General features: G+C 33.7%; 44 protein-coding genes and 1 pseudogene (1 of these 45 running past the window's edge). 18 read left to right on the top strand and 27 right to left on the bottom strand.

The window, feature by feature from the left end:
• Positions 1-803 (bottom strand): peptide chain release factor 2 gene (prfB, locus tag RB618_RS08750; RefSeq protein ID WP_111424189.1). Its coding sequence is split into 2 segments (ribosomal slippage): positions 1-739 and positions 741-803, totalling 1098 coding nucleotides; it reaches 296 nt to the left of the window's first position; the frame shifts between segments, so codons are not numbered across the junction.
• 152 nt (positions 804-955) lie between these two features.
• Between prfB and RB618_RS08745 the strand changes: the two genes are divergently transcribed.
• Positions 956-1975, top strand: a complete 1020-nt coding sequence (locus tag RB618_RS08745) for a GntG family PLP-dependent aldolase (RefSeq protein ID WP_308068402.1) — start codon at positions 956-958, stop codon at positions 1973-1975.
• A 130-nt stretch (positions 1976-2105) separates the two neighbouring features.
• Here RB618_RS08745 and RB618_RS08740 read toward each other — a convergent pair whose 3' ends face one another.
• On the bottom strand, positions 2106-2426 hold the full coding sequence (locus tag RB618_RS08740; RefSeq protein ID WP_276174292.1) for a YbaB/EbfC family nucleoid-associated protein: 321 nt from the start codon (positions 2424-2426) through the stop codon (positions 2106-2108).
• Between the two features lie 144 nt (positions 2427-2570).
• On the opposite strand from RB618_RS08740, the gene RB618_RS08735 reads away from it, so the two are divergent.
• From RB618_RS08735 to RB618_RS08725, 3 genes are all read left to right on the top strand, one after another.
• Entirely contained in the window at positions 2571-4631 is a 2061-nt protein-coding gene (locus RB618_RS08735) for a S9 family peptidase (RefSeq protein ID WP_308068401.1), read from the top strand.
• Between the two features lie 71 nt (positions 4632-4702).
• Complete coding sequence (locus RB618_RS08730) at positions 4703-5743, top strand: PLP-dependent cysteine synthase family protein (protein WP_111378514.1); 1041 nt, start codon at positions 4703-4705, stop codon at positions 5741-5743.
• Between the two features lie 353 nt (positions 5744-6096).
• On the top strand, positions 6097-6996 hold the full coding sequence (locus tag RB618_RS08725; RefSeq protein WP_308068400.1) for a LamG-like jellyroll fold domain-containing protein: 900 nt from the start codon (positions 6097-6099) through the stop codon (positions 6994-6996).
• A 106-nt stretch (positions 6997-7102) separates the two neighbouring features.
• Here the strand turns inward: RB618_RS08725 and RB618_RS08720 are convergent, their stop codons facing one another.
• Positions 7103-8122: a DUF481 domain-containing protein gene (locus tag RB618_RS08720; protein ID WP_308068399.1), complete on the bottom strand. Its 1020-nt coding sequence runs from the start codon at positions 8120-8122 to the stop codon at positions 7103-7105.
• Between the two features lie 358 nt (positions 8123-8480).
• Here RB618_RS08720 and RB618_RS08715 point away from each other — a divergent pair, with 358 nt between their 5' ends.
• A complete protein-coding gene (locus RB618_RS08715; protein ID WP_308068398.1) occupies positions 8481-9389 on the top strand; it encodes a LamG domain-containing protein in 909 nt (302 codons plus the stop codon).
• A gap of 407 nt (positions 9390-9796) precedes the next feature.
• Positions 9797-10087: a hypothetical protein gene (locus tag RB618_RS08705; protein WP_308068397.1), complete on the top strand. Its 291-nt coding sequence runs from the start codon at positions 9797-9799 to the stop codon at positions 10085-10087.
• A gap of 44 nt (positions 10088-10131) precedes the next feature.
• Here RB618_RS08705 and RB618_RS08700 read toward each other — a convergent pair whose 3' ends face one another.
• From RB618_RS08700 to gcvT, 7 genes are all read right to left on the bottom strand, one after another.
• The gene (locus tag RB618_RS08700; RefSeq protein WP_308068396.1) at positions 10132-10632 is read right to left on the bottom strand and encodes a hypothetical protein; all 501 of its coding nucleotides are present in this window, start codon (positions 10630-10632) and stop codon (positions 10132-10134) included.
• Entirely contained in the window at positions 10625-11320 is a 696-nt protein-coding gene (locus tag RB618_RS08695) for a hypothetical protein (protein ID WP_308068395.1), read from the bottom strand. Before RB618_RS08695 ends, RB618_RS08700 begins: the two co-directional genes overlap by 8 nt.
• Before the next feature lie 101 nt (positions 11321-11421).
• The gene (locus tag RB618_RS08690) at positions 11422-11799 is read right to left on the bottom strand and encodes a hypothetical protein (protein ID WP_308068394.1); all 378 of its coding nucleotides are present in this window, start codon (positions 11797-11799) and stop codon (positions 11422-11424) included.
• Positions 11796-12314 (bottom strand): hypothetical protein, encoded by a 519-nt coding sequence (locus RB618_RS08685; RefSeq protein ID WP_308068393.1) that lies wholly within the window; start codon positions 12312-12314, stop codon positions 11796-11798. Before RB618_RS08685 ends, RB618_RS08690 begins: the two co-directional genes overlap by 4 nt.
• Before the next feature lie 128 nt (positions 12315-12442).
• Entirely contained in the window at positions 12443-13156 is a 714-nt protein-coding gene (locus RB618_RS08680) for a YebC/PmpR family DNA-binding transcriptional regulator (RefSeq protein WP_012024626.1), read from the bottom strand.
• Positions 13157-13455: 299 nt separating this feature from the next.
• Positions 13456-15492, bottom strand: a complete 2037-nt coding sequence (locus RB618_RS08675) for a S41 family peptidase (RefSeq protein WP_308068391.1) — start codon at positions 15490-15492, stop codon at positions 13456-13458.
• 199 nt (positions 15493-15691) lie between these two features.
• Positions 15692-16774, bottom strand: coding sequence for a glycine cleavage system aminomethyltransferase GcvT (gene gcvT / locus RB618_RS08670; RefSeq protein ID WP_308068390.1), 1083 nt, complete (start codon positions 16772-16774; stop codon positions 15692-15694).
• A gap of 379 nt (positions 16775-17153) precedes the next feature.
• On the opposite strand from gcvT, the gene RB618_RS08665 reads away from it, so the two are divergent.
• The 3 genes from RB618_RS08665 to RB618_RS08655 all read left to right on the top strand — a co-directional run bounded on the left by RB618_RS08665 (position 17154) and on the right by RB618_RS08655 (position 19331).
• Positions 17154-18011: an NAD(P)H-hydrate dehydratase gene (locus RB618_RS08665; protein WP_308068389.1), complete on the top strand. Its 858-nt coding sequence runs from the start codon at positions 17154-17156 to the stop codon at positions 18009-18011.
• 167 nt (positions 18012-18178) lie between these two features.
• The gene (locus tag RB618_RS08660) at positions 18179-18958 is read left to right on the top strand and encodes a HipA family kinase (RefSeq protein ID WP_308068388.1); all 780 of its coding nucleotides are present in this window, start codon (positions 18179-18181) and stop codon (positions 18956-18958) included.
• A complete protein-coding gene (locus tag RB618_RS08655) occupies positions 18948-19331 on the top strand; it encodes a DUF3037 domain-containing protein (protein WP_274256172.1) in 384 nt (127 codons plus the stop codon). The genes RB618_RS08660 and RB618_RS08655 overlap by 11 nt, the downstream gene beginning before the upstream one ends.
• A 386-nt stretch (positions 19332-19717) precedes the next feature.
• Here RB618_RS08655 and RB618_RS08650 read toward each other — a convergent pair whose 3' ends face one another.
• Positions 19718-20836, bottom strand: coding sequence for a pectate lyase-like adhesive domain-containing protein (locus RB618_RS08650; RefSeq protein ID WP_308068387.1), 1119 nt, complete (start codon positions 20834-20836; stop codon positions 19718-19720).
• A gap of 244 nt (positions 20837-21080) precedes the next feature.
• Between RB618_RS08650 and RB618_RS08645 the strand changes: the two genes are divergently transcribed.
• The gene (locus RB618_RS08645; RefSeq protein ID WP_308068386.1) at positions 21081-21653 is read left to right on the top strand and encodes a Crp/Fnr family transcriptional regulator; all 573 of its coding nucleotides are present in this window, start codon (positions 21081-21083) and stop codon (positions 21651-21653) included.
• A 258-nt stretch (positions 21654-21911) separates the two neighbouring features.
• Here the strand turns inward: RB618_RS08645 and RB618_RS08640 are convergent, their stop codons facing one another.
• Positions 21912-22460, bottom strand: a complete 549-nt coding sequence (locus tag RB618_RS08640) for a HutD family protein (protein ID WP_308068385.1) — start codon at positions 22458-22460, stop codon at positions 21912-21914.
• A gap of 224 nt (positions 22461-22684) precedes the next feature.
• Complete coding sequence (locus tag RB618_RS08635; protein WP_308068384.1) at positions 22685-23191, bottom strand: GNAT family N-acetyltransferase; 507 nt, start codon at positions 23189-23191, stop codon at positions 22685-22687.
• A gap of 385 nt (positions 23192-23576) precedes the next feature.
• Here RB618_RS08635 and RB618_RS08630 point away from each other — a divergent pair.
• Positions 23577-23687, top strand: a pseudogene (locus tag RB618_RS08630) (transcriptional regulator); the annotation flags it as partial.
• Between the two features lie 196 nt (positions 23688-23883).
• On the opposite strand, the gene RB618_RS08625 reads toward RB618_RS08630, so the two are convergent.
• The 4 genes from RB618_RS08625 to thrA form a co-directional block, all read right to left on the bottom strand.
• Positions 23884-26610 (bottom strand): leucine-rich repeat domain-containing protein, encoded by a 2727-nt coding sequence (locus tag RB618_RS08625; RefSeq protein ID WP_308068383.1) that lies wholly within the window; start codon positions 26608-26610, stop codon positions 23884-23886.
• Positions 26611-26748: 138 nt separating this feature from the next.
• Positions 26749-28041, bottom strand: coding sequence for a threonine synthase (thrC, locus tag RB618_RS08620; RefSeq protein WP_308068382.1), 1293 nt, complete (start codon positions 28039-28041; stop codon positions 26749-26751).
• Positions 28042-28127: 86 nt separating this feature from the next.
• Positions 28128-29051, bottom strand: a complete 924-nt coding sequence (locus RB618_RS08615) for a homoserine kinase (protein WP_308068381.1) — start codon at positions 29049-29051, stop codon at positions 28128-28130.
• 127 nt (positions 29052-29178) lie between these two features.
• The gene (gene thrA, locus RB618_RS08610; protein ID WP_308068380.1) at positions 29179-31626 is read right to left on the bottom strand and encodes a bifunctional aspartate kinase/homoserine dehydrogenase I; all 2448 of its coding nucleotides are present in this window, start codon (positions 31624-31626) and stop codon (positions 29179-29181) included.
• Positions 31627-32268: 642 nt separating this feature from the next.
• Between thrA and hutH the strand changes: the two genes are divergently transcribed.
• The 4 genes from hutH (at position 32269) to RB618_RS08590 (ending at position 37031) form a co-directional block, all read left to right on the top strand.
• The gene (hutH, locus tag RB618_RS08605) at positions 32269-33783 is read left to right on the top strand and encodes a histidine ammonia-lyase (protein WP_308068379.1); all 1515 of its coding nucleotides are present in this window, start codon (positions 32269-32271) and stop codon (positions 33781-33783) included.
• 49 nt (positions 33784-33832) lie between these two features.
• The gene (locus RB618_RS08600) at positions 33833-34477 is read left to right on the top strand and encodes a DUF47 domain-containing protein (protein ID WP_008462731.1); all 645 of its coding nucleotides are present in this window, start codon (positions 33833-33835) and stop codon (positions 34475-34477) included.
• A 30-nt stretch (positions 34478-34507) separates the two neighbouring features.
• A complete protein-coding gene (locus tag RB618_RS08595; RefSeq protein WP_308068378.1) occupies positions 34508-35848 on the top strand; it encodes an inorganic phosphate transporter in 1341 nt (446 codons plus the stop codon).
• Positions 35849-36035: 187 nt separating this feature from the next.
• On the top strand, positions 36036-37031 hold the full coding sequence (locus RB618_RS08590) for a WG repeat-containing protein (RefSeq protein WP_308068377.1): 996 nt from the start codon (positions 36036-36038) through the stop codon (positions 37029-37031).
• A gap of 2 nt (positions 37032-37033) precedes the next feature.
• Here the strand turns inward: RB618_RS08590 and RB618_RS08585 are convergent, their stop codons facing one another.
• From RB618_RS08585 to RB618_RS08575, 3 genes are all read right to left on the bottom strand, one after another.
• A complete protein-coding gene (locus RB618_RS08585; protein WP_308068376.1) occupies positions 37034-37552 on the bottom strand; it encodes a YetF domain-containing protein in 519 nt (172 codons plus the stop codon).
• A 100-nt stretch (positions 37553-37652) separates the two neighbouring features.
• Positions 37653-39020 carry a 30S ribosomal protein S6--L-glutamate ligase gene (gene rimK / locus RB618_RS08580; RefSeq protein WP_008462738.1) on the bottom strand — a complete coding sequence of 456 codons (1368 nt, stop codon included), beginning with the start codon at positions 39018-39020 and terminating at the stop codon, positions 37653-37655.
• 140 nt (positions 39021-39160) lie between these two features.
• Entirely contained in the window at positions 39161-41707 is a 2547-nt protein-coding gene (locus RB618_RS08575) for an ATP-dependent Clp protease ATP-binding subunit (RefSeq protein WP_308068375.1), read from the bottom strand.
• Positions 41708-41964: 257 nt separating this feature from the next.
• Here RB618_RS08575 and gyrA point away from each other — a divergent pair, with 257 nt between their 5' ends.
• Positions 41965-44607 (top strand): DNA gyrase subunit A, encoded by a 2643-nt coding sequence (gene gyrA, locus RB618_RS08570; RefSeq protein ID WP_308068374.1) that lies wholly within the window; start codon positions 41965-41967, stop codon positions 44605-44607.
• A 36-nt stretch (positions 44608-44643) separates the two neighbouring features.
• The gene (locus RB618_RS08565) at positions 44644-45912 is read left to right on the top strand and encodes a tetratricopeptide repeat protein (RefSeq protein ID WP_308068373.1); all 1269 of its coding nucleotides are present in this window, start codon (positions 44644-44646) and stop codon (positions 45910-45912) included.
• 62 nt (positions 45913-45974) lie between these two features.
• Here RB618_RS08565 and RB618_RS08560 read toward each other — a convergent pair whose 3' ends face one another.
• The 7 genes from RB618_RS08560 to RB618_RS08530 form a co-directional block, all read right to left on the bottom strand.
• Complete coding sequence (locus tag RB618_RS08560; RefSeq protein ID WP_008462742.1) at positions 45975-46394, bottom strand: OsmC family protein; 420 nt, start codon at positions 46392-46394, stop codon at positions 45975-45977.
• Between the two features lie 433 nt (positions 46395-46827).
• Positions 46828-48810: a DUF349 domain-containing protein gene (locus RB618_RS08555; protein WP_308068372.1), complete on the bottom strand. Its 1983-nt coding sequence runs from the start codon at positions 48808-48810 to the stop codon at positions 46828-46830.
• A 252-nt stretch (positions 48811-49062) separates the two neighbouring features.
• Complete coding sequence (locus RB618_RS08550) at positions 49063-49815, bottom strand: lipid A phosphoethanolamine transferase (RefSeq protein WP_308068371.1); 753 nt, start codon at positions 49813-49815, stop codon at positions 49063-49065.
• A 56-nt stretch (positions 49816-49871) separates the two neighbouring features.
• Positions 49872-50624 (bottom strand): shikimate dehydrogenase, encoded by a 753-nt coding sequence (gene aroE / locus RB618_RS08545; RefSeq protein WP_308068370.1) that lies wholly within the window; start codon positions 50622-50624, stop codon positions 49872-49874.
• A 2-nt stretch (positions 50625-50626) separates the two neighbouring features.
• On the bottom strand, positions 50627-52021 hold the full coding sequence (locus RB618_RS08540) for a tetratricopeptide repeat protein (RefSeq protein ID WP_308068369.1): 1395 nt from the start codon (positions 52019-52021) through the stop codon (positions 50627-50629).
• 264 nt (positions 52022-52285) lie between these two features.
• Positions 52286-53479, bottom strand: a complete 1194-nt coding sequence (locus tag RB618_RS08535) for an aspartate aminotransferase family protein (protein WP_308068368.1) — start codon at positions 53477-53479, stop codon at positions 52286-52288.
• A gap of 302 nt (positions 53480-53781) precedes the next feature.
• Positions 53782-55428 (bottom strand): OstA-like protein, encoded by a 1647-nt coding sequence (locus RB618_RS08530; RefSeq protein ID WP_374121112.1) that lies wholly within the window; start codon positions 55426-55428, stop codon positions 53782-53784.
• Between the two features lie 319 nt (positions 55429-55747).
• Between RB618_RS08530 and RB618_RS08525 the strand changes: the two genes are divergently transcribed.
• On the top strand, positions 55748-57622 hold the full coding sequence (locus tag RB618_RS08525) for an alpha-amylase family protein (RefSeq protein ID WP_308068366.1): 1875 nt from the start codon (positions 55748-55750) through the stop codon (positions 57620-57622).
• Positions 57623-57671 lie beyond the last annotated feature (49 nt).

The raw sequence follows: 57671 nt of genomic DNA, 5'->3' as shown, positions 1-57671 counted from the left end.
ACTGAATCTGGATTCCGGTTGGTTTGTGAACTAACTGAACTTTAGTTTCAACCTTGTTTACGTTCTGTCCACCAGCACCACTCGAACGAGAAGTTGTGATTTCGATATCGGCAGGATTAATGTCGATTTCGATACTATCATCAACTAATGGATAAACGTAAACCGATACGAATGAAGTATGACGTTTTGCATTACTGTCAAAAGGCGAAATTCGAACTAAACGGTGAACTCCGTTTTCTCCTTTTAGATATCCAAAAGAATAATCACCTTCGAATTCTAAAGTTACGGTTTTAATTCCGGCAACGTCACCTTCTTGAAAGTTAAGTTCTTTAATTTTATATCCATAACTTTCTCCCCACATCATGTACATACGCATCAGCATTCCTGCCCAGTCACAACTTTCAGTTCCACCAGCCCCAGCAGTAATTTGAACCACTGCACTTAAACTGTCACCTTCATCAGAAAGCATGTTTTTGAATTCGATATTTTCGATATGTGCTTGTGCAGCTTCATATTGTTCATCCAATTCATCTACAGAAAGTTCTCCTTCTTTGTAAAAATCATAAGCCAGCTGTAATTCTTCTGTAAGAGAGACTGCTTTATCATAATCTTCAATCCATTTTTTCTTGTTTCGAAGATTTTTTACAATGTTTTCTGCTTCTTTTGGATTGTTCCAAAAGTCTGGAGCGAACGTTTTTTCTTCTTCGTTTGCGATTTCGATTAGCTTGGCATCAACGTCAAAGATACCTCCTCAACGCACCAAGGCGCTCCACAATACCTTTTACTTGTTCGGCTGTTGTCATAAATTAATTAATAGGTTTTTATATGTTTTTTAGAATTATTACGTTAATTTGGTCTAGAGAAACCAGCGAGTTAAATTTTACCAAAACTTGCTGAGAATAACTATAAGTAATACGTAATTTTGCATACAAAAATAAGATATAGTTTTTAGAATATGGAAATAAATTTAATCAGCGATACCATAACAAAGCCTACTTATGAAATGCTGCAGTATATGTTTAACGCCCATGTTGGTGATGATGTATACAAACAGGACCCAACGGTGATTGAATTGGAAAACAGGACAGCAGAGTTTTTTGGTATGGAAGCTGGTCTTTTCTTTCCGTCTGGAACTATGGCAAACCAGACTGCAATTAAACTGCATACGCAGCCTGGAGAACAGCTAATTGCTGATAAATATGCTCACGTTTATCATTATGAAGGAGGAGGAGTTTCTTTTAATAGCGGTGTTTCTTGCTGTTTAATAGACGGAAACCGCGGAATGATAACTGCTGCCCAAGTAAAAGCTGCAATAAATGATCCAGAGTTTTATCATAGTCCGCTAACAAGTTTGGTTTGTGTGGAAAACACAACCAATAAAGGAGGTGGAGCGTGTTACGAATTGGAAGATTTAAGAGAAATAAAAAAAGTATGTGACGCTCATAATTTGAAGTTTCACTTAGATGGCGCTCGAATTTGGAATGCGTTAGTAGCTAAAAGACAGAATCCCAGAGAATTCGGAGCTATTTTCGACACTATTTCAGTTTGTTTGTCTAAAGGATTAGGTGCTCCAATTGGTTCTGTATTGCTTGGAAGTAAAGCTGATATTCACAGAGCGTTGAGAATCAGGAAGATATTGGGTGGAGGAATGCGTCAAGTAGGGTATTTGGCCGCAGCAGGATTGTATGCTTTGGCTCATAATATCGAAAGATTGGCAGAAGATCACCGCAGAGCAAAAGAAATTGCAAAAATCCTAAGCACAAAACCTTGGATTTCATCTATCGAACCTGTAGAAACTAATATTTTGATTTTTTCGCTTGCAGAAGGCTATAGCGATCAATTATTAATTGAAAAATTAAAACAGAAAAATATACTAATAAGCTCTTTAGGGCATAATAAGCTCAGAATTGTAACACATCTAGATTATAAAGAAGTGATGCATACGTATGTTTTAGAAACACTTTCGAAATTTTAAAAGAGAGGTACAAAGAGGCAAAGGTTCATAGGGACAGAGGTTATAAAAAAAGAGGATGCAAAACATCCTCTTTTTTTATGGCAAAGAAAGAAAACCTTTGAACCTTTGCAACTCAGAACCTTTGTCCCTTTTATTTAAACAAATTATCCATTCCAGGAATAGAAGGCATATCCATTCTTGCAACGGCATCTAATTCTCTTTCATTTACATTTGTAGCCTTTTCAATTGCTTTGTTTAACGTTACAATTAAGTAATCTTCTAATTGTTCTTTATCTTCTAAAAGAGAATCATCAATAGAAAGCGACTTTATTTTTCTACTAGCAGTAATTGTAACTTTTAATAATCCATCAGCGCTTTGTTCATCAATCAAAACAGTATCTAAACGCTTTTTAGTATCTTCAATTTTTTGCTGGGTTTCTTTAAGTTTACCCATCATTCCCATTAAATCCATTTTTGTTGATTTTTTAAATTATTTCAGACAAAATTACTATATTGCTGTGTTAATTCAATAGAATAATTTAAGAAAAAATTAATTCTGTTCTATTGGGTTTGTGCTATTTTTGCGTCTTCATATTTAAAAATTAATGCTTACTAAATGCAAAATGATATATCGGCTCCAAAGGCTAAAGTAATACCAAAGACATTAAAAAAACATAAAGAATCTAGGATTGACAACTACTTTTGGTTGAATGATAGAGAAAATTCAGAAGTGATTGATTACCTAAATCAAGAGAATGTTTATTATGAGAATATGACTTCTCATACAAAAGCTTTACAAGATAGCCTGTTTGAAGAAATGAAAGGGAGAATTAAAGAAGATGATTCTTCTGTTCCTTATTTCTACAATGGATATTTTTATATCACACGTTTCGAAACAGGTCAGGATTATCCAATTTTTGCCAGAAAAAAAGGAAGCCTTTCTGCCGAAGAAGAAATTCTTTTTAACTGTAACGAAATGGCAGAAGGACATGCTTATTTTAAATTAGGAGGTTTAAGCATTAGTCCAGATAATAAATTTGCTAGTTTTGGAGTAGATATTGTTGGAAGAAGAATTTACACTATTCAAATAAAAAACTTAGAGACTGGTGAAATCTTAGCTGATAAAATAGAAAATGTTACAGGCGCTTCAGTTTGGGCAAATGACAACAATACTATTTTTTATGTAAGACAAGATCAGGTAACCTTAAGAGCTGATAAAGTTTTTAGACATAAATTAAATACTGATTCAGAAAATGATGTCTTGGTTTATGATGAAGTTGATGATACTTTTAATGTGTCTATAAGTAAAGAAAAATCAAGAAAATACATTGTCATTGGTTCAGGAAGTACATTGACAACTGAATATAGAATTTTGAATTCGAATAATCCGGATGGAGAATTTATCGTTTTCCAGCCACGTGTTCGCGGATTAGAATATAGCATTTCTCATTACGAAGATTCTTTTTATGTTTTGACTAATAAAGATAAGGCAACCAATTTTAAATTGATGAAAACGCCGGAAGATAAAACAGGAAAGAAAAATTGGGTAGATCTTATTCCGCATAGAGAAGATGTTTTATTAGAAGATATTGAAATCTTTAAAAACTATTTGGTCGTTGAAGAGCGCTCTAACGGATTAAATCATATTCGAATCATGCCTTGGAATGATGAGCCAGATTATTATCTTCCGTTTGGCAGCGAAACCTATAATGCTTACACGACAACAAATGTTGATTTTGATACCGATATTTTGCGTTACAGCTATCAGTCATTGGCAACACCGTCTTCTGTAATAGATTTTAATATGAAGACTAAAACCAAAGAAATCTTGAAAGAACAAGAGGTTTTGGGTGGAAAGTTTGATAAAGAGAATTATATAGAAGAGAGAGTTTGGGCAACTGCTAGAGATGGCGTAAAAGTGCCGATTTCTATGGTTTACAGAAAAGGATTGGAAAAAAATGGTAAAAATCCGTTGTTGCTTTATGCATACGGTTCGTACGGAATTACAATGGATACGTATTTTTCTTCGACAAGATTATCGCTCTTAGACCGTGGATTTGTTTATGCGATCGCCCATATTAGAGGAGGGGAGGATTTAGGAAGACAATGGTATGAGGACGGAAAACTGTTAAAAAAGAAAAATACCTTTACAGATTTCATTGATTGCTCTAAATTTGTAATAGACCAAAAGTACACTTCTCCTGAACATCTGTATGCCGAAGGAGGGTCTGCTGGAGGACTTTTAATGGGAGTGATTGTAAATGAAGCTCCTGAATTGTATAATGGCGTTATCGCTCAGGTGCCTTTTGTAGATGTGATTACCACAATGCTAGATGATAGCATTCCGCTTACAACTGGAGAGTATGACGAATGGGGTAACCCAAACAATAAGAAATATTACGATTATATGTTATCGTATTCGCCTTACGATAATGTAAAAGCGCAGGAATATCCTAACATGTACGTTTCTACCGGATTGCATGATTCGCAGGTACAGTATTGGGAGCCAGCTAAATGGGTTGCGAAATTGAGAGATTTAAAAACAAATGATAAACTTTTATTTTTAGATACCAATATGGATGCAGGTCATGGCGGGGCTTCAGGACGTTTTGAGGCTTTAAAAGACTTAGCAAAAGAATTTAGTTTTTTATTAGATTTAGAAAAAATTAAAAGCTAATTAGAAATTTTTTGTTAAATTTGCAACCTGTCAAGGTTAATTTAAAAAGGCCTTTGATTAACTATTTTTTTATGAAAGAAGAAATAACCGCTTATAATAATGTTTTAGAGTTAATAGGAAACACCCCTCTTATTAAACTAAATAAAATCACCGAAGAGTTAGAAGGAAATTTCTACGCAAAGGTAGAAGCTTTCAACCCAGGTCATTCCTCAAAAGATAGAATAGCATTATATATTATTGAAGAAGCCGAGAGAAAAGGAATTCTATCGCCGGGAGACACCATTATCGAAACCACCTCTGGTAACACAGGATTTAGTTTAGCAATGGTAAGCATTATTAAAGGTTACAATTGTATTTTGGCGGTAAGCTCAAAATCATCTAAAGACAAAATTGACATGTTGAGAAGTTTAGGCGCCAAAGTGTATGTCTGTCCGGCTCACGTTTCTGCAGATGATGAAAGATCTTATTATAATGTAGCAAAACGTTTGCACGAAGAGACAAAAGGTTCAGTTTACATTAATCAATATTTCAACCAATTAAATATTGATGCCCACTACAACACTACAGGTCCAGAGATTTGGGAACAAACAAAAGGACAAATTACGCACTTAGTTGCTTGCAGCGGAACAGGAGGAACTATCTCTGGAACTGCAAAATTCTTAAAAGAAAAAAATCCAAATATTAGAATCTTAGGAGTTGATGCTTTTGGATCTGTATTGAAAAAATACCACGAGACAAGAGAATTCGACAGTAAAGAAATTTATCCTTACCGTATAGAAGGTCTTGGTAAAAACTTAATTCCTTCTGCTACCGATTTTGATATTATTGATAAATTCATGAAAGTAACCGACGAGGAAAGCGCTCACTCTGCTAGAGAGGTTACCAGAAAAGAAGGTTTATTTGTTGGATATACTTCTGGGGCAGTAATGCAAGCTATTAAACAGTATGCTGAAGAAGGGGAATTTACAAAAGATAGTAATATTATTGCTATTTTTCCAGATCATGGCTCTCGTTACATGAGTAAAGTATTCAGCGATGACTGGATGAACGAGCAAGGTTTCTTTGATAGTGTTAATGAAGAAGAAGCTCAAAAAATTGAATTCGTAAAGTAATAGTAAATACTTTTCATGATATAAAAACTCCATTCGTAATTTTCGAATGGAGTTTTTTTTTAAATCAACTTTTTATTTGCTAAACAAGGATTTGTTTAAAAGTTAAAATTTATTATTTTGTTGAATATACCGTATTTATACGTAAGAAATTGTTAATAGTGTTGCTTTTAATTTAAATTTTTAATAATATTTTTAAGTTTTGAAAAATGTTTTTCATGGTTAAAATGCGTAAAAAACGTTGTTTTAACGAGTTTTTAGGTAATTTGTCGGAAATTTTTCCTGTAAGAGTTGTAATAAGCTAGTTTTGAGGTATTAAGATGACGTAAGTTGTTTAATCCCTAAAATCTACTATTATGAAAAAATTACTACTAACAGTATTGTTTGTAAGTTTTTTGAATGTCAATGCACAAACACCGATTCAGGAATTTAATTTTAATGGTACTTTAAATAATACTGCAAATACAATTTCATTCATAGGAACCAACAATTTTGTTCCAGATAGAGCTGGAGTTATAAAAGGTGCTCAGCGATTAAATAATAGAGCTTTAGAAGCTGTAATCGATAATCTGCCTCAAGGAAAAAGCTCAAGAACAATTAGTATTTGGGTTAAATTCAATGATATTTCAAATGCAAACTATATTTGGGGCTACGGAAATCCGTTAAATGCTCAATATTGCGGTTTATTACAGCAAGGAACAGCAACTTCTAACTCTGATTTGAGTTTAGCGGCTTGGGGCGCTTCTAATGATGTCATTGTATCTACATCTCTAGAAAAAAGTGTTTGGTATAATTACACTATAACATATGAAGGAACTGTTTCTAAAATATATCGTGACGGTATGTTATTGAAATATCTAGAAGGAATGACAAGATCTACAAATGGAAATATTTTTAGATTAGGAGAAATTAATACCATAGTTGGAATTAATGCAGATATAGACGATTTAAAAATCTATGATGTGGCCTTGACTCCCGATCAGGTAAAAGAATTATATGGCCGAGAAAAGGTTTCTAATTTGTCTCCTATGGTGTCTGCAGAAGTTAAAATGGTTAGAACACCAGTAAAGGCAAAAACGGCACCAGAAACAATTATTACTTCAAGCGAGGTTAATGGTGCAGCAAAAAGTGTAGAAGTTTATTCGCAAGGGCAAAAAATAGAGGGAAGCAATGCAACAAACATAAGCGATCTTCCTGAAGGGACTTATTTATTAAAAATTACCAGTACTCCGTCAAAAAAAATTACTTCGAAATAAATGGTTTTTTAGTTTGTTTTTAAATGTTAGTTAGTTTTTTTTTATTGCGCATGCATTTGAATTTTTGGAATAGTAAGGAAAGCTTTCTGTCTTCAGGAAGCTTTTTTTAGTCTAATTTCCATCCAAAAGTAGTCTGAAATACATAATCATCTTTGGATGCTCCTTCTTTAGGTTTGTTGTCGTAGTTATAAATAAATGATAATTTGATAAAAAAGTCTAATGGTAAATCGTATTTGGTATCTACAGAAAAATCGGTACGGATTCTTTTGCTTTCTGTTAAACTTGGGAAAAAGTTCACTTTAGACTGAATGCTAAAATCGCCAATATCATATAAATTAAGGTCGCTTCCTAAAAATAATTCCAAACTTTTATTAGGCTCTGTAGCTCCAGTAAAACGTTCGTGGTTAAAAGATAATCCAGAAGCAACTCCCCAATATTTTTTGTTGCTATGTATTAAATATTTTCCATAACCAGCCTTTGAAACAATACGAAGATCAATGTCTTGTTCCGTATTCTTTAAAGTAACAATTGATAACGGAATAAAATAATCCCGCGGCAGTAAATGAATATAGCTTAAATCGGTATCAATTCTGCGTATAGGTTCGCTATCATCCTGTATAGATTGTATTTGCTTGTAAGTGGCAGTTCCGTACCATTTTTTTGAGGTGTAACCTAAATTTACGTTTATTGTTAATTGCTGTAAACTTTGCGCTTTGGTTAGTTTAATGCCGGCATCAAAACTCGCGTCAAGCCTATCCCAAAAACTGTCATCGACTGGTTTAATGCGCACAATATCGCTAAGATCAATAATACTTTTAGTTTGTGTTTCAACATTTGTAATCTCGCATTGATTTGGAGTGTTGATTTTGGTAATTTTTCCGTTTAATAAAATACCGTTAGAAAGATTGATAATATAAACCCTCTCAGAACTAATGCTTTTGACATGTTTCCATTCTAGTTTAAAATCATCTTTGCTGTAATTGGTTTCTATCTGTAGAACGCCCTTACTCATTGTTTTTATTTCTCCAACAATGATATCGTTGTTTTTTAGTACGAGAGTATCTGAAATCTGAGCACTGATTTTTAAGAAAAACAAAAGAAAAAATAAAAGTAAGGTTTTCTTCATACTAGAGTTTATTTCTTTGATTGCCAGCTTGTAATGTTAAAGTTAGAAATAAAAACGTTAATGTAGAACAGAATCGAAAAAAAATCCCGCCTTGATATCTTTATATTTACTGAATAAGTTTGGCTTAAACTTGAGATGTTTTAAAACGAAAATTGTTTTGAGTTGAATAAATGTTTTTGTGAGAATTATGTATTTGTGTGTAGGAATTGTTTGGAGGTGTTGAATTTTAATTATAGTTTTAACAAATTTTCTAAAAATAATAAACGAAATTTTAAAATTGTAAAATCTATAATGTTTAAATTTTACAATAAATTGCTATTTGCCTTAAACTAAAACGATTCTGATAAAAGCTATACTTATGAAAAAAATATTACTCACTTTAATGTTTGTAAATTTTTTAATTGCCAATGCGCAAAATCCAGTGCAGGAGTTTAATTTCAACGGAAATTTAAACAGTGCCGACAACACTATTTCTTTTTTAGGGACGCCAGTTTTTGTAAATGACAGAATGGGAAGCCCTAAAAGTGCTTTGCGACTTATCAATAAATCTTATCAGGCTGTAGTAGGCGAGCTTCCGCAGGATAATAAACCAAAAACGATATCAGTTTGGATAAAGTTTAATGCAGTAAATATTCCCAATTATATTTTTGGATACGGCGCAGCAGTAAATGGGCAGTATTTTGGACTGATACAGCAACCTGCTGTTTCAGGTAGTTCAGATTTGAGTTTAGTGGGCTGGGGAGATAATAATAATGTGATAATTTCAGTACCCCTTGTAAAGGAAATGTGGTATTTCTATAGTGTTACTTATGACGGAAATGTTTCAAAAATATACCGTAATGGCGAATTGTTGAAATCTACAGAAGGAATTCAGCGTTCTGCAAAAGGCTATATTTTAAATCTAGGGAAATTAAACACCTCAACAAGCATCAACGCAGATATTGACGATTTAAGATTGTATAGTGTTGCCATGACAGACGAACAGGTTAGAGAAGCATATAATAGTTCTAAACCAAGTGGTGCGACAGTAACTGAAAATATGCCTGTTTCAAGTCCCGCAGCTTCAAATGTATCAAAAAAGACTGTTGCAGTACCAGCTCCTGTAAAAACTTCGGCAGCAACGACTTCAGCAGAAACTACTAAAAGTGGTAAAATTATTGAAGTTTTCTCTCAAGGAAGACAAATAATGAGCGCCAACGCTTCTAATATTACCGATTTGCCAGAAGGAACTTATTTGATTAAGGTAATTAATTCAAACAAAAAGTAATTTCACTTTTCCTTCAAAAAAAAGCCCTCCAGATTTTGGAAGGCTTGTAAATTATCTCTTTTTCTGTTGACCTGGCGCATAAGCTTTGGCACTTTGGTCTCCATTCATTTTTTTGGCTTGTCCTGGTGGTATTTTTTTTCCTGATGAAGGGTGAGGGTGGCCGTGAGTGTGTACATGTGTGCTGCAGCTGATCACGCTAAGCACTAAGAACAAAAGTACTAGCGCTACTACAGCAATTCGAGTGATTTTTGATGTTTGCATTTTTAGTTTAAATTATATTTGAGGTGTTGCAAATATAAACGAAATCTTATCTTTAGAAGTATTTAATCTTAGTTTAAAATGAGTTCAAATAATGGTCGGACTATTTCTTATTTTAGCTGCGAATTCCTGAATATCTGCAAGGTAATATGACGATAAAAGAAAAGTTTTTAATAATTGGGTTTACAGGTTTTGTCCATTTGGATAAGAAAAAGAGAGACGAAAAGGAGAGGATAACTTTTTGTTCTAAATATCTTAACGAATGGATTTTTCTTTTACTGGTTAATGAAAATGATATTTGGGAAATCGAGAAAATTGAAGATAACGATATTATCAGCAATACATTAAACAAAAACAAAGCACCACTTGATGCAAAAGACTTGCTTCTGTTTTTTAGAAATTATTATTACGCTAATAATGATTTTTTAAATGATTTGTAAGCAGAATCAATTATAAAGAATTACATACCCATTTCTTCAATTTTTTAGCCAACAATACCAAATTCAATATCTTCTATTAATGAAGTCCACAATCCGTTGTCGCTTTTTAATAGATTTTCGTCTATTTTCAGCAATTCTGTTTCTAAAAATTTTGCATATTTTTTATGGTTTGAATCCTTTCGATAGTTGCCAAACTTTTGTTGGGGAATATCGTTTTCCCATAAGTTGTCGTAAGTATAAAGCTGTATGATCAAATTTTTAAGTGATTTCGAAATAAAAAACTGACCATCTCTCTTTATCTCTCTAGATTCTAAATCTAAAATCAGATTGTTATTAGAAAGTGTTTTTCCAATTACAATTTCTGATTCTGATAATTCGCAAAGATCGTCAGTAAACTGAAAATCTAAAACACCATTTGATAATCCAATTTGCGAAAGAATTAAAATTTCTTCATCAGTAAGTTTTTGACTTATTTGAGGGGCAATTTCTCTCTTAATCAGATTTGAACCAAAATGAGATTTTATTTTGTCTAATTGATCAATCATTTTTAAAATAGGTGCTAATAGATTTATTCTCCTTTTTCTGAATCAGTTCCAGTTGCAATTGATTGGATTGATATTTTTGTCCTCTATAAATCCATCTAAAGATATTGGAATAAAGCGATTCATTGACGATATTTCTTTTTTCAATAATTTTTTGCTCTTCTAAATCATATGCAAAACAGCTATTTGAAAAAGCTTGAATAACTTGCAGTTGAGTTGAATTAATCAAAAAAGCCCATTCGATATTAGTATCTTCATCAAACTTTATTTTTTTACTTTTTAAAGTTCTAAGATCAGTCAACACCAAACTTCTTTTATTGATTAATAAATGATTTTCTGGATAAAAGAAACTCCCAACCAAACTGTCTTGAAATGTATATCCGTCTTCTCTAAAATATACTTTTAAGCTAGTTTTGGTAAAGTCTAGAGTGTTAAGCAAAAGAAAATCTCTATTCGGAATAAATGCGAAATTTTTAGATGGATGTTCCGTTTCTATTTTTTCATTTATAACGCATTGAATTGCGTTTTCCGAGAACAATTCTTCGGTTTTCTCTATTCCATCAATCAGTAAAGCATAATAGACAAGTTCTTGACCTCCGTTAGGTTCTTCCCAGCCTTTGTAAACAAATTCTATTTTTTTGTTTAGAATTTTATGAGGTTCTAATTTTTCTATTTTCTTTAATTGAATCATAGATTATGTGGCTTTTTTGTAAAAATAAAATACGATTAATTCTCGTGCCAATATTCTGTAGAGACATACTGCAGTGTGCCTCTACAATAAATCTTATATAATTATTTTTCTACTTGTAAAACGGCATGTATAAAACAGCTATAATAGTCTCTGTATTCGTCAATATCAAAAATTAAAAGATAAGTGTTGTGGCAATCTTTAAAATTGCAAATTTGATATCTGTACAGAAATGTTCTATTTGGATCTTCTAAATTTTCTAACTTAGTTATATGAAATTGAGCCAGATCCTTATTTGTGATTTGTCCCGTTTCGATTAATGAATTTAAAAAACTAGAGTTTTTAAACGAAATTATAGCTTCATGTTTTATCGCTCCGTTTCCGCAGTAAAAACTAAAAGGCAATTTAAAATCAGGTGTTTCAATAGGAAACGATTTTTTGCCGCCTAATGGTATTTTTTTTATAATTGAAATTTTGGTCATAACAAGTAGGCTGACTTTTGATTACCGCTTTTTATTTTTGCAATTATTTCATCTGTCAGCAATGGAGACTCCCATATGCCAAGGATATAAGTAATATCTTCTCCCAACATATCTTCTCCCGCGCCTCTAGGTTGACAGTCAAATTGCCAACGAAGAAATTCAATCCTTAAATATTCTTTTTCGTCCAACTCCATTAAAGTGATATAGCCAGGGCAGTCATACAGCTTATGAATTTTTAAAATGCTTTTATAATATCCTTTTAAATTATTATCTTCTTCAATTTCGAATCCGTATGTTTTTGATAAAAATAATAATTCATCTAAAGTAAAATCTTGATCATAAACTGGGCATGATTTTGCGACTAAGTTCTTTGTATAAGTCTTTTTCTCCGAATATTCTACATCTAATAATTTTATAGAAGGTCTTACTAATTCTGTTTTGATTGAACTTATTCCCTTGATATCGTCGGCAAAATTGACAGATTGTATACAGTAAAAGTTTTCTATTAGTTTCATTTGGAAGGTTTGGTTCATATTTGCTCTATAAACAAATATAATTTTTTATTTGAATTAAGGGTAAATTCCCAAAAACAAAAAAGCTCCAGAAAAATCCAGAGCTTTTTAAAATATATTTTATAGAGAGACTATTCTTCTTTCATCGTATGATAAACGTTCATTACGTCATCATCTTCTTCGATTTTTTCGATCAATTTCTCAACATCAGCAATTTGAGCTTCTGTTAATTCTTTAGTGATTTGCGGAATACGCTCAAAACCAGAAGAAAGAATTTCAAGACCTCTGTTTTCTAATTCTTTTTGCAAAGCACCAAAACTTCCAAAAGGAGCGTAAATCAAGATTCCGTCCTCGTCTTCAAAAACCTCTTCAGCACCAAAATCAATTAATTCTAATTCTAATTCCTCAGCATCGATACCATCTTTTGCAATTCTGAAGTTGCAAGTATGGTCAAACATGAACTCAACAGAACCTTGAGTTCCCATTGTTCCGTTGCATTTGTTGAAATAACTACGAATATTAGCTACAGTTCTGTTATTGTTATCAGAAGCAGTTTCAATTAAGATTGCAATTCCGTGAGGAGCATATCCTTCAAACAAAATTTCTTTATAGTTAGCAGTGTCTTTGTTACTTGCATTTTTAATCGCGCGCTCCACATTGTCTTTAGGCATGTTTGCAGCTTTCGCGTTTTGTATAACAGCTCTTAATCTAGAATTGGCGTCTGGGTTTGGTCCGCCTTCTTTAACAGCCATTACGATATCTTTACCAATTCTGGTAAATGTTTTGGCCATTGCAGACCAACGTTTCATTTTTCTTCCTTTTCTAAATTCGAACGCTCTTCCCATTTCTAATTTTTAGTTTTGTGATGCAAAAATACGGTTTTCCTAATTTTTACAAAAACAAAATTGTTCTTTTTTGTTTCAAGTTTCAGGTTTCAAGTTACATGGTTTGTGTTGAATTTAACCGCGAAGTACGCTAAGGTTTACGCAAAGCACACGAAGAAATTTTTAAACTAGGCTTTAAAATAAAAAAGTTCGAAGAGCTAAATGAATAAAACTTTGGAAACCTTTATATATCCAAGTAGACATTACAGAAAAAAAACTTAGAACCTTAGCATCTCAGTATCTTAGAATCTAAAAAAAAACTATTTTGCCCCTCCATTAAATTCATTAATGATATTAACGGCTTCGTTGAGGTACGGATTTGTTTTAAGGTTATCCATTTGATATTGATTAATCGTTTTGTCATTAGGATAGGCTCCTAAAAGAAACTGATTAACGCTGGAGTTATAAACATCAAGCGGATTATTTTCATCATTAAAAGTGTTGATCTCTGTCCAAAGCGCATTTAATGTCCTTTTCTGTTTGAAAACCGCATCTATTGTCATCGGAATTTCCGCTTTTGGAGCATTAACAAGCTGATCTATTTTTAGATTAATCTTTTTAATATTATTAAAAAAGTAATTGTCTGATAATCTCTCCGAGCTGTTTTTGGCAATTTTATCTATTAAATTTCGCTTGACATACGTCTTGTACTTTAAGAATGGTTCTATGCTGTCATTTTTTATTGCCGTCGGGAAATCGCTTTCTCTTTGATAAACATCTTCGTAAAATTCAGGCAATAATACATCTGGCTTTACCCCAATGTATTGATGGCTTTTTCCTGTAATTCTGTAGAATTTATTGATAGTGATTTTTAAGAAATCGGTATTTTTTTCCTCATCAAGCGGAAGAATGGTCTGCATGGTAGCTTTTCCAAGTGTATTGCTTCCTAACAAAAGTGCGCGATTGTAATCTTGCATTATAGAAGCGAAAAACTCACTTGCCGAAGCCGTATTGCTATTTACCAAAACCACAATAGGGCCACGATAAATTACGCCCTTAAAAGGATCGTTAATTACAGATTTTTCTTTTTTGCTGTCAATTACAATAGAAAGCGGACCGTAATCTACAAACATTCCGGCTAGTTTTATAGCTTCCTCCATAGAACCGCCACCATTATCAATAAGATCAATAACAAGTCCTTGTATGCTATCTCTTTGTAGTTTTATAACCTCTCGAGCAACATCATCGGCGCATCCTTTTCTGCTGGTGCCATCAAGATCGGCATAGAAACTCGGAATTTTTACGTAACCAATTTTGCTGTCTTTGCCAATGATGAAACTGAAAACGGAATTTTCTTCATCTTTCATCATTTGTTTTTCAATATAAACATCAAAACTTTTACCCGAATTGCGTTTTAAGGTAAGCGTAATATGTTTGTTGCTTTCAGATAAAATCATGGTCGAAATAGATTCTAACGAAGCGCACGAAACCTGAAGAGTTTCTTTCTGATTGGAAATAGAAATGATCTGATCGCCTTTTTTTACTTGTCCTGTCTGGTATGCTGGTCCGTTTGGATCAACTTCATCAATAATAATTTCGTTTTTTTCGTTGAGATTTACCGTCATTCCAAGCGACAAATGTTCTTTTGATAAAGAAGCAACAAAACTAGTTTTAGAATCATCGCTAAAATAAGCTGTGTGTGGATCAAAATAAGTACAGAAGAAATTATATAGCTTCTCTTCCTGTTTGGTGTTTGAGTCTATTAATGTACTAAAACGGCAGATTTCATTTGAAACAATTTGATTTTTAGAAGCCTGTTCAATCGATTTGAAATTGGTTTTTAAAGAATCCAGATTATCACTCGTTTCAGCAATGTCGTCTAAGATTTGATAACGCAGTTTTTTTGTCCAAACCTTTTCTAAATCCTCTTTTTTTAAATAGAAAGCAAAAGATTTTTTATAAAAACGGATAGTATCTTTCTTAGTGTAATCTATCGGAATGTTTTGAATTTTTTCTAAAACTTTTTTAGTGCGCAAAAGGCCGTTTATGTACTGAGCTTTAATATCAGTGAGAAAACTGCAATCATTTTTTATAATCAAATCATCTAATTTATAGCGGTATTTCTGAGCCAATTCATCATATTCGCTCTTAAAAAAGATATTGCGAGAAGGATCTAATTCGTTTATGAGGTTATCAAAAACAAACACAGAAAGACTGTCATCAACGGGTTTTGGCCTTAAGTGCTCTGCTTGAATAAGCGCATTTATTTTGTTTAATATTTCACAAGTTTCTGCGCTGTTCTGACCAATTGATATAGTTGATGTCAGCAAAAAAAGGAGTAGTGAAATCTTTTTCATAAATGGAAATTCATGGTTCATGATTAAAGTTACACTAATTTTTTTACAAATTGTAGTATTTTTAGCAAAATATCGACAACGAAAAGCATTTAATCGTTAAACGAATAGACACCAAATAAATTAACCTGAATCGGCTTATTTTGCCGCAAAAAAAATGCGTTACAACTGTAACGCATTCTTTAACTTATAAAGTCAAAATTTATTTCTTGTAGAACGGTAATTTCACCACTTTTGCAGGAACATCATTTTTTCTGATTCTAATAAAAATATCGCTGTCAACGGCACTGTTTGCAACTGTTACGTATCCTAAACCAATTCCTTTATTCATAGAAGGAGACATAGTTCCAGAAGTTACAATTCCGATTACCGCTCCAGAACCATCAACAATTTCGTAATCATGTCTTGGCACAGCACGCTCTTGCATTTCAAAAGCAATTAATTTTCTTGTAACACCAGCTTCTTTTTGTTTTTTAAGAGCCTCAGAATTAGTAAAATCTTTAGTGAATTTAGTAATCCATCCTAAACCAGCTTCAAGTGGAGAAGTAGTATCGTTAATATCATTTCCGTAAAGGCAGAATCCCATTTCTAAACGTAAAGTATCGCGAGCAGCAAGACCAATTGGCTGAATTCCGAAAGAAGCTCCAGCTTCAAAAACTTTATTCCAGATAGCCTCAGCATCAGCATTTTTACAGTAAATTTCAAATCCGCCAGAACCAGTATAACCAGTAGCAGAAATAATAACATCGCTAAAACCTGCAAAATCTGCCACTTCAAAATGGTAGTAAGTAATAGCAGACAAATCAATAGAAGTCAAAGACTGCATAGCTTCAACCGCTTTTGGCCCTTGAATTGCCAATAATGAATATTCGTCAGAAAGATTCTTCATCTCAACTCCTAAATCATTGTGAGAAGAAATCCAGTTCCAGTCTTTTTCAATATTAGAAGCATTTACAACTAGCAAATACTCTTCGTCTTTCATTTTATAAATAATCAAATCGTCAACAATTCCGCCTTCGTTATTTGGAAGACAAGAATATTGTGCTCTTCCAATTGTCAAAGTAGAAGCATCGTTTGAAGTCACTTTCTGAATTAAAGCCAAAGCATTTGGACCTGTTAACAAAAATTCACCCATGTGCGAAACGTCAAAAACGCCCACACTATTACGAACCGTTTCGTGTTCAGCATTAACCCCTTCATAAGTGATAGGCATATTATAACCAGCAAAAGGAAGCATTTTCGCTCCTAAACCTTCATGTATGTGCGTAAGCGCAGTATTTTTCATTGTGTTGTTTTATAAAATTGTTTTGCAAATCTATTCAAAAAATATCAAATTAAAAGACCTTAAATTATAAATTTCGCAATAATTAGGAGCTATTTCCTGCTATCCGCTATATTCCCGATAAACAAAAACTACGGCTAAAAAGCCTTGTTTTTCTAAATCGGGAGATGCCGCTGCGATCAGGGCTAGGAGTGACAGTTTCAATAGAAGACTCAGGATTTCAATTTTTTATGTAATTTTAGGATACAAAAAAGAAATCGACAGATTCATAATTAAGAGGACGATTTTGCAAATTAGCTATGTTTATTAAAACAAGTGAAACGCCTTTACTCGTAAAGTAAAACTATGATTCTATGTGTTTAAAATTAACACCAACTAAAGAATGAAATCACCGTATTTAATCAATAAAGAAGAATTTCAGAAATTATACAAACCTATAAATCCTCAAACTCATAAAGGAACACAAGGTCATGCGGTGATTATTGCAGGAAGTTATGGTAAAATAGGAGCGGCAGTTCTGGCCTCAAAATCCTGCCTAAAAACAGGCTGCGGACTTGTAACGACTTTTATACCCAAATGCGGTTACCAAATACTTCAAATCTCGATTCCAGAAGTAATGACGGTAACAGACGAAAATACCAATTTTATTACCAATATCCATCTGCCAATAATTCCGCAAGCAGTTGGAATAGGTCCAGGAATAGGAAAGGAGCTTGGAACTCAAAAAGCATTATTTGAATTTTTAAGAGTCAATAAAGCGCCTTTGGTTCTGGATGCAGATGCTTTAAATATAATTTCAGAAAACATTTCATGGTTAGAATTAGTTCCAGAAGACACTATTCTAACACCACACCCAAAAGAATTAGAACGTTTGATAGGAAAATGGAATTCAGAAGCTGAGAAATTCCAAAAAACAATTGCTTTTTCAGAAAAATATAAAGTCATTGTGGTCATGAAAGGCGCACCAACCTACATTATCAATAGAACTTCTGTCTACGAAAACACAAGCGGAAACGCAGCGCTCGCAACCGCAGGAAGTGGAGACGTTTTAACGGGAATCCTCACAAGCCTTCTAGCGCAAGGCTATGAAGCCAAATATGCTTCCAAAATGGGCGTCTACCTCCACGGATTAACAGCCGATTTGGCTTTACCAAAAACAGGTTATGAATCTTTTACAGCTTCGACAATTATTAAGTATTTAGGGAAGGCGTTTCTTGAATTAGGAAATGTGCCAATTTAATAATTAGATAATTTTTTCAACGATTGTGACCCTGAGCGAAGTCGAAGGGGCGCAAGTGGATCGACAAAGAAATTAGCTTTGAGGAATAACTTTGCGACTCTGCGACTTTGCGAGATTAAAAACTTCGTGTCTTTGTGTCTTCGTGGCAAAAACCTTAAGTTTGTAATATGAAAAATTTCGACTTAAGAACAGTAAATGTCATGCGTTATATTACGCCACTGCGCGAAGGCGGTTCTTTACCCGCTTTAGCCGAAGCCGATGACGACTTTAAATACGTATTAAAATTCAGAGGTGCCGGACACGGCGTAAAAGCCTTAATAGCCGAATTAGTTGGCGGACAAATAGCAAAAGCCTTAAAACTACAATTACCAGAATTAGTTTTCGCAAACCTAGACGAAGCTTTCGGAAGAACCGAAGGCGATGAAGAAATTCAGGATTTATTGCAAGGAAGTCAGGGATTGAATTTGGCACTTCACTTTTTATCTGGCGCTATAACTTTTGATCCTGCTGTAACAACCGTAGATGCTAAATTGGCTTCTCAGATTGTTTGGCTAGATGCTTATATCACCAATGTTGACCGCACTTTCAGAAACACCAATATGCTGATTTGGCATAAAGAATTATGGCTGATCGATCATGGTGCGTGCTTATACTTCCACCATTCTTGGCATAATTGGGAACAGCATGCTAAAAGTCCGTTTGCGTTGATAAAAGATCACGTTTTATTGCCGCAAGCTTCAATGTTAAAAGAAGTTGATGCTGAGTTTAAAGCGATTCTTACTCCAGAAATTTTAGAAGAAATTGTCAACACAATTCCGTTGGACTGGCTGCAATGGGAAGACGCAGATGAAACTCCTGAAGGATTGCGAAACGTTTATTTGCAATTTTTAAAGACAAGATTAGAGAATTCAGAAATATTTGTAAATCAGGCTCAAAATGCAAGATAATCACTTATACGAATATGCTGTGATTCGTGTTGTGCCAAGGGTAGAGCGCGAAGAATTCCTGAATATCGGAATCATTTTGTTTTGCAAAAAAGCCAAATTTATAAAGGTTCTTTTTCATTTAAATAAAGAAAAAATACAAGCGCTTTCTGCCGATTTCGACATCGAACAATTAGAATGTAATTTGACTTCATTAGTAAAAATAGCCAACGGAGCCAAAGATGGCGGACCAATCGCCGAATTTGAGATTCCAGAGCGTTTTAGATGGTTAACAGCCATTAGAAGTTCGGCAATTCAAACCTCAAGACCTCATCCGGGATTGAGTCAGGATTTGGAGAAAACCATTCAGCGTTTGTTTGAAGAACTCGTTTTATAATAGGTTCAAAGGTTCAGAGAGGCAAAGGTTCAAAGGTTTTTCCGTAGAGACGTAATGCAGTGCGTCTCACTTTATATAGAAATCTTGCAAAGATACAGAGTAATTAAACCATATAAGTTGTATAAGTTCATTTTAGGCAAAGCTTAAATTATCTTATACAACTTATATGGTAAAGAGAAAAAAACTTTGCGGTTCTGCTTCTTTGAGAGATTAAAAATACAGTGCCTTAGTGCCTTTGTGGCAAAAAAAAGATAATTTAAGCTTAGGCCAAAAAAATCTCGCAAAGACACGAAGGCGCAAAGAATATAAAAACTTTGCGACTCTGCGTCTTTGCGAGATTAAAAAACTTCGTGTCTTAGAGCCTTTGTGGCAAACAAAAAAATCTATTAGAAAGAACCACAAACATTACCGCCCAAAGTAGGTCCTGCATTTGCAGAAATATCAGCTTTAACAGCAGTTTTATCCAATTTCACGATAGAATATGGAGGAGTAAAAGCAGTTCCGCTTCCAGCTTGAGTTCCTGTTACATTTGTAAAAACATTATCTGTAGCTGTAACTGCAGTAAAACCAGTCATTAATTCGATTGGGTTTTTTACGCCTTCAAAAACATTGCTTTCTACACGAATATTGGCTTCAAATCCTGCTGCAATACATTTATTGCTTACGGTGCTGTTAAAGAAACTGTTTACAATATGCACTTGTCCAAAACGAACTCTAGGCATTCTTTCTTTGCAGCCTGGAGCCCACCAGCATCTTGCGAAAGTGATTCTTAATTTTCCGCGGTCTGCCGTTGCGCCATCGCTAGAACCAATTAAGTTTGAATATCTGTGATCGTCTGATCCGCCTGAACCTCCTGCTTTTGGTGGTTTTAAATAGTGGAATTTAGAATAGGTAACCGAAATATAATCTGATTTGTTTTTGATGTCAAAGTTTCCGTCTACACCGTCTCTAAATTCGCAATGATCCACCCAAACATTTGTACATTCATCCAAAATAGCATTATCCCATCCATCAGTGTCATAAGCACCTGGGCCTTCAAAGATCAAGTTTCTGATGATGATGTTTTTGCATCTTTTGATGTTGATAATTCCAGAAGCATCTTTGGTCTGATTTGTCGAAACCAGTTTTGCACCGCTTGCACCATAAATAGTTTTTCCGGTCTGATCCTGAAATGATAATCTTGTTGTAATTGTGATGGTTCCAGAAACTTTAATCACTTTTACAGCTGTGTTTTCAATCGCCGCTTTTAGTTGAGCGTAGGTTGTAACTGTAGTTTCAGCAGAAGAACCTCCTCCCGTTGTACCACCGTTTTGAGAAGCCCATCCCGGAACCTCAGCACAATTTCCGATTTTGCCAGTCGGATTGGTTGCAGAAGCATCAATCGCTGCTTCGTTTGTTGGTTGAATACTTGCTTCTGTGTTTGAAGCGATTTCTTCAGAATTACATGCTGTAAATCCGAAAATCAATGCTGCTGCGAACATTGAAAGTGTTGATTTTAAGTTCATAATTAAGTTTGGTTATTTATAAAAGTTTAACAACGCAAAACTCAATATTATTTGTAGGAAAAAAGTTGAACAAGTTCAAACTTTTGTAAAAAAATCTACGAAATGTGTTTTTTTAACACTTCTAAAATTACAAAAATGCATTTTATGTGTATTTTTACGTAATCGATTACATTAATTTAAGCCCTTAAATAATAATGAGTTGAAAAACAAATTTAACCTCACAAAAAACCACAAAAACCACAAGATGTACAACCTACTAAGAACAAACATTGAGCGAAAGATTCCGCTCACAGATGAAGAATGGGATATTATTGTCTCTAAAGCAGAACTCGTTAAACTCAAAAAAAATCAGTTCCTGCAAATCCAAAATTCGAACAGCAGTTACGAAGGATTTATTTTGAAAGGATCATTCAAAACCTACATTTTAAACGAAAACGGAACGGAAACCGTTATTTTCTTCTCATTCGAAAATGAATGGATCTGCGATCTGGAAAGTTTTTACCATCAAAAACCAACCACATACAATATTAAAGCCATAGAAGACAGCGAAATAGTAGTTATCAATAAAATGCAAAAAGCGTATTTGTTTGCTGTAATTCCGAAACTTATTAAGTTTCATGTGCTTATGATCGAACGTGCCAATGTCGCTATTCAGCAAAGGCTTTTGGATGTGCTGAATAAAACCTCAAAACAGCGTTATTTGGATTTTAAAGAACGTTATCCACAAAAAGTAAGTTCGATAAATAATAAGAATTTGTCTTCGTATTTGGGTGTTTCACACGAGTTTCTTTCGAAGATTAAGAGAACAGTATCTTAGTTTTTGAGGTTCAAAGGTGCAGAGATGCAAAGTGATAAAGGTTTTTCTGTAGAGACGCACTGCGGTGCGTCTAGATATTTGCCACAGATTAAAGAGATTAAAATGATTTTTGTTTCACGCAGATTTTGCAGATTCAGGCAGATTTAATTTAATAAATGATCTATTTTAAATCAGCTTAAATCTTTTTAAATCTGCGTGAAAAATCTTTGCGACTCTTCGAGAAAAAAACTTCGCGCCTTCGTGTCTTCGTGGTAAGAATTAAAAATCCAACACTCCAAGCAAGCATTCATTAGAAAAATGAAGCCTTACATTTTCCTTTTCTTGATTTTCAATAACCAATGCATCATGAGGTTCTAAATGGTACGGCTTTTCATCAATTGTAATAACGGTTGCATCTAAAGAAAATACAATTACCACTTCAGTATTACAATTCTGATTGCCATTTGCAATTTCCAGTTTATGATCGGATACTTTTTCAGAAACCATCCAATTAAAATCAGTGCCTTTGGTGAAAGAAGTTACTTCATCATCCGAATTAAATTCCATGATTTCATACTTCTCATGTACTTTTTTTTCTTTGTTTACCTCAACATCTAAGTCGTTATCAAGCATAACCAAGTATCGATGATAACCTTTAAATTTGGTAAACTCCGAAGGCACTTCCTCAATTGTAGCGCTGCTTATTCTAAATGAGAAATCTCCATCGGCATAATTTGCTGTTTTTGGATCGATCATATATTCATATGTCAATCCGCCACTCCAAATAGAGGGTTTAGTATTTTTTTTAGAGAAAAGCTGTATGTTCATTTATTGAATATTTTAATAATTTTATTCTCTTTTTTTGTCCTCCTGAGCGAAGTCGAAGGATCATAAGTAGCTCGACAAAGAAGAAAAACTTTGCTGAATAGCTTGGCGGTCCTTCGACTCCGCTCAGGAAGACAAACTGTATGGAGAGCTTTATCGAAAAAACTTTGCGGCTCTGCGAGATTAAAAAACTTCGTGTCTTAGAGCCTTCGTGGCAAAACAAAAACTTAAATACTTTTCTCCAAATGAATAAACTCCAAAGGTTCAGCAGAAACTGTCGTATGAATTTCACTCTCAGGAAAAGCTTCACGTTTGCCAGTGTCTGCATAACCATGACGTTTGTACCAAGCCACAAGCTCTTCACGTACCGAAATAACCGTCATAATAATACTCGATAAACCCAAAGATTTTGCCTGATTTTCGGCTTCTGCCAAAAGTTTTTTCCCGATTCCGCTGTTTTGAAGTTCTGGCGAAACAGTCAGCATTCCTAAATACAATTGATGTCCTTTTTCTACCAATAAAACCGAACCGATAATTTTGTCATTTTCTGTAAATTTCAGAATTGTATTTTTTGGATCAAGAAAAATTTCGGTCATTTCCTGTTCGTCGGTTCTTTTTCCTTCTAGTAAATGTGCTTCGGTAGTCCACCCTTTTTTAGAAGTTTCGCCTCTGTAGGCTGAATTGATTAAGATGGTTAATGCGGGAATATCTTCGAGTAATGCTTTTGTAATCATGGTAATGCTATGCTGTAATTTTTAAGTTTTGAATTTAAATTTTGCTTTAGCAAAAGACAAAATTGAATTGCCTCCAGCTTTAGCTGGAGGAACAAAGTTAGAGCAGAAAATGGCTTTAGCCTAATCTTTTGTGTTTTTTGGCTAAAGCCTTTTTATTGTCTAAAACAAAACCTCCAGCTAAAGCTGGAGGCAATTGATTTTTAATATTGCAAAAAGATGTTGGTCTAATTAATTGTAAGTTTTAAAAAAAACAATGATTTATATGAATTATGAAAGTTCTCTTTTTTTGCTCTATTGCTAGCGCGAGCGTTCCGCTCGTGCCTGTTCCAGTTGGTTTTTCAATTTCTTTGTGTTCACGAGCGGGACGCTCGCGCTAGCAGGGGATTATAATTGTACTTTTAATCCTTTAGATAAAGTTGTTGAACTTTACGAACGTTTGGTGCAAGCAGAAAAAGATAAAGTGGAGTATTTGGAGAAATTATTGAGCGGGAAATAAACGTTTTGAAGATATATTAAATTGAAAAGAGACCTTTGATGAGGTCTCTTTTTTTATGTTTTTGTTGCTAGCGCGAGCGTCTCGCTCGTGCACATTTTAGTATTCTTGAATTTCTTTGTGTTCACGAACGGGACGCTCGCGCTAGCAGGAAACACTAGTGTGTAAGACAGATTAATGTTTTTTAATAATACCTATATTATTTGTTTTTTTTTCGATATAAATCTATAAAAGAGTTTTCCTTTGATACATCATAAAACCTGTCATATATCATTTTTAAAATCCATGCCGTCCAAATAGTAGTTATTATGTAAATTATTAAATTACTAGATTTTCCATTTTTGAAAGTAGTCCAGTCTTGAGGACTCATTATAAAAGCAAATTCATAGAAGTAAATTATGACTGCTAAAATTGTAAAGAATAATGCAAATAAGATTAAAAATAATGATTTGTTTTTCCAGTTTTTTAAAGCTTTTTCTTCTTCGCTCGATAATCCTAATTTATTGTTAGATTTTGTTAATGATTCAGAAATATTATGTGTTGTTGCTTGTTCAACATTACTGGCAATTGTGCCGTGATTATTTACGTTACCATTAAAATTAAGAATGTTATTTATAATAGGTTTTTCACTTTCTTTTTCTAACATAATTATGTCTTTTGAATTGCTAAATAAAAACTTGTTGAATCTAGATGTTTCTTCAATTTTTTCATCTTCAATTTTGTTTAGAGTGTTGTATTTGTATGTTTTAATTTGAGTTAATTCTTGATCTTCTTCTAATTTTTTCCACGAAACATAATATTCACCATTAATGCTTACTAACACATCAAAATATGTTGAATTCCAATTAACATCCCAAACAATATCTTTAGAATAATTTGATTTAATTGTTATAGCGCCGACATGAGGTATTTTTAAGATAAAATCAATAATCTCTCTTTGTAAATTAAAATTAGAGTTATTTTTGGATTGATATAATTCGATGGTTTGATTTTCCCGATCAAATTTTATCATAAGTATTTGATCTTCTTTTTCTATAATTATGCCATTATTCCAAAATAAATAGTCCTTATTATCTTTACTTTTTACATTATTGCCGTATTTTGTAAAGACTTTTAGCATTGCTAAACTCATTAAGTAATGGTCTGATTTGACCTTTATATTACAAAATTCGAAAGTATTTTTTTCAAAAACTATTACGAAAGGATTTTGTTCTTTTAAATATTGTGGAATAAAGTAAGTGTTTTTTTCTTCATGTATTTCAAAGCATAAATCGAAGTACTTTAACAAAGCAATTATTTCCTCAACGCTTAGTTGTAGAGAATTTCCACTTATTGCATTTTGAATTTCAATTTTACTAAGACGATCTTTTTTATCTTGACCTAGAACCTTCTCGTATAATAATTCAAGTAAAGCTTGTGGTTTTACAAAAACTTTATTGGCTATGATATCAGGAAAGTATAAAAGCATTCCCATATTGTGAAATATTTTTACTGCTGATATTGTATTTTCAATACGTGGTCTATTATTTATTTCTTCAATCGTAACAAAATCTTTGTCTAAGTTTTCAATTCTTTTCCAAAATACTTCAAAAAAAGCAGGGTAATTAAAATTTGAAATAATTTCTTTTGAAAGTTGGATAAGACTATCTTTAAAATTTTCTGTTTTTTTTAATTCTAATAGACACAAATCTAAAAATGAAATATGTAATGATTTATAATTTTCAACATATTTGATTTGATTTTGAGGAGTTGCACTGTATTTTGGATTGTTTAAATCTGTTTTGTTTTCGATAACTAAAACTTCTTGTGGTTTATCAATTTTAGTTAATTGTTCAATTGTGCGTAACCAATAATCTAAGTCAAAGTTTTGATTATTTAACTCTTCGTTTATTCTCGCTTGATGTTTACCCCATAAAACAATATTTAATGCATTTGGACTAAAAAATAATTTATGAGTTGCATGGAAATATTCTTGTCCTCCAAAATCCCAAATGTGGAAGTTAATATCATTAATTGTGATTTTTTTGTAAACAACACCATGTGTTAATTCATTTCTTTGTGGTATTTCATTTGTTTCTAAATATTCTAAAAGATTTGATTTACCTATGTTGGGATTTCCTAATAATAGTATTTTGACATTTTTAAATGGAACATTTTTTTTTGAGTTTTCAGAGTAAAGTTTTACTGCTTGCCAATCTGCATTAAGAACTTCTGCCGGAAAGTCTACTTCGATTTTTTTATTTCCATTTAAAAAAACATTTTCTAGGTTTTTAATTTTTAATAATGTTGTGATATCAGAAATTGAATTATATTCTAGATTTATTTCTTTTAAACTTTTTAAGTTTTTTAAATTTGATACGTCATTTATTTGATTTGCACCCAGATTTAAAATTTTTAAATTATTTAGCTCTTCAAGACTTGATATATCATCGATGATATTTCCCCATAATATTAATTCTGTCAATTCCGAAAAATTGCTCATTACAGAAATGTCATATATATGATTGTATGAAAGATCTAAAAATGATAATTTATTTAATTTCTTTAATGCTGAAATATTTGATATTTTATTGCGCCAAATAATTAACGAAGTGAGGTTTGTCAAACCGCTAAGCGAAGAAATATCTTTAATTTCGTTGTGATCTAAATCTAAATTTTCTAGTAACTTTAAATTTTTTATTGGCGATAAGTCGGAAATTTTATTTTTTGCTAAACTTAAAGATTTTAAAGCTGCGAGATCTTCTAGGAAATAAATATCATTTATATTATTACCTATTAAATTCAAACCAATAATTTCTCCAACATTATTAATTTCGTATGTATTTCTATTATCTATGTAACCAATCTTATAATCCTTTAAAGTGTATTCAGAAAGTACAATTTTCAAAATATTTTCAATTTTAATTATTTGATCTGGTTTTTTCATGTTGTGCTTTTCTTTTTCAAATATAAATTAATTCGTGTTAATTAGAATGAGTACTACAAAAAATAGATTTTAAATAAAATAAACCGATTAAAATATTTTAATCGGTTTATGTATAGAATTTTGCTAAGAGATAAATTGTTACCCCAAGAAAGCTTTCAACTCCTCATAAGTCCCAATCTTCACACTAACTTTCTCCTCATTAATAACACTCTCAATTTGAGCAGGTATCGGAAGTGTAATTCCTAAAGCCGGTTCAACAACATCTAAGAATTTAATAGGATGCGCTGTTTCTAAGAAAATACCAATGGCGTTAGGGTGTTTCTCCAGTTCTTTTTTCAAACCTAAATAACCAACAGCGCCGTGCGGTTCTGCGATATAACCTTCAGGTAGATTGTAGATGTGTTTCATTGCTTCAAGCGTTTCTTCATCCGTATAACTATAAGAAGAAAAGTCTTTTTCGAAAGCTTTTAAGTCATTATTGTACAATTCCTGAATTCTAATAAAGTTGCTTGGGTTTCCAACGTCCATTGCGTTAGAAATTGTTGCTTTAGAAGGTTTCGGGTCGTATTTTCCGTTTTCTAAGAATCTTGGCACGGTGTCGTTTACGTTTGTAGAAGCAACGAAATGTTCAATTGGTAAACCTAATTTCTTTGCCATAATTCCGGCACAGATATTCCCGAAGTTTCCGCTTGGGCAAGAGAAAACTAAAGGTTTGTTTTGGCTTTTCAACGCTTTGTAAGCAAAGAAGAAATAAAACATTTGAGGTAACCAGCGCGCAATATTGATAGAATTCGCCGAAGTCAGGTTTTTATGCGCTAAAGTTTCATCTAAAAACGCTTTTTTTACCATATCCTGACAATCGTCAAAAACACCGTCAACTTCTAGTGCTTTTATGTTTTGCCCTAAAGTAGTCAATTGTTTTTCCTGAATATCGCTCACTTTTCCAGACGGATATAAAATCACAACATTAACGCCGTCAACGCCTAGAAATCCGCTCGCAACCGCTCCGCCTGTATCTCCGGAAGTCGCTACTAAAACCGTGTTTTTAGCGTCTTTTTTGTCTTTATTGAAATAGCCCAAACAACGTGACATAAAACGCGCTCCAACGTCTTTAAAAGCCATTGTCGGCCCGTGAAATAATTCTAACGAATAGATTCCGTCTTCGACTTTCACTACTGGAAAATCAAAAACTAAAGTTTCGGCAATGATTTCTTTTAGTTTTTCTGCTGGGATTTCGTCGCCAACAAATTGTTTAATCGCTTCAAAAGCAATTTCTTCGTCACTTAAACTTTCGATTTCATCAAAAAAAGAAGGATCAAGCGGTGTAATGCTTTCTGGGAAATATAATCCTTTGTCAGTTGCTAATCCTTGTATAACAGCTTCTTGAAAAGAAACTTTTGGGGCATTATGGTTTAAACTGTAGTATTTCATTATTTTAGTGATTAGTGATTAGTCCCTAGTGATTAGTCTTTAGTTTTTGAAGCTAAGGACTAATTACTAAGTACTAGTTACTTGTTTTATATAATTCTTACGCCATCCGGATTAATTTTCGAGACGTGAATTTCATATGGTAAATTCATTTTTTCGTAAACGTCGCTCATGGCTTTTGCGATTTGGTCGGCGGTGTTTTTTCCTCGGCTTAAAGCGAAGATTGATGGACCAGAACCTGAAATTCCAGAACCTAAAGCACCGTTTTCGTAAGCCGTTTGTTTGATTTGGTCGAAACCTGGAATTAAAACACTTCTTAAAGGCTCAACGATTTCATCATGAAGCGAACGTCCGATTAATTCGTAATCTTTGGTATAAAGTCCTGCAACTAATCCGCCTACATTTCCCCATTGCATGATGGCGCTTTTTAGAGAAACGTTTTGTTTCAAAACCGAACGTGCGTCAGAAGTTTTCAATTCAATTTGCGGGTGAACAACTGTTGCGTACAATTCCTCTGGACTGTCTATTCTTATAATATCAAGTGGCGCGTAGCTTCTTACCAAAGTAAATCCGCCTAAAAGGGCAGGAGCAACGTTGTCGGCATGCGCGTTTCCGCTGGCTAATTTCTCGCCCTGCATCGCAAACTGAACCAAATCTTTACGAGAATACGGTCTTCCCAATAATTCATTGATTCCGAAAACCGCTCCAGCAGAACTTGCAGCACTGCTTCCGATACCGCTTCCCGCTTTGATGTTTTTATAAATTTCGATTTCGAATCCGAAGTCCAATTCGTCTAAAGTTTCAAGCATTGCCAAAGCCGCAACTCCAGAAACGTTTTTCTCGGTTTCCAAAGGCAAATCGGCACCGACAATTTTAGTGATTCGAACTCCTTTTTGATCGACTTTTCGAACAATCATTTCATCGCCCGCATTGTCTAAGCAAAGTCCCAATACGTCAAATCCGCATGAGAGGTTGGCAATTGTAGCTGGACAGAATAATTTTATTTCTTTCATTTTTTTGGTTTTTGCCACGAAGGCACAAAGTCACAAAGTTTATTTTTATAGTTTCTGAGATACTAAGTTTCTAAGATGCTAAGTATAAAAAAAAACTTAGAAACTTAGCGTCTTAGTGTCTTAGTGGCTAAACATTACCTATTCGAATAACGTCAGCAAAAATTCCTGATGCTGTTACCGCTGCTCCGGCACCAGCTCCTTTGATCAATAAAGGTTGGTCTACGTAACGATCTGTGTAGAACAATACGATATTGTCTTTTCCTTCCAGATTGTAGAAAGGATGATCTTTCGGGATGAATTGCAGACCTACGCTTGCATTTCCGTTTTCGAATTGCGCTACGTATTTCAATCTTGAATCTTTGGCTAAAGCTTCTTTATAAATGTTCTCAAAATGAGCAGCGTGTTTGATTAACGATGCGAAGAAATCTTCGTTGTTTGTTGTTGCTAAACATTCTGCTGGCAAGAATGATTCGTTTGCAATGGCGTCAATATCCATTTCGTAACCGCTTTCGCGAATTAAGATTAGGATTTTACGCGCTACGTCGATCCCGCTTAAATCGATTTTTGGATCTGGTTCTGTGAAACCTTGAACTCCAGCTTCTTTTACCACATCGTGGAAAGAGTTGTTTTCGTCAAAGTTGTTGAAAATAAAGTTCAAACTTCCAGATAAAACCGCCTGAATTTTGTGCACTTTATCTCCAGATGCAATCAGATTTTTTACCGTATCAATAATTGGCAATCCAGCACCAACATTTGTTTCAAACAAGAAAGGAGCATTGTATTGGCGAGATAAGCTTTTTAATTTTTTATAATTGTCATAAGCAGAAGAACAAGCAATTTTGTTGCAAGTTACAACGGCAATACTTTCTTTTAAGAATTTCTCGTATGCTTCAGAAACCGTTGCATTTGCAGTGATGTCTACAAAAATACTGTTGCGTAAATTCAATTCTTCCGCACGTTTGATGAATCCGTCTATACTTGCAGGTTCTCCTTCGCTTAAAGCGGCCTCCCAATTTTTTAATGAAATTCCGTCTTCATCAAAAATCATTTTTCTAGAATTAGACAAAGCAATTACGCGAACGTTGATCTTTAAATTGTCTTTTAAAAACTTTCTTTGATTGTGGATCTGTTCGATGAATTTTTCACCCACATTTCCAACTCCCATTACAAATAAGTTCAGCTGTTTTGTGTTTTCTTCGAAGAAATTTTCGTGTAAAGTATTCAACGCTTTTTTAACGTCTCTTTCGTTGATTACAGTCGAGATATTTCTTTCAGAAGCACCTTGCGCAATCGCACGAATGTTTACGTTGTTTTTTCCTAAAGTGCTGAACATTCTTCCGCTTAAACCTTGATGATTTTTCATGTTTTCACCAACTAGAGCAATAATGCAAAGGTCTTTTTCTACATAACAAGGATCGATTTTGTTTTGTGAAATTTCGATTTCAAAAGCTCTATTAATCGCAGCTTCGGCATTATCAGCATCAGAATTCAAAATTCCGATACAAATTGAATGCTCAGAAGAAGCTTGAGTAATAAAAATAACGTTGATTTTTTCTTGAGATAATACTTCGAACAAACGTCTTGATGAACCTGCAACTCCAATCATTCCTGGACCCTCTAAAGTTAAAAGCGAAATATGATCGATATGGCTAATTCCTTTTACAACGGTATCTTTTGATGAAATCTGATTCGAAATCAAAGTTCCCTCAGCTTCTGGTTCAAAAGTATTTTTGATTAAAATTGGAATATTTTTTCTTAAAACCGGCTGAATTGTTGGCGGATACAAAACTTTTGCTCCAAAGTGCGACAATTCCATCGCTTCTTGATAAGAGATATTTGCAATTGGCTGTGCTTGTTTCACAATTTTAGGGTTGGCAGTAAACATTCCGTTTACGTCAGTCCAGATTTCCAATTGTTCAGCGTTGATTGCTCCAGCGATAATGGCAGCAGTATAATCAGAACCTCCGCGTCCTAAAGTCGAAGTGATTCCGTCAAGAGTCTGCGCAATAAATCCAGGCATGATGTTGATTTTGGCTTTGTTTTCAGCAAAATATTCCTGAATTAATTTATTCGAAACTTCGAAGTTTACAACCGCTTTTCCGAAGTTATTATCTGTTTTAATTAATTCACGGCTGTCTTTATAAACTGCATCTTTGCTGATTTGCTCATAGGCTTTAGCAATAATGAATGACGATAGCAATTCTCCAAAACTTAAAATAGTATCGGCAGTTCTTGGAGATAATTCGCCAAGCAAGAAACAGCCGTCCAATAAAGTTTCTAAATGGTTGATGATTCTTTTTACATGGCTTAAAAGACTGCTTTGTTCGCTAACGGGAATAAGTTCTTTAAGTGTGTCAAGGTGTTTTTTCTCGATTTCAGCCACAACCTCTCTAAAGCTTTCGTCGTTTGCCGCTGCTTTTGCCGCTGCCAATTGCAGTAAATCAGTTACTTTGCTTAAAGCAGAAACTACTACAACGAGTTGATCCTGTTTTGCTTTTTGATTGACAATTTCGAGAACGAGTTTTATATTTTGAGCATTGGCTACCGAAGTTCCGCCAAATTTTAATACTTTCATTTTGTATGATATTTTTTAATAAGGTGCAAAGATTTTGAGTGACAAAGGTTCAAAGGTTATCAACTGTGAACTGAAACTGAAAACTGCGACTTTTTTTGTAAATGTTTTTTATGTATCCAATAACTCTCTTCTTTCAAGAAAAAAGTATAGGTAACCTAGGATTATATGTAAAAATGTATACCCCTAAGGGGTAGTAGTAGTTGTAGTAGTAATAATGGTAGCAGCAATTGCAACTCCTGTTTGAGCTGTAATAATTGTAGATTGATATTTTATGCTGTTACTTTTCATTTTTGATTTTTCAAAAGTACAGCTTTTTACAAGAGTTAAAAACCCAAAAAGCTTTTTTGCGAATATTTTAATAATTCAAATCTCTATAAATCAATATTGAGTATTTGTTAAAATTGAATATGTTAAATTGATGTTTTGGCATATTTTGAACAGCAATTTTTATGGAATGAACCTTTGCAAAGGATTGATGTTTAGCTTAAAAACATATAAAAAACGGGTAAAAAAGAGATGTTTTGATTTGAATAGCGGTTTAAAGTATGTTAAGAGCTTTTATAGAAATCTTAATTATTGTGATAAAATGTTGCTTTTTAATATTGATTTGTTGAATTTTGGCGTTTAAAATTTAAAATCATCATGAGAGAGATTCATTATATAAGTTCAGAAACGATTACTTTAGAAACATTACAAGAAATTTTAAGTCAAAATAAAGTGCTTGAATTATCTGAAGAAGCTAAAGTAAATGTTCAGAAATGCCGCGATTATTTAGATAAGAAAATGGCATCGCATACTGCACCAATTTATGGTATCAATACAGGTTTCGGGTCTTTATATAGTGTGAAAATCTCTAATGAGAATTTATCTAAACTTCAAGAAAATCTTGTAAAATCGCACTCTTGCGGTACAGGTGAAGAAGTTCCTGCAGAAATTGTAAAAATGATGTTGTTGCTTAAAATCCAATCTTTAAGCTATGGACATTCAGGAGTTCAATTGATCACTTTGCAGCGTTTGGTTGACTTTTACAATAATGATATTCTGCCAATAATATATACTCAAGGTTCGCTTGGAGCTTCTGGAGATTTAGCGCCATTGGCACATTTATCTTTGCCTTTAATTGGAGAAGGAATTGTATTGTTTGAAGGAAAAAAAGTAGCTTCTGCTGAAATTTTGAAGCAGTTTAATTGGGAGCCAATCGTTTTACAGTCAAAAGAAGGTTTGGCTTTATTGAACGGAACTCAGTTTATGAGTGCTTATGGAGCCCACATTTTAATTAAAGCTTATAAATATTCGTACTTGGCAGATTTAATCGGAACTATTTCATTAGAAGGTTTTGATGGAAGAATTGAGCCATTTAACGAATTGATACATTATATACGTCCGCATAAAGGGCAAATCGTAACCGCACAAAGAATCACTGAATTCTTAGACGGAAGTGAAATTATCACTCAAGAAAAGAAACACGTTCAGGATCCGTATTCTTTCCGTTGTATGCCGCAGGTTCATGGAGCTTCAAAAGACGCAATTGATTATGTTCGAAAAGTATTCAAAACAGAAATCAACTCAGTTACAGATAATCCTAATATATTTATAGAAGCCGATCAGATTATTTCTGGAGGAAATTTCCACGGACAGCCTTTAGCATTGGCTTTAGACTTTATGGCAATTGCTTTGGCAGAATTAGGAAGCATTTCTGAAAGAAGAACGTATCAGTTAATTTCAGGATTGAGAAATCTTCCAGCATTTTTGGTAGACAATCCAGGATTAAATTCAGGATTTATGATTCCGCAATATACTGCAGCAAGTATTGCAAGTCAGAACAAACAATTGGCAACGCCAGCGAGTATTGATAGCATTGTTTCAAGCAACGGACAGGAAGATCACGTGAGTATGGGAGCAAACGGTGCTACAAAAGCCTTACGTATTCTTGATAATTTGGAGCGTATTCTAGCGATCGAATTATTAAATGCATCTCAGGCAATTGCTTATAGAGAGCCTTTAAAATCAAGTGGTTTTATCGAAATGTTCTTAAACAGCTACAGAGAAGTTGTGCCTTTGGTAAAAGAAGATAGAATCTTACATAATGACATAGAAAACACGGTTTTATTCCTTTCGAGTTTTCAAATTGAAAACGATTTGTTAACAATGGCTTAACACTGAAACGTGTTATTGAAGGTAATTTTGCGCTATCAAAAATAAAACAATGTCAATAAACAGTATTTTCCAATTTTTAGTGCCGAAAGACAAAAAATTCTTTCCACTTTTTGAAGAAGCTTCAAGCAATTTAATTGAATTAGCTTCTAACTTACACGAAGCTGTAAATTTACCATTAAAAGAAAGAGAAATTCTTTTTCAAAAGATTGACGAATTAGAACAAAAAGGAGAAGACATTACTCGTCAGACTAACTTAGAGTTAAGCAGAAACTTTATTACGCCGTTTGACAGAGAAGATATTCATACGTTAATTACTTCAATTGACAACGTTGCAGATTACCTTCACGGTGCATCTAGCCGTATGAGATTGTATCAAGTTGATAAGATTACAAAATCTATCAGAAAAATGACAGAAATCAACCTTGAAGCTTGTCAAAACATTGACAGTGCAGTAAAAGAGTTGAGAAACTTACAAAACTTTAAAGTTATTAAAGATGCGTGTGCTAGAATTAACAAACTAGAAAACAAATCTGATAACGTTTATAACAAAGCAGTTTTTGAAATTTTTGAAAACGAAACAGACGCTAAAAATATTATTAAATATAAAGAAGTGTTATCTGTTTTAGAATCAGCAACAGATAAATGTAAGAGTGTTGCGAACATACTAGAATCTATTTCTGTAAAACATTCTTAATTCAATTTTTCAATCTGAAGTTATAATCTTATGACTATACTTATATTAATTATAGTGCTTGCCTTAATTTTTGATTACATCAATGGTTTTCATGATGCGGCAAATGCTATAGCGACTGTTGTTGCAACAAAGGTTTTGACACCTTTTCAGGCGGTTGTTTGGGCAGCATTTTTTAACTTTCTGGCGTATTGGGTTTTCGGATTTGGTGTTGCAGATACTGTTGCTAAAACAGCCCATACCATGGAAATTAACCTAGTCGTAATTTTGGCTGGAGTTATCGCTGCAATCTGTTGGAATTTATTGACTTGGTGGTTAGGAATTCCTTCAAGTTCTTCTCATACACTTATTGGAGGTTTTGCAGGGGCTGCAGTAGCACATGCTATCGCTGTACATGGCTTCTCTGGTTATGTTGGAGAAGATGGAGCAACTCATTACTGGTATGAAATTGTAAGCTGGTATAAAGCAGGAAAAGACGGGGCAATGCCTTCGGGGGTTCTTATCATTATTGCATTTATCGTTTTAGCGCCATTAATTGGAGCATTGGCTTCTTATTTAATTTCGATTTGGCTTTTAAATGCTTCTCGTAAAACAATTGGACCTAAGATTTTTACTATAGCGTTAATGATTGCTACTGTTGTTTTCGTGTATTATCAAATGGTTTCTTATGAAGAAATTCTAGAACACGGAAAACCTCGTTTTGAATCTCATTTTTGGAGTGTAGTTTTTGATTCTCATAATATTAAATGGTTTTTGGTTGCTTTCATTATCTTGACAGTAAGCGGATTTTGTTTGATATTCAGTAGCTTAAATCTTCATCAGGCAGATGCGGCTTTAAAGAAAATGCAGTTATTATCTTCTGCAGCATTTAGTTTAGGTCACGGAGGAAACGATTCTCAAAAAGTAATGGGTATTATCGCTGCAGCTGTAGCGGTTTATATCAATACAAATCCAGGAGTTCATATGGATGCTTGGTTAGATGTTGTACTTCCAAATGATGATGCAGGTATCAAAGGTGTTATGCCAAGCTGGATTCCGTTAGCATGTTATTCTGCAATTGCAGCAGGAACTTTGAGCGGTGGATGGAAAATTGTGAAAACAATGGGTTCTAAAATCACGAAAGTAAGTTCGTTTGAAGGTGTTGCGGCAGAAACTGCAGGAGCTTTGACACTTTACTTTACAGAGCACTTAAAAATTCCGGTAAGTACAACGCATACTATTACAGGTTCTATTATTGGTGTTGGATTAACAAAACGTGTTTCTGCTGTTAGATGGGGAGTTACAGTAAGTTTAATCTGGGCTTGGATCTTAACTATTCCAATTTCAGCTTTATTGGCAGGTTTGGTTTATTTTATTCTAAGCGTCTTTATTTAATCTGAGAAAATGAATTTTGTAAAATGTGAAAAGTAAATCACATTTTGTTAATATAGAAAACCGATTTCAAATCTGAAATCGGTTTTTTTTGTTTTAATTTGTTTTAAAGTAAAAGTATAAAAGCTTTTAGAGGCTATAGGAATAGCCAATCTTGCAGACTTTTGGAAATAGTTTAATATTTAAGATAATGAAGAAAATAATTGTATTGGTTTTAATGCTGATTGTAAAAACTGGTTTTGCTCAATCAAAAGAAAAATCTTTTAAATATGGTTTTGTCGATCAGACAGGAAAAGAAATAGTTCCTTGTAAATATGACGGCATTAGCGCATTTGAAAGTGGTTTCGCTGTTGTACAATTAAAAGGCAAAAGCGGCGTAGTAGATAAAACCGGAAAAGAAGTTATCCGCTGTATTTATGATGAAATAATAAACAAACAGAATTGGATAGTGGTAAGCAATAAAAATGCTAAAGCCCAATATTTAATTAAATCTTCGGATGTATTGTTGACTAAAAAATACGATGATGCAAAAACTTTATCTCCTGAAATAACGGCTGTTAAACTGAATAATAAATGGGGGTTTATTGATGTTGTCGGAGAGGAAATAAGCCCAAAATATGATGAAATAATTGACTTTGCAGATCGGTTTGCTGTTGTGAAACTAAATGGCAAATTTGGTATTGTAGATCAGATTGGGAAAGAGGTTGTTGCTCCAATTTATGATCATGTTCAGAATTTTAAGGAAGGTTTTGCAGTAGTAGAATCTAATAATAAGTTTGGGGTGATTAGTGAGGAAGGGAAAATTGTAGTTCCTATAAAGTACGATATGAATTTTTATTTTAAAGATAATGCGTCAATTGTAAAACAGGAAAACAAGTATGGCGTTTTGGATAATGATGGGAAAGAAATCGTGCCAGTAAAATACGATTTCATGGTTTTGAATGATGAATTAATTCAAGTGAAATCAGGTGATAAATACGGATTGATTGATAAAACTGGAAAAGAAATAACTTCTGTAAAATATGATTTGATCGAATCTTTTAAAGATGGAATTGCTGTAGTGAAATTGGACGGAAAGTACGGTTTTGTAGACAAAGAAGGAAAAGAAATTGTAACTCCGAAATACGAAAAAGCAGATGATTTTAAAGATGGTTTAGGCGCGGTTAGAATTCAAGTCGGGAAGTAAAATCAAAGTTTTTGAAGGTTTTTATGATTGTGTTTTCGCTTGTAGTGTGTTTGTTTAAGATGTTTTTGATCTTTTGAAATTATACTTATAGTCCCATCAATTTCAAGCATTGCAAGTTTAATATCTGTGAGATGTTCTAAACCGTGTTCGCGTGCTGCTTCTTTTAGTTCTTCGTGCGAAACATCTAATCGGCTTAAAGTTTGAAAGTCTAATATACCGTCATGAATTAATATTTCAGGTTTGTCTAGCAATAAATCGCCAAGAGTTTTGAATCTTTTTGTCAATTTCTTAATAACAAAGTTGATCGAAAACAAAACCAATGCTGCAACCAATCCTCCAATTAAACTTGTGTCGGGACCAACCATCGCATTTTGGACAGAGTTGCTGATTAATAAAATAAGAATAATGTCAGCGGTATTTAATTGCGAAAGTTCTTTTTTGCCGAATATTCGTAAAGCAATTGTCATGAAGAAATAAACGGCAACGCTTCGAATAATTATATCTAAATAAGGAAAAGCCATGTTTTTTATTTTAAAGTTAAATAAAAAAGCTTTGTCAAAGTTTTAAACTTTGACAAAGCTGCTAAATTATTTATGAGAAATTAAATTTGAATGAACTTAATTACAATTTAAAATTCTTTTCAATAGCTCTGATCATTTCTCCAGCTACGTCTTTGTTAGTGGCGCCTTCAATTCCTTCAAGACCTGGAGAAGAGTTAACTTCTAACAATAACGGACCTTTAGAAGAACGAATAATATCAACGCCAGCTACTTTTAAGTCCATAGCTTTTGCGGCTTTAATCGCGATCTTTTTCTCTTCAGGAGTAATTTTAATAACAGATGCAGTTCCGCCAAGGTGGATGTTTGCTCTAAATTCGCCAGGCATAGCCTCACGTTGGATTGCGGCAACTACTTTTCCGTCAATCACAAAACAGCGAATGTCTTTTCCGTTGGCTTCTTTAATGAATTCCTGAACCAAAATGTTGGCATTTAAACTTTTAAAGGCATTGATTACACTTTCTGCAGCTTTTTTGGTTTCGGCCAAAACAACACCTTTTCCTTGTGTTCCTTCCAATAATTTTACAATTAAAGGTGAACCGCCAACCATTTTAATTAAATTGTCTGTATCAAGCGGAGAATTGGCAAATCCTGTAGTTGGAATATCAATTCCGCTGTTTAGTAATAATTGTAAAGAATACAGTTTATCTCGAGATTGAGTGATTGCTGTAGCTGAATTTAGAACAAAAACCTTTAATGCTTCAAACTGACGTGTTAATGCACAACCATAAAAAGTAATGCTCGGACGAATTCTCGGAATAATAGCATCAAACTCGTTTAAGATTTTTCCGCCTCTGTAATGAATCTCAGGTTTTTTGGCATCCAGTTTCATATAGCATTCCTTGATATTAAGAAAATGCATTTCATGGCCGCGCATTTCGCCGGCTTCCATGATTCTTTTGTTGCTGTATAATTCTGGATTACTGGCTAAAAGGCCAATTCGTAAACCAGTTTTTGCTTTTTCAGAGTTTTGGTATAATTCTTTTAAAGATTCTGCTGTAGGCTGTCCTAAAAGATATTTTTGTTCAGGATCGACTAAAACCCTTCCGCTCATGGCTTCGCGCCCTAAAAGCATTCTAAATCCCATAGAATCGCGATTGGTCAAAGTCATTTCGATTGGCCATTTGGCATCGCCAATTTTTAAGCTGGTTTGAATTACATAACGATGTTCTCTAAAACCGCTTGAACTTTTTACAATTCGTTTATCAACCAAAGGCGCTTCGCAATGAATAATGGTTTTGATATTATTCTGAATCGGATTAATGTCGAATTTAACCCAATTAGCATCATTTTTTATAAAAGGCGCTATGTTTAAAGCGTGCATTGCCGAAGTTTTGGCACCAGAATCTACACGAGCTTTAATTGTCGGGATTCCTAGTTCTGGAAATGAGCACCATTCTTCGCTGCCTAAAATGACTTTGTTTTGAAGCATATTTTGTTTTTTATTATAGAATTTAAATTCAAAAATAGCTATTTGCTTTTACTAAAGATAGTGATTTTTAATAAAAAAAATACCCGTTATGTTATGAAAACGTAACGGGCATATTATGAATGTTATAAATTTAAACTAATTTATTGATTCGTTGGCTCTTCGGCTTTATGAATATCTACTGATAATTCTTGTGAATCATCTTTTAAGTCCATCAAGATTTCATCACCAGAATGAATTTTTGAAGTGATGATTTCTTCGGCTAGCAAATCTTCAACATATTTCTGAATTGCTCTTTTTAGCGGTCTAGCTCCAAACTGTTTGTCAAAACCTTTTTCGGCAATAAACGCTTTTGCTTTGTCTGTTAAGCTTAATTTGTAGCCTAACTCTGCAATACGAGAATATAGTTTTTTCAATTCGATTTCGATAATCAAATCGATATCAGCTTTTTCTAATGCATTAAATACAATTACGTCATCAATTCTGTTTAAGAACTCAGGAGCAAAGGTTTTCTTCAATGCATTTTCGATAATGCTTTTCGAATTTTCATCAGCTTGAGCTGTTCTTGCAGCAGTTCCGAATCCAACACCTTGTCCAAAGTCTTTTAATTGACGAGCACCAACGTTAGATGTCATAATAATGATAGTGTTTTTAAAGTCAATTTTACGACCTAAACTATCTGTTAAATATCCGTCATCTAAAACTTGAAGCATCATGTTGAATACATCTGGATGCGCTTTTTCGATCTCATCTAAAAGAACCACACAGTAAGGTTTTCTGCGAACTTTTTCAGTCAATTGACCGCCTTCTTCGTATCCAACGTATCCTGGAGGCGCTCCAACTAAACGAGAAATCGCAAATTTCTCCATGTATTCGCTCATATCAATACGAACTAAAGCATCTTCAGAATCAAATAATTCTTTTGCTAATACTTTAGCCAATTGTGTTTTACCAACCCCAGTCTGACCTAAGAAAATGAATGAACCAATTGGTTTGTTCGGATCTTTAAGTCCGGCTCTGTTACGTTGAATAGAACGAGCGATTTTTAAAACAGCTTCATTTTGACCAATTACTTTATTCTGAATCAATTCAGGCAATTGAGCCAATTTGTTGCTTTCTGTTTGTGCAATTCTGTTTACAGGAATTCCAGTCATCATAGAAACAACATCGGCTACATTATCTTCTGTAACTTCAATTCTGTTGTTTTTAGAATCTTCTTCCCATTGTTCTTGTGCTAAAGCAAGATCTTTTTCGATACGTTTTTCGTCATCGCGAAGTTTGGCTGCTTCTTCATATTTTTGTTTTTTAACAACCATATTTTTCATTTCGCGAACTTCTTCCAATTGACGTTCTAGATCCAAAATTTGTTTTGGAACATCAATGTTAGTGATGTGCACGCGTGAACCAGCTTCATCCATTGCATCGATCGCTTTGTCTGGTAAGAAACGCTCAGACATATATCTGTTCGTTAGCTTAACGCAGGCTTCGATAGCTTCTGGAGTGTAAGTCACATTGTGGTGATCTTCGTATTTATCTTTTACATTATTCAAAATAGCGATTGTTTCTTCAACTGAAGTTGGCTCAACAATTACTTTTTGGAAACGTCTTTCTAAAGCACCATCTTTCTCAATATATTGTCTGTACTCGTCAAGAGTAGTGGCACCAATACATTGGATTTCACCTCTAGCTAATGCAGGTTTGAACATGTTTGAAGCATCAAGCGAACCTGTTGCTCCTCCAGCTCCCACAATAGTATGGATCTCATCTATAAAAAGAATAATATCGTCGTTTTTCTCAAGCTCGTTCATTACGGCTTTCATTCTTTCTTCAAATTGTCCTCTGTATTTTGTTCCTGCAACTAAACTTGCTAGATCAAGAGTTACAACACGTTTATGGAAAAGAATACGCGATACTTTCTTTTGGATAATACGTAGAGCAAGCCCTTCTGCAATAGCAGATTTACCAACTCCAGGTTCTCCAATAAGAAGCGGATTGTTCTTTTTTCTACGGCTTAAAATTTGCGATACACGCTCAATTTCTTTTTCACGTCCTACAACAGGATCTAATTTTCCTTCTTCAGCCATTTCTGTTAAATCTCTCCCAAAATTATCTAAAACTGGAGTCTTAGATTTTTTGTTTGACTTATTGGCGGGATTATTAAAGCTGCTTTCTTTAAGACTGTCATCTTGTCCTGAATCATCATTATATGATTCGTTTCTTGGCAAGTTTTCTAAGAATTCTTCTTCGTTTGGAGTCATATTTAAATACTGTTCTTTAGCTACGTCATAATCTATTTTAAGTTTATTCAATAGCTTGGTTGTTGGATCGTTTTCGTTTCTCAAGATACATAACAGCAAATGTGCCGTGCTTATCGATGAACTTTGAAATACTTTTGCTTCAAGAAAAGTGGTCTTCAGGGCTCTTTCGGCCTGTCGGGTAAGATGAAGGTTTTTCTTTTCTGCATTTACTTCAACGCTCAAGTTGGCAGGGCTAAGTACTTCTACTTTTCTGCGTAAATGTTCTAAATCGACAGCTAGGTTATTAAGTATATGAATAGCTTTTCCGTTACCATCTCTCAAAATACCTAGCATAAGATGTTCTGTACCAATGAAGTCGTGGCCCAAACGAAGAGCTTCTTCCTTACTGTACGTAATTACATCTTTTACTCTTGGTGAAAAATTATCATCCATAATATATAATTGGTATTGTAAATTTAGTGAATTACTGTTTTAAAAACAAAAACCGTACCTTCAAGAACTACTGTCAGCTAATAGACGAAAAAAAAGACAATAAAAGAGTTAAAAAACGCTTAATTTATTAACTAAAAGCTCAAATAAAGTTGTTAATAAATCATTTAAATAAGTGTAAGGAAATAGCTGAAAAAATTTTAAAAAAACGTATCTTGGCACGCTTTGAAAACTAATATAATTATTTAATATAACAACTTATGTCTGAAGGAGAAAAGTTAATTCCTATTAACATAGAGGATGAAATGAAGTCAGCTTACATCGATTATTCGATGTCAGTAATTGTATCGAGAGCACTTCCTGATGTTAGAGATGGCTTGAAACCAGTGCATCGAAGAGTTCTTTACGGAATGTATGATTTAGGTGTAACCTCAAGATCTGCCCACAAAAAGTCTGCGAGAATTGTAGGGGAGGTTCTGGGTAAGTACCACCCGCACGGTGATACCTCTGTTTATGATGCAATGGTGCGTATGGCGCAGGAATGGAGTATGCGTTATTTATTAGTTGACGGACAAGGTAATTTTGGTTCTGTCGATGGAGACAGCCCTGCAGCAATGCGTTATACTGAGGCTAGAATGCGTAAAATCTCAGAAGATATTATGGCAGATATCGAAAAAGAAACAGTTGATTTTCAGCTGAACTTTGACGATACTTTATATGAGCCAAAAGTAATGCCTACAAGAGTTCCTACTTTATTAGTAAATGGAGCAACAGGTATTGCGGTTGGTATGGCGACCAATATGCCTCCACACAATTTAACAGAGGTTATCAATGGTACTTTAGCATATTTAGATAATAATGATATTGAGGTTGATGAATTAATGACGCATATTAAAGCTCCTGATTTTCCAACGGGAGGTGTAATATATGGTTATGAAGGCGTTCGTGAAGCATTTAAAACAGGTAGAGGACGTATTGTAATGCGTGCTAAAGTTGGTTTTGAAGAAGTTGACGGAAGAGAGTGTATCATTGTTACTGAAATTCCGTATCAGGTTAACAAAGCCGAAATGATTAAACGTACGGCTGATTTGGTTAACGAGAAAAAAATTGAAGGTATTGCGAACATTCGTGACGAATCTGACAGAAATGGTATGCGTATCGTTTATATCTTGAAACGAGATGCTACACCAAACGTAGTTTTAAATACCTTATATAAATATACTTCATTACAATCTTCTTTTAGTGTAAATAATATTGCATTAGTAAAAGGCCGCCCGCAAATGTTGAATCTGAAAGATATGATTCATTATTTTATTGAGCACCGTCACGAAGTTGTAGTTAGAAGAACACAGTTTGAATTACGTAAGGCAGAAGAGAGAGCTCATATCTTAGAAGGGTTAATTATTGCTTCTGACAATATCGACGAAGTAATTGCGTTAATTAGAGGATCTAAAAATACAGATGAAGCTAGAGAAAAATTAATCGAGAGATTTAAATTATCAGATATTCAAGCTCGTGCTATTGTTGAGATGCGTTTGCGTCAGTTAACAGGTCTGGAGCAAGATAAATTAAGAGCTGAGTTTGATGAATTAATGAAGTTAATTGAGCATTTGAAAGCTTTATTGGCAGATGTTAATTTGAGAACAGATTTGATTAAAGAGGAGCTTACAGAAATTCGTGATAAATACGGTGACGAAAGACGTTCTCAAATTGAATATTCAGGAGGAGATGTAAGTATTGAAGATTTGATTGCTGACGAAAATGTAGTTATTACAATTTCTCATGCAGGTTATATCAAGCGTACAAATCTTACAGAATACAAAACGCAAAATAGAGGTGGGGTTGGACAGAAGAGTGCCGGAACAAGAGATCAGGATTTCTTAGAGCACATGTTTGTGGCAACAAACCACCAATATATGATGTTCTTTACCCAAAAAGGAAAATGTTTCTGGATGCGTGTTTATGAAATCCCAGAAGGAAGCAAAACGGCAAAAGGTAGAGCAATTCAGAACTTGGTAAATATTGAAAGCGATGATAAAGTAAAAGCTTTCATTTGTACGCAAGATTTAAAAGACAAAGATTATATCAATACGCATAATCTTGTAATGGTAACAAAACAAGGTCAGGTGAAGAAAACTTCTTTAGAGAAATATTCTAAACCAAGAGCCAATGGAGTTGCTGCAATTACAATTAAAGAAGGCGATGAGTTAATTGGAGCTCAGTTGACAAATGGAGAGAGCCAAATTATCTTAGCGGTTAAATCTGGTAAATTAGTTCGTTTTGAAGAAACTAAAACACGTCCGATGGGAAGAACAGCTTCTGGAGTTCGTGGAATTACTTTAAAAGATGAAACAGATGAAGTAATCGGAATGGTTACGGTGGATAAAAACGATATTTCTACATCTCAAATCTTAGTTGTAACTGAAAACGGATACGGAAAACGTACGAAATTGGTTGACGATGACGGAGAAGATGTTTACAGAATTACAAACCGTGGAGGTAAAGGGGTTAAAACGCTTAACATTACGGAGAAAACAGGTAAGTTGATTTCTATTAATGCTGTGACGGATGCAGACGATTTAATGATTATTAATAAGTCTGGGTTGACTATCAGAATGGCAATCGAAGATTTGCGCGTTATGGGACGTGCAACTCAAGGTGTTAGATTAATTAACCTTAAAGGTAAAGATTCTATTGCTGCGGTTACAACCGTAATGAAAGATGATGCAGAAGAAGTAGAGTTAGATGAAGATGGAAACGTAATTGCTGCAATTGAGAGAGTTAAACCAGATTTGGAAGTGTTGGAAGACGACGGATCTGTAGAAGATGATGACGACTCTGACGATGAAGTGGCAGAAGATGAAGATGATGCAGAAGCAGAGGATGAAGAGTCTGAAGAATAGTTAAAAACAAAAAATTAAATACAAATAAATACCATTATGAAAAGTAAATATGTAATACTTGCATCAGCATTACTGATCTCTGTAGCTACGTTTGCTCAAAAAGATCAAATTAAGAATGCTGAAAAGGCATTAAAGGGTGGAGATGCGCAAGGTGCTCTTGCTCAATTAAAAGATGCAGAGAACTTAATTGTAAATGCTAAAGATACTGAGCAGGCACAATATTATTTTGTTCAAGGAAATGCCTTTTTGGAGTTAGCAAATAAAAAAGTTGAGGAAGGTAAAAACTTATCTTTAGCGGCTAATAGCTACAAAAAATTAATTGAAGTTGAAAAAGCTTCAGGAAAACAAAAATATTCAACTCAAGCTGCAACATCAATTACTAGTATTAAAGGTTTATTGATTAACTCTGCAATTGCAGATACTCAATCAAGCAAACATGTAGAAGGTGCTAAAAAATTATACGAAGCGTATGAGTTAGATAAAAAAGATACAATTAACTTGTATTATGCTGCTTCTACAGCTGTAAATTCACAAGATTATGATCTTGCTTTACCAATGTACGAAGAGTTGAAAAAACTAAATTACTCAGGAAAAGGAACGATGTATACAGCTGTAAACAAAGCTTCTGGAAATGATGATAGTTTTGCAAATGCAAAAGAAAGAGATTTGGCTGTTAAATTAGGAACTCACGAAAAACCTAAAACTGAAGCTATTCCTTCAAAAAGAGGTGAGATCTATAAAAACTTAGCGTTAATCTTAGTTCAAAAAGGACGTACAGAAGATGCTAAAAAAGCAATCGCTGATGCTAGAAAAGCAAATCCAGATGATACTTCTTTGATTTTGACTGAAGCTAATTTATATTTAGAGACCAAAGACTTCGAGATGTACAAAAAATTAGTTGGTGAGGCTTTACAAAAAGATCCAAACAATGCTGATTTAGTATTCAATTTAGGGGTAATTAGTGCTGGAGCTAAAAATAATGCTGATGCTGAGAAGTACTACTTGAAAGCAATTGAAATCAATCCTAACTATACAAACGCTTACTTAAACCTTGCTGCTTTGAAATTGGAAGCTGAAAAACCAATCATTGATGAAATGAATAAATTGGGAACTTCTGCTAAAGATATGAAGCGTTACGATGTTTTAAAAGGACAAAGAGAAGCAGTTTTCAAAGGAGTTATTCCTTACCTTAAAAAAGCGAACGAATTAGATCCTAAAAACGAGGATGTTTCTAAAACATTATTAGGAGTTTACAGCGCTCTTGAAATGACTGCAGAAGCTAAAGCTTTAAAAGCTAAAATGTAATTGTTAGCTTTTTAGAATAAGAAAAAAACCATTCACCGCGGTGAATGGTTTTTTTTATGCCTCTAACTAATTAGTTCAGCAGATAAAGTAATTGTAGTGTTTAATAATTTTGAAATAGGACAAATTTCTTTTGCTTTTGCAGCTGTAGAAGCAAATTGTTCAGCAGAAATTGAAGGAACTTTACCTTTTAAATCCAGGTGAATTAAAGTAATTGTTCCGTCTTCAAAAGTAACTGTAGCTTCGGTAGTTAAATCATCTGCTGTAAAACCTGCTTCGTTAAGTAAGAAGCTTAATTGCATTGTAAAACAGCCTGAATGCGCTGCGGCAACTAACTCTTCTGGATTTGTCCCGACACCATCAGCAAATCTTGTTTTAAAAGACAGCTGAGCATTATCTAAAGTTGTACTTTGTGTACTAATTGTTCCTTTTCCTTCCATACCGGTTCCTTTCCAGTTGGCGTGTGCTTTTCTTGTAAATTTCATATTCTCCTTATTTAAAAATTAGTATTAAATGTTATTTGCTTGATTGCTAGTTAATAGTGGTAACTCAAATATAATCAATATTTTGCAGAATAGTTTTGTGGAATTTAATGAGATTGTTAAGTTTCAAGTTTTAGTTGAAAATTGGATGGTGGTTTTTAACGCAAAGAATGCAAAGGTTTACGCAAAGTTTTTTGTTGAAAGTCGGATTGGGATTTATCGCAGAGAACGCTAAGTATTTACGCAAAGTTTGCAAAGCTTTTGTTTTTATGCTAGTATGTAAAGTTCTCAAAGCTTTGTCTTGACAACAGCTTAAATATTCCTTAAAAAAAAACTTTGCGGTCTTTGTGTTAAAAAATAACGACAAAAAAAAGGTGCAATGAAATTCATTACACCTTTATATTTAAATGGTTTCTACTTCGTTCAGTCAAGACAATTATTCCGGCTGATTTAAGTTTCTTAATTGTTTCAATTTATCTTTCCATACATCAAGGCTTTCTTTGTGAATAGCAATGTTTTTGCGTACTTCTGTAACTATTGAATTCTCTTTTTTAGCATTTTTAGTATTGGTAAAGAATTGGATGTTATTTTCTAACTGGAAGATTTCATTTTGAACCTCTTCAATTTTACGCATAATAAAGATTTTTTCATTATCTAATTTACGCGTGTCATTACTGTCAGTTAGAGAATCAATGCGGTTTGCAAAACGCATCATTTCAGATTCTTTTTTGCTTAAGCTTAGTTTTTCAAAAAGAGCGTCCAATATTTTATTGAATTTTCCTTCGATATGTCTTCTAGAAAAAGGAACTTTTCCAAATCCTTTCCAAGTTTCAATATGTGCTTTTATGGCATCTAAGTCAGTTTTGTGATCTCCCGTTAATTGAAAAGCCCTTAAAGTATCTAAATATGCTTTTTTATTATCAAAAGCGGCTACTTCTTCACCGTTTTCTTCAGATTTATGTTCTTTTAATTTATCGAAATAATGATTGCAAGCATCCTTAAATTCTTTCCAGATTTTGTCTGAATATTTTTTTGGAACATGACCAATTTGTTTCCATTCTTCCTGGATCTGCTTCATTACCGGAGTTGTAGCTTGAAAATCGGTACTTTCCTGTAATTCCTTAGCTTTGGCAACAAGAGCCAGTTTTTTATTTAAATTATCATTTTGGTCTTTTTTGATGTCCTTATAGAAAGAATTTTTGAAAGCATTGAAATTTCTAACAGCAGTTTTAAACGCTGCCCAAGTTTCTTCATTTACTTCAGACGGAACTTTTCCAGCTGCAAAGAACTCATTTCTTAAATCTTCTACTTTCTGAATTTGAACAAGCCATTGCGAGTGAGAATTTACTTTTTCGCTACCAAGCGCTTCAATTTTAGCGATAATCTCTTTCTTAACTTCAAGATTTTTTTGCTCATTTGCTCTTTGGCTTTCGAACAAAAGTTCTCTTTTGTCGTGTATTTTCTTAGTCAGTTCACTAAATTGATTCCAGATGGCATCACGGTGCTCTTTAGAAACAGGACCAATTTCTTCTTTCCAAATTCGGTGTAAATCCTGTAATTCACGGAAAGATTTATTTACGTCTGAATCGTTTACCAGTTCTTCAACGCGAGCTATGATTTTTTGTTTTAATTCTAAGTTGTGTTTAAAATCTAAATCTCTAGCTTCACGGTCTAAATGAAGATAATCGTAGAAATTTTCTACATGGAAATGGTAATTATTCCAAACGTGATTGTATTTATCCTTCGGAATCGCTCCAGCATTTTTCCATCTTTCTCTTAATTCATTAAAATGTTTAAGAGTGTCTTTGATGTTTTCCTGCGGATTAATTAATTCTTTTAATTCTTCAACGATTGCCAGACGGTTTTCTAAATTAGTTTTTAGATTGGTTTGCAAATGTTTAAAATGAGCATTTCTTTTCTCTCTAAAAACATTATAGTATTCATCAAATTTTGATTTTAAAGGAAGGTGATATTCAAATTCTTCATTAGGATCTGGATTGGAAGCTAAAAATTCTTCTTTTTTCTCCTCTATAAGATGATGGTATTGTAGTAAAAAAGCTTTTTTGATTTCTTCAATATGATCTTTTACAGGCATTACTTTGTCTGTATTAACCAATTTTTTAAGTTCATCAACAAGTGCATCCAGAGAAAATGTATTGTAATCCTGCATAGGAATGTCGTGACGTTCCTTCAAAGTTTCGTCTTCGCTTTCAGCAGCATTTGAATTTGTAATGACATCTAATGCTTCTTGATGGGCATTTTCTTGTTTTTCTGATTCATTTTCAGTTTCAGTGACCAAATTTTCAGTCAAAGTTTCAGCATCTGATGTTTCAATTGCACTATTTGCTACAGAATCATTTATTTCGATTCCAGATTTTCCGTCTGCTTCATGCAGGTTATCATTCTTTTCTTCTAACATCTTTAAAAATGTATAAGGTTTTTATTTTAAACAATGCGAAAGATAGTAAAGGTGTTTCTAACTACAAAATAAATCGTTTGTTTATACACTAATTTGCGATGAAATTCTTATTGTTTAAGTTAGTTTGGCAGTATGATATATTAATTTTTGCTATTTTGATTGATAAGATGGAAATAATTTTTTTTGCTATTTTTTAATGAAAAAGAAATGGAATTATAAGAAAGTGTTGTTGAATTAGTAGTTTATCCTAAATCAAAACAGAATCAGCAGACCGACTTCCATACCAAAATTATATGATTTTTCGCCGCCAAAAGCTACGCTGGGGTGTACATAAACTAAATTTGTTGGGGTGATTTTTCGGCCAAATTCCATAAAAGCGTTATTCTGAAAGCTATCTAGAACGTAGTTGTATCTAAAAGCTACGTCTGTAGCAATCCAATTTTTGCCAAAAAACCATAATAAGTTGTTTTCTAATAGGGTTACACTTACATCGCTTCGGTTGCTTGATCCTGCAAAACTTTGGGAATGTTCAAGCGTTGCAATCCATAAAAATTTCTTTTGATTGAAGTATTTTGCAAAAATTCCAGCAGGGATAACGACCCATTTTCCAGTGCCAAAACTTGGATCAGCAGCAGAATTTGAAATAACACGGGTTCTAAGACCAATTCCGTTATTTTTTTTAAAATAGGGGATAAAACTAAGTCCGGCACCCACATCGCCAAGTCCCGTTTGATTGATAGAATTAGAGTTGGTTGAAATTAGAGGCAAATCAAATCTCAGATTCCAGGCTTTGTTGCCTATAGGCTGTAAAACACGCAAATTTGTAGTGTTAAACGAGCCGTTTTTGGTATCTAAATACTCGTTGTATAAAAGAATAGTCTGCAGAAAATAGTGGTATCGCGGTTCTGCAAAGGGACTATTGCTTCTGTCTATATCTTCATCTTGTGCTGTTGCAAGAAATGTAATAAGAAAAAAAATGCTAAAGTAAAGTAGTTGTTTTTTCATAAATGTCTGCAAATGAGTAGACTAATTTACAAAAATTACTTTAACATTTTATTTTTTTATTTGTTCCAGATTTTCCATGCTTTTTCGGCTTGGAAAATAAGCATATCGTGCCCATTTTTAATAACAGCACCTTTTTCTTTTGCTTTTCGCAGGAAAGTAGTTTCTGCAGGATTATAGATTAAATCGTAAGCAATATGCTTTTCTGTGAAAAACTCGTATGGTAAATTTGGACAAGCATCAATGTTTGGACTAGTTCCTACTGGCGTACAATTGATTATGATTTGAAAATTATCAAAAGTAGTCGCATTGATCAAGTCATAATCAATAATGTTTTCTTTTGCTTCTCTAGAAACAAAAGTGTACGGAATATCCAATTCGTCTAAAGCAAAGGCAACACCTTTAGAAGCTCCGCCAGTTCCTAGAATAAGGGCTTTTTTATGGTGTGGCTCTAATAAAGGTTTTAAGGACTTTTTGAATCCGTAATAATCGGTGTTGTAGCCTTTTAATTTACCGCTTTTAGTAAATTTAATTGTATTGACAGCGCCAATTAGAGCGGCTTTTTTTGATAATTTATCCAAGAAAGGAATAACTTGTTCTTTGTACGGAATGGTAACATTTAATCCTTTTAAATCAGGATTGTTCTTAATTAATTCTGTGAAGTAATTAATCTCAGAAATGTCAAAATTCTCATAGCTGTTACCAGCAAAAACTTCATTATTAAATTTCTCTGTAAAATAACCTTTTGAAAAAGAGTAGCTTATGTTGCGTCCTAATAATCCAAAACGTCTTCTTAATAAAATATCAACCATTCTTATTTACGATGTTTTTCTATATAATTTTTAACTGTTTTTTTTGTCCAAACCACCGGAAACAAATCTTCTATCAAGATATAGTTATCAAAGTTCAAACGTAAACCATTGCTTAAATGAAATTTAGCTTTTGTGTTGTCTTGAATCATAAAATACAATCCCGCTAAACGGTATTCGATTTCATTTTCTTCAGGGAAATATTCTGAAGCTTGCAATAAAGTTTGAATAGCCGTTTCAAATTCTCCTAAAAACTGAAGAATATCAACCCAATATAACCAAGTGTCTAGTGCGTAATCTCCAAATTCAACTGCTTTTCTAAAACCAAATTCGGCTTCTTCAAAGAAATTCATTTGTTTGTTGATTGTGGCATATCTTTTCCAATACAAACGATTCTGATTGTCAATCGCCAAAGCTTTATTTACAAAAAATAATGCTTTTTGATAGTTTTTTTGGCGAAGGTGAAAATCTGTAATCGCAATCCAGCCTTTATCTAAAAGCGGATCTTCATGAACAGTTTGGTTATAATATTGAATCGCTTTCGCTAAATTTCCAAGTTTTTCATAACATTTTCCAATTCGAAGAAGGGCGTACGAAGTCGCATCGTCCAATTCGATGGTTCTGTTATAGCTTTCAATTGCTTCATTATATTTTTTAAGGCGCTCGTAAGCTTTTGCTTTTTCCATAAAAGCGCCTAAAAATTCATCATCAATTAGCGTTGCATAATCAAAAGCACGAATAGCTTCTTCATATTCTTTTACGCCATAATGAAGACGCCCAAGCTGATGCCACGCAATTTCGCTGTACGGATTTCTGTTGATATATTCGTTAAGATATACAATAGCTTCTTGATTTTGGTCTAAAAATTCAAAACAATACACTACGTTGTATAGAGCAGATTGATCTTCTAAGTCTTCTTCAAGACATTTGATAAAACTGTCCTTTGCCAGCTCGAGATTATCCATAAAAAGATATTCCATTCCAATCAAATTATACACATCAGCATAATCGTCAGTATATTGAAGAGCAATTTTTAACAGTTCAACTGCTTTTTCGTGCTGATCTCTTTTGGAACAAATATTGGCTTTCTGGATGTAGATTTCCTCGTTGTTAGGTTCAATTGCGTATAACTCATTCAAAAGCTTTTCAGCGATGTCGAGTTTGTCGTCATAAACTAGCATTTCTACTTGTACTAATTTTAAGCCTGTAGATTTTGGATGCTGGTCTAATGCAAGCTTCAAGGCCTTTTTTGCTAAATTAGCCTTGCCTATGTCTAAATAATGAAGAATTATTTCTTCGAATTCTTCAGAATCAAAAAAGAGTACTTTGTTGGTTTTTAACATCGACTCAAATTTGGATAGGGATAGGTTATAATCTTCTTCTTCGTTGCTTAATTGCATACTTCGTATATTTGAAATTAGCCTGTTATAAATTTAGGCAACCATATAATCGCTGTAAGGATAAGAAATTAATTGTTTTGAACAATTTAATTAACAAAATATGGCGTTTTTTATTCTATTTTGGGAAGAAATCTCCTTTATTCTTAAGGGATTAGCTTCGGTTTTGTCATTTTTTAATTTGTGTTAGAAGACTTTCTTGAAATAGAAATTGAGCTTTAATTTCTGTCAGTGATATGAAAAACAGTGCACAAATAATTTTTTTTTTTAGCTGTTGTTCTTCTTCATTATTTCGTCCATCACGTCTAAAATAATCGCACAACCTTCTTTAATTTCGTCTTCAGAAATAGTCAAAGGAGGTGTAATTCTTATTGCGCATCCTTCAAATAAGAGCCAGAATAAAATAAGTCCTCTGTCTTGACAGGTTAAAATGACTTCGTTAGTAATATCTGCCGATTCTGTCATAGCGGCAAGCATTAATCCTTTTCCTCTAACTTCTGTAATCAAAGGATGTACCAAAAGCGATCTGAAGAGTTTTTCCTTCTCTAGCGTTTCTGCCATTAAATTTGTTTCAGTTAATTCTTGCAAAGTAGCGAGACAAGCTGACGCAATGACAGGGTGACCTCCAAAAGTGGTGATATGTCCTAATTTTGGATTTTCTGTTAAAAGGTCCATTTTTTCGGCAGAAGCAGTAAAAGCGCCAACTGGCATTCCACCGCCCATTCCTTTACCCATAACCACAATATCTGGAACAACATCGTAATTTTGGAAACCAAAAAGTTTTCCGGTTCTTCCAAACCCTGGCTGAATTTCATCAACAATCATTAAAGCTCCAACCTCATCACAACGTTCGCGGACTTTTTTCAGAAAGTTGTTTTCTGGCTGAATAAAACCAGCGCCACCTTGAATGGTTTCTAAAAGAATTGCTGCTGTGCGAGTGGTTATTTTTTGTAAATCTTCTTCGTTGTTGAAAGTGATAAAATCAACGTCTGGGAGCAAAGGTCTAAAAGCCTGTTTGCGTTCCTCAAATCCCATAACACTCATAGAACCCATAGTGTTTCCGTGGTAAGCATTATGGCAAGAAATAAGCTGGCTGCGTCCTGTAACTCGTTTGGCTAATTTTAACGAACCTTCAATTGCTTCTGTACCAGAATTGACCAAATAAGTTTTGTTTAGAGATTCTGGGAGTAAAGAAGCCATTAATTTACAATATTGAACGGCTGGACTCTGAGAATATTCTCCATAAACCATTACATGAGAATATTTGTCCAACTGATCTTTTATGGCTTGATTAACTCTAGGGTGTTGGTGCCCTAAAGTGCAAGCCGAAACTCCAGCAACAAAATCTAAGTATTTTTTATCGTTTGTATCGTATATGTAAGAGCCAATGGCATGCGAAACTTCCATTCCTAGTGGATAAGGAGAAGTCTGCGCTTGGTATTTTATAAAATCTGGATTCATTTCTTTTTAAGCTTCTAAGTTGCTGAGATACTAAGATTCTAAGCTTCTAGGTTTTTAACTGTAAACTGCGACCGCGACTGAAAACTTTTTTAGGTTCAAAGTGGCAAAGATACTAAGGTTCTAAGGTTCTAGGTTTTTTAACTTTACGCTTAAGCTAACTTTGTGGTTTAAACAATCGCAAAGCACTGAAAACTGTAACTGCGACTGAAAACTTTTTAATGGTAAGCCTAAGTTAACTTTACGGTTTAAACAACTGCAAACCACTGTAAACTGTGACCGCGACTGAAAACTGCGACTGAAAACTACTTAATTTTAGGCTTCGGTTCCGCTTTGGCAGCTGGTTTCTTCTTGTCGTAATTCAAGGTTTCTTTCCTGATTTTCAGTGGAACGTTTTTACCTTTTTCCTCTTGTTCTTTTCCTTCTTTAATCAGTTTTTCATTCAGTTCATTGTCTTCAGTGGTAAAAATATCGTCTTTTGACTTTATTCTTTCATCTCCCCGCCAATTCATTCCTCGAAGTTTTCTGGCATTTTCAGGAAGTTCATCTTCGGGGTAAATATCTCCATCAACTTTATTGAAGAAAGTAATGGTCTCAATGGCATTGTTTTCCAATATCATATTGATTTTACTGCTGACATTTTTGTTGATTCCAATTAGCTCATGCGCGTCATTTCGCATATAGTAAATTACTTCTGTATTTTTAATGACATCGACATCATGCAGTTTTCCATCCCGGAATTTTCCAAACAAATTGATTCCCTTGACTTGATTAAAACCAGTTCCGAGGGTATCCTTGGAGAGGACAAAAGAATTGTTTAGCACTTTTAAAGAGTCAATTTTTCTTGTTTTATTGTCGCCAATTAGATGCATTACATCTCCTGTAATTTGGTTGTCTCCATTCCAGAGAATTGGATTTCCGATAAGTTTTGTCAAAGCGCTTTTGGAATCAGAATGTATAGAATCGCATTTTCCGCTCATGTCTGTTTTATAAAAACGAACATTGTTGAAAGCGCGCAGAATTCGCTCGCCTTCTTTTCCTGTCACCATTAATTTTTTTCCGTGAATGTAAACCGAGTCATTTTCAACTAAATTGATGGCAACAGCTCTTTTGGTTACAAACATTGAATCTTTCAGTTTGTAAAGCTCTGCATAATGGCCTTTTACAATTCCTTTGTTAATCGAATCGGTAATTTTTACGTTCCGTGTTGCTGAAGCAAATTCAATATTTCGATTATAATACAAGCTATCTCCTTCAATAAGCCTGTCGTCATATTTAATATACGATCTTCGTAGAAAATGGGCTAAGTTTTTCTTTGTATCGTAAAAGCCTTTTTCGGTATAAATGTAATTGGCTTTGCTCGTTATAGTTGAAGGTCCAAGAAGATAAGTGTGTCCAGAATTACTATAATAATCCAAATGATTTGATTTTATCACATATTTCGGATTTGTAATGGTAACTTCTGTCAGGAACTGAAATTTCTTTTCTTTTACATAATATCTTCCAGATTTACTCACCAAGGTATTGTCTTTGTTTATGATAGTACCTTTTGTGTTGTAAAATGCTTCTTGAACATTTCTGTCAAAATTAATAGTATCAGTCTGTAAAGTAGCATCAGGAGAAGTTAAAACCGCATTTCCTGTAGCAAAAGCTTTCTTTTCATTTCCACTATATTCTGCATATTTACTATTTAAGAATAAAGTATCTCCCTGTACTAATTGTACATTTCCGAATGCTTTTAGATAATTTTCTTTTTGAAAAAAATAAGCTTTATTGCAAGTCAACACAACACCGTCGTGATTTACTTTTACATTTCCGGTAAGTAAAAGTGCATCAGGTACATTAACTTGATCCACATCAGAAAAGTCAGCATTCTCGATGACAATTGTTTTAGGAGATTGTGCAGGTTTTTTTGCTTGCGCGAAAGTGAATTGAACGCTTAAAAAAGACAGACAAATAAATATGAAAAAGAGTGATTTCTTCAACTGATTAAATTTTTGTCAAATTTATAAAAAAGGTTAGAACCTGTGGCTGATATTAGGATTAATTTATAATAAGTCATCAACAGTCTAAAGTCAGATTTAAGCCTCATTTAATTTTTCAACAAAATCTTAAACTCTCACGTTGTAGTGCTTGTATTTTAAGCCGAAAACATTGTAAATTAAATAAAACGTTTTCGGAGTTTTAAAAAATGAGCTATTTTTAGAAAATTGTTTTGATGCTTTCTAGCGTTGAAGCCAAAGAGAGAAGATAAGAATAGCCTAAAAAAATATGATAAGTAAAAGAATAATCGCAGCCGGAATAACATTAACGGTACTATTTTCAGCCTGTAAAACAAAAGATATAAAAATGAGCACAGCAAACGAACAAACGACAGCAGAAAAGAAAGTTGTAGTTTATCAAGTTTTTACGCGCCTTTTTGGAAATAAAAATACAAACAATAAACCGTGGGGAACTATTGAAGAGAATGGTGTTGGAAAATTTAATGATTTTACAGACAAAGCGCTTCACGAAATAAAAGATTTGGGCGTAAGCTATATTTGGTATACTGGAGTTCCGCATCATGCTTTGGTGCGTGATTATACTGCCTACGGAATTTCAAATGATGATCCAGAAGTGGTAAAAGGCCGTGCAGGTTCTCCTTACGCAGTAAAAGATTATTACAATGTAAATCCAGATTTGGCTGTAAATCCTGCAAAACGATTAGAAGAATTTGAAGCTTTAATCAAACGAACTCATAATGCAGGTTTGAAAGTTATCATTGATATTGTTCCAAATCATATCGCAAGAAAGTACGAAGGAAAATCAAATCCAGAAGGAGTAAAAGATTTTGGCGCAGATGATGATATCACGGTTGAATATAAACGAAACAATAATTTCTATTACATTCCACAGCAGCATTTCGAAATTCCAGATGGAGATATTCCTTTTAATGGAGAAAAAAATGCGCTTGTTGATGGAAAATTTGATGAAAACCCTGCGAAATGGACAGGAAATGGTTCTCGCAAAATTAAACCAGATCAAAATGATTGGTACGAGACGGTAAAAGTAAATTATGGAGTGCGTCCAGACGGAACTAAAGATTTTCCAGAACTTCCTGCTGGTTTTGATCAGAAATCTTATCAAGAACATTTTGCTTTTTGGCAAGATAAAGATGTGCCAGATTCTTGGAAAAAATTTAGAGATATTGCGCTGTATTGGACAGCAAAAGGCGTAGACGGATTCCGTTATGATATGGCAGAAATGGTTCCGTATGAATTTTGGAGTTACATGAATTCTTCTATCAAAATGAAAAATCCAAATGCTTTTTTATTGGCTGAAGTTTATAATCCGAATGAATACCGCAATTATATTCGTTTAGGAAAAATGGATTATTTGTATGATAAAGTAGAAACATATGATAAGCTGAAAGATGTAATTCGCGGAAAATCTTCTCCAGACGAATTAACAAAAATCCAAAATAACATGTCGGATATTGAACATCATATGCTTCATTTTTTAGACAATCATGATGAACAGCGTTTGGCGAGTCCAGAGTTTGCGGGAACGCCAGAAAGAGGAAAGCCTTTAATGGTGGTTTCAGCGACAATAAGTACTTCGCCAACTATGATTTATTTCGGACAGGAAGTAGGAGAGGCGGGGAACGAAGATGCAGGTTTTGGAAAACGTTCGAGAACATCGATTTTTGATTACATCGGAGTTCCAAATCATCAACGTTGGATGAATGATGGTAAATTTGATGGCGGAAAGCTTTCTGATTCTGAAAAACAGCTGCGTGATTTTTACAAACGTTTGCTGAATTTTACAATCAATAGCAGCGCCTTGATGGGAAGTTTTGAAGAAATTCAAACTGTAAACCGTCAAAATAATGAGAGTTACGATGTATTATTGTATTCTTACGCACGTTGGTCTGAAAGTCAAAAATTGATTGTAGTGGCTAATTTCTCTTCAGAAAAAACAAGCGAATTTGATTTAAAAATTCCTGCGGATGTTATTTCAAAATGGAATTTAAAAGATGGAGAATATCAAATGAAAGAGCAATTGTATCAAGATAAAACATTTGTATTGAAAGTGCAAAATGGGCAAGGAGAAGCTAAAATCACAATTGAACCTTCAGAATCTTTGATTTTAGAATTGAAATATTAAAATCGGAATTATAAAAAAAACTTGTTTAGGGAATGTTAAGCAAGTTTTT

The organism is Flavobacterium sp. LHD-85 (assembly GCF_030929595.1).
Lineage (GTDB): Bacteria > Bacteroidota > Bacteroidia > Flavobacteriales > Flavobacteriaceae > Flavobacterium.
The sequence above is the reverse complement of the archived record's forward strand: the minus strand, read 5'-3'. Positions and strand labels throughout refer to the sequence as shown.

Coding starts and splice junctions, on each gene's coding strand:
- RB618_RS08665 (WP_308068389.1), top strand. CDS start 17,154: ATGAAATCACCGTATTTAATCAATAAAGAAGAATTTCAGAAATTATAC.
- RB618_RS08695 (WP_308068395.1), bottom strand. CDS start 11,320: ATGATTCAATTAAAGAAAATAGAAAAATTAGAACCTCATAAAATTCTA.
- RB618_RS08615 (WP_308068381.1), bottom strand. CDS start 29,051: ATGAAAGAAATAAAATTATTCTGTCCAGCTACAATTGCCAACCTCTCA.
- RB618_RS08655 (WP_274256172.1), top strand. CDS start 18,948: ATGCAAGATAATCACTTATACGAATATGCTGTGATTCGTGTTGTGCCA.
- RB618_RS08640 (WP_308068385.1), bottom strand. CDS start 22,460: ATGAACATACAGCTTTTCTCTAAAAAAAATACTAAACCCTCTATTTGG.
- RB618_RS08700 (WP_308068396.1), bottom strand. CDS start 10,632: ATGATTGATCAATTAGACAAAATAAAATCTCATTTTGGTTCAAATCTG.
- RB618_RS08730 (WP_111378514.1), top strand. CDS start 4,703: ATGAAAGAAGAAATAACCGCTTATAATAATGTTTTAGAGTTAATAGGA.
- RB618_RS08745 (WP_308068402.1), top strand. CDS start 956: ATGGAAATAAATTTAATCAGCGATACCATAACAAAGCCTACTTATGAA.
- RB618_RS08550 (WP_308068371.1), bottom strand. CDS start 49,815: ATGAAAAAACAACTACTTTACTTTAGCATTTTTTTTCTTATTACATTT.
- RB618_RS08535 (WP_308068368.1), bottom strand. CDS start 53,479: ATGAATCCAGATTTTATAAAATACCAAGCGCAGACTTCTCCTTATCCA.
- gyrA (WP_308068374.1), top strand. CDS start 41,965: ATGTCTGAAGGAGAAAAGTTAATTCCTATTAACATAGAGGATGAAATG.
- RB618_RS08675 (WP_308068391.1), bottom strand. CDS start 15,492: ATGAAAAAGATTTCACTACTCCTTTTTTTGCTGACATCAACTATATCA.
- RB618_RS08600 (WP_008462731.1), top strand. CDS start 33,833: ATGTCAATAAACAGTATTTTCCAATTTTTAGTGCCGAAAGACAAAAAA.
- hutH (WP_308068379.1), top strand. CDS start 32,269: ATGAGAGAGATTCATTATATAAGTTCAGAAACGATTACTTTAGAAACA.
- RB618_RS08525 (WP_308068366.1), top strand. CDS start 55,748: ATGATAAGTAAAAGAATAATCGCAGCCGGAATAACATTAACGGTACTA.
- RB618_RS08540 (WP_308068369.1), bottom strand. CDS start 52,021: ATGCAATTAAGCAACGAAGAAGAAGATTATAACCTATCCCTATCCAAA.
- RB618_RS08685 (WP_308068393.1), bottom strand. CDS start 12,314: ATGAAACTAATAGAAAACTTTTACTGTATACAATCTGTCAATTTTGCC.
- RB618_RS08555 (WP_308068372.1), bottom strand. CDS start 48,810: ATGTTAGAAGAAAAGAATGATAACCTGCATGAAGCAGACGGAAAATCT.
- RB618_RS08560 (WP_008462742.1), bottom strand. CDS start 46,394: ATGAAATTTACAAGAAAAGCACACGCCAACTGGAAAGGAACCGGTATG.
- RB618_RS08715 (WP_308068398.1), top strand. CDS start 8,481: ATGAAAAAAATATTACTCACTTTAATGTTTGTAAATTTTTTAATTGCC.
- thrC (WP_308068382.1), bottom strand. CDS start 28,041: ATGAAATACTACAGTTTAAACCATAATGCCCCAAAAGTTTCTTTTCAA.
- RB618_RS08720 (WP_308068399.1), bottom strand. CDS start 8,122: ATGAAGAAAACCTTACTTTTATTTTTTCTTTTGTTTTTCTTAAAAATC.
- aroE (WP_308068370.1), bottom strand. CDS start 50,624: ATGGTTGATATTTTATTAAGAAGACGTTTTGGATTATTAGGACGCAAC.
- RB618_RS08680 (WP_012024626.1), bottom strand. CDS start 13,156: ATGGGAAGAGCGTTCGAATTTAGAAAAGGAAGAAAAATGAAACGTTGG.
- thrA (WP_308068380.1), bottom strand. CDS start 31,626: ATGAAAGTATTAAAATTTGGCGGAACTTCGGTAGCCAATGCTCAAAAT.
- RB618_RS08725 (WP_308068400.1), top strand. CDS start 6,097: ATGAAAAAATTACTACTAACAGTATTGTTTGTAAGTTTTTTGAATGTC.
- RB618_RS08585 (WP_308068376.1), bottom strand. CDS start 37,552: ATGGCTTTTCCTTATTTAGATATAATTATTCGAAGCGTTGCCGTTTAT.
- rimK (WP_008462738.1), bottom strand. CDS start 39,020: ATGCTTCAAAACAAAGTCATTTTAGGCAGCGAAGAATGGTGCTCATTT.
- RB618_RS08625 (WP_308068383.1), bottom strand. CDS start 26,610: ATGAAAAAACCAGATCAAATAATTAAAATTGAAAATATTTTGAAAATT.
- RB618_RS08645 (WP_308068386.1), top strand. CDS start 21,081: ATGTACAACCTACTAAGAACAAACATTGAGCGAAAGATTCCGCTCACA.
- RB618_RS08565 (WP_308068373.1), top strand. CDS start 44,644: ATGAAAAGTAAATATGTAATACTTGCATCAGCATTACTGATCTCTGTA.
- RB618_RS08735 (WP_308068401.1), top strand. CDS start 2,571: ATGCAAAATGATATATCGGCTCCAAAGGCTAAAGTAATACCAAAGACA.
- RB618_RS08660 (WP_308068388.1), top strand. CDS start 18,179: ATGAAAAATTTCGACTTAAGAACAGTAAATGTCATGCGTTATATTACG.
- gcvT (WP_308068390.1), bottom strand. CDS start 16,774: ATGAAAAATACTGCGCTTACGCACATACATGAAGGTTTAGGAGCGAAA.
- RB618_RS08590 (WP_308068377.1), top strand. CDS start 36,036: ATGAAGAAAATAATTGTATTGGTTTTAATGCTGATTGTAAAAACTGGT.
- RB618_RS08690 (WP_308068394.1), bottom strand. CDS start 11,799: ATGACCAAAATTTCAATTATAAAAAAAATACCATTAGGCGGCAAAAAA.
- RB618_RS08705 (WP_308068397.1), top strand. CDS start 9,797: ATGACGATAAAAGAAAAGTTTTTAATAATTGGGTTTACAGGTTTTGTC.
- RB618_RS08635 (WP_308068384.1), bottom strand. CDS start 23,191: ATGATTACAAAAGCATTACTCGAAGATATTCCCGCATTAACCATCTTA.
- RB618_RS08650 (WP_308068387.1), bottom strand. CDS start 20,836: ATGAACTTAAAATCAACACTTTCAATGTTCGCAGCAGCATTGATTTTC.
- RB618_RS08740 (WP_276174292.1), bottom strand. CDS start 2,426: ATGGATTTAATGGGAATGATGGGTAAACTTAAAGAAACCCAGCAAAAA.
- RB618_RS08575 (WP_308068375.1), bottom strand. CDS start 41,707: ATGGATGATAATTTTTCACCAAGAGTAAAAGATGTAATTACGTACAGT.
- RB618_RS08595 (WP_308068378.1), top strand. CDS start 34,508: ATGACTATACTTATATTAATTATAGTGCTTGCCTTAATTTTTGATTAC.